Here is a 42,524-nt window from a genome sequence, read left to right as displayed (position 1 = left end):
CCTCCGTCTCCTCCCCAACACGCCTCCCCCACCCATCAGTTCGCCTGACAGGAGAGCAGAGCATGTCCCACTTCTCCACGTACATCGAACGGAACAGAGCCTTCGCGGCGACCGGCGCACAGCGCGACGTTCCCGAGATTCCCTTCGTCCCGTTCAAGCAGACCTTCGTGATCACCTGCCTGGACCCCCGGGTGGAGCCCGGCGCGGTTCTCGGCACCGGGCTCGGTGAGGCCATCGTCCTGCGCAACGTCGGCGGCCGCGTCACCCCCGCCGTGCTGCGGGACGTGGCGTGGATCAGCCACCTGCACGAGGTGAAGACCCCCGACGCCGACTGGTTCGACCTGGCGGTCATCCATCACACCGACTGCGGGTCCGGCTTCTTCGCGGACGACGACCTGCGCCGTGACTACGTCGCACGCGGCGGCTACGACGACGCGGCCGTCGCGGGCCTCGCCGTCCTGGACCCGGCCCGGACGGTGCGCGAGGACGTGGAGACCCTGCGTTCCTTCCCGCAGCTGTCGGGGCGGGTCGATGTCTCGGGGCACGTGTACGACCTCAAGACCGGGTTGCTCACCACGGTCGTAGGACAAAGGAACCGCACAGCCGCCGCAGAAGTCCAGGTCACCCAGGCGTAGGGTCGTCGGCAACCTGCTGCACCGGCGTCGCTGCGGCCGGGCCGGCGCGGGGTCCCCCCGCCCGGCACCACCGCGGCGGGCGCCACCCGACCCGCCGAGGACCGCGCATGACCGAACTGGACCGCCGCCGCTTCATATCGGCGGCAAGCACACTGACGCTCACCGCCGCCGGCGCCCTCACCGCGACCGCCGGCACGGCCGCCGCCGCGGAACCGTCCGCCACTGGGCACTCGGAGGAGCACCACGCCCCGGGCCGGGCCGACGAGTTCGCCGACCTGCTCGACCTCGGTGGCGTGCCGGCGGTCGCGCTGCCGGGTGACGCGGCGGACAACAACCCGGTCAATGTCTTCGCGGACCTCGGCGCCTGGCACGCGTACGCACTGCCCCGCGCCGACCGGCCCGCCTCGCTCGGCGGTTTCACAGGACCGCTCTACCTCGCGCAGGAGTACCCCTGGTGGCTGAGCGCCGGCTTCAGCCGCGTCCGGCTCACCGAGCACGGCAAGGAGCTGAGCCTGACCGGCGGCGGCGCTCCGCGGCTCACCTCGCTGCCCGGGCTGCTGCGGCAGAGCTACCGCCTCGGCGAGGGGCTCTCCCTGCGCCTGGAGCTGCGCTACGCCTCCCGCAGGACGGCCCTCGTCCGGGCCCTGCTCGTCAACGGCGGCCACACCGCCCGTACGGTTTCGGTGAGTTGGGCCGGGGAGCTGCTGCGCCCCGCGACCGGCCCGCAGCGCGACGCGCCGTCGCTGCACGCCACCGACCGGGGCGTGGCCGTCGGCTTCGCCCGGGTCCGTGAGGCCTCCGACTACCTGACGGACGGCACCGAACGCTTCGAGGTGACGCACCGGGACAGGGTCCGTACCACGGTGCACGGGGACGGCTACCGGACCGAGCTCGCCGCGCCGCTCACCCTCGCACCCGGCGCCGCGCACACCCTGGACTGGGCCGAGAGCTACACCTTCACCGCGGCCGAACGCGCCCGCGACGCCGCCGCCGTCCGGCGCGCGCTCGCCGCCCCGGACACGGTCGCGGCGGAGGGCGAAGCCCGCTGGGCCGGATATCTGGCCCGGGCGACGCACGGTGTGGCCGCCGGCCACCGGCGGCTCGCCGCCAAGTCGGTGCAGACACTCATCACCAACTGGCGCTCCGCCGCCGGGAAGATCCTGCACGACGGCGTCACACCGTCCCTCTCGTACAAGTGGTTCGCCGGCGGCATGTGGGCCTGGGACACCTGGAAGCAGGCGGTCGGCACCGCCCGTTTCGCCCCGGGCCTGGGCGCCGACCAGATCCGCGCCATGTTCGACTACCAGGTCCGGCCCGACTCCACCGACCGGCCGCAGGACGCCGGGATGATCCCGGACTGCGTCTTCTACAACGACCCCAGCACGGGCGGAACCAACTGGAACGAGCGCAACTCCAAGCCGCCGCTGGCCGCCTGGGCGGTCATGGAGGTCTACCGGTACGGCGGTGACCGCGCGTTCCTGCGCGAGATGTACCCGAAGCTCGCCGCGTACCAGGCGTGGTGGTACCGCAACCGCGACCACAACGGCAACGGCCTCGCCGAGTACGGTGCGACCGTCGATCCCGCCAACGACAGCGCGGAACAACGCCGCCTCGCCGCGTGCTGGGAGAGCGGCATGGACAACGCGCCGCGGTTCGACGCCGAACTCGGTGCGGCCACCACCGGCAACCGGACCCGGGACGGGCACCTGCTCGGCTACTCGCTCCAGCAGGAGTCGGTGGACCTCAACGCCTATCTCGCCGCGGACCAGGACCACTTGGCCGAGATCGCCGAGGTGCTCGGCATGCGCGGCGAGGCGGCGCACTGGCGCGCCCGCGCCGCGCGCAGCCACCGATCCGTGCGGAACCGGATGTACGACCAGGCGACAGGCTGGTTCTACGACACCACGCTGGACGGCGAACCCCTGACCACGCGCGGCCGGGGTATCGAGGGCGCGATCCCGCTGTGGACCGGTACGGCAAGTGCCGGGCAGGCCAGGGCGGTTCGGCGCAAGCTCGTCGACCAGGCGGAGTTCGCCACCTTCGTACCGTTCCCGGTGACCGCGAAGAGCTCCCCGCACTACGATCCCACGGCGTACTGGCGCGGCACGGTCTGGCTGGACCAGGCGTACTTCGCACTCGAGGGCCTGCGCCGCTACGGCTACGCCGCCGACGCCCGCGCCCTGGCGGACCGGCTGATGAGCCATGCCGCGGGTCTGACCGGGAACGCACCGATCGGCGAGAACTACGACTCGGCGACCGGCCGGCGGCTCAACTCCACCAACTTCAGCTGGTCGGCGGCGCTTCTGCTGCCGCTGCTCGCCTGATTCCGGCGCTCCCGGCCCCGGCCCGCCTCCAAGTCCGGGGCCGGGCCGGGCAGCGGAGCCGGGTACCGGGGCCGGGCACCAGGCCCGGCGGCCGGACACGCGCCGCCCAGCGATGGCCAAACATTGCTGTCTCCCGTTCGCCGTATCTAGCCTGTCGCCGACCCGGGGCGGTCGTCCGGTACGCGGCGGCTCTCCCGAGAGGGCCACAGGCGAGGAGATCGACGACATGAGCGAGGGCGTGGTGGGGAAGATCGTCCGTCCCGAACGGGTCACGGCCGGCCCGTGGCTGGAGGTGATCGCCTCAAATCTCGAATACCACCGGGCGGCTTTTCTGTGGAAGTGTGAAGGACTTTCGGAGAAACAGCTGCGACAACAACCCATACCATCCACGGAATTGACTCTGCTGGGCCTGATGCGCCATCTGCAGGGCGTCGAACGCGCGTGGTTTCAGCGGGCCCTGGCCGGCACGGCACCGGACTTCTTTCCGTATCGGACGCGCATTTCCCGTACCGGCGACACATGGTTCGACGAGTCCGACCCCACACCGGCAGCGGAGGTGTACGAGGACTGTCTGCGGGCGTGCGAGGAGTCGCGGCTCGTGTTCGCGGAGGTGACGGACGAGCCCGCGCGCCTCGTGCCGAACGAGGAGTACGGCGACACCGACGTACGGTTCGTCCTCACGCACGTGATCGAGGAGTACGCGCGCCATCTCGGGCACGCGGATCTCCTCCGCGAAGCCATCGACGGCGCCACCGGCGAGTAGCAAGATACTCCCCGCGGCGGCCCCGCCACGGGCCGTCCCCCTCTTCGCCGTTGCCCCGCCACGGGCCGTCACTCTCTCCCCACCGCTCACCTCCGGGACCCGGTGGAAACGGGCGCGGCGCGGGCCCCAGAGCGTGAGCCAGGGCTTCCGTCTGAGTCCGGAACCGGGCGCGCTAGCCTCTCCTCAGACCTCGACGCAGGCTGATTGGACATATCCCATGACAACGCCAGGGAGTAGGAAAAACCACTGGTGGTGGCGGCCCGGACAGAGCGTGGGACGCCGCCGCCACGCCTGGCGCCTCTCCTTCGAGAGGCGGGACGACGTCCACCGGCCGGCCGCTGACCATCGTTCAGCGCTCATTCCGCTTGGTCCGGCCCTCACGGTCATACCCGGCCAAGGGCCGCATCTCACGATAAGGAGCGCGGGGTTCGCGGACGAGACCTCGGAACGGGGCGCCCGGGCCGTCATGAGGGCCGTCCGCAGTCGCGTCGCCCGCGTCGAGCCCTCCGGTCTCCGGCCCGGTCCCGCGGCCGTCGTCCCCGAGAGCGTGCACCTTCCCGCCGGGTCCGCCGAGCCGATCGCCCGGGCCCCGGTCGCGGTCCCGGCCCGGGCCTCGGCCCCAGTACGATCGCGCCCCGCACGCCCCACCGGGGCGGAGCCGATCCTCATCCACCGGGACAGCCACATGCGCGACAGTCACATGGACGAATGGCGCCCTTTTTGCCGCTGTCCCGTTCACCCGAGAACACTGCGCCGCAGGCGTTTGAATCAATATGATGACGCGTCAGTAAGCTTGATTGGTTGATGCTACGATTCGAACGCTTGCGATCTGTGTGCTGATCCACGACTTGACAGTCGATAAGCCCCCCAGAGGTCGCCGCGCGAGCTTTCGGTGGCGTCTGAAGCTGCCCGCTAGTAGAGAGCCTTATGTCCGAATACCAACTGGTTTCAGCCATCCTAGCCGGTCTCTTGGTGATCGCCCTCCTCGCCGTGGCGGTTCTGCTGTGGCGGCAGCGCAGTCAACAGCGCGAGCTCAGGAGACAGGGCCAGGTCAATCGCGACCTGGGCGCCCAGAACACCATGCTGCAGGGTGAGAACCGACAACTCTCCGCGCATCAGGCCGAATACGTCGCGGCCTTCGAACAGCGCACGGAGGAAGCCGCCCACGGCGCCCAGGAGCGCGCGGCGGCGGCGCTGTCGACCACGGTCGTCGCCCTCACCCGCACGCTCCAGAGCGCGGCGGCCAACCAGGCGCGCCTCATCGAGGAGAACATGCGGCGGTTCGGCAACAACTCCGAGCACCTGCAGGAGTGGCTGAAGACCGACTCCCACAACGCCCAGTTCAGGCGCAAGGCGCAGGCGCTGGAGGTGCTCTCAGGAGGCCGTCTGCCCCGGCGCCCCGAGGCGGCGTCCATCTCCGACATCGCGCGCGGCGCGCAGAGCCGCATCCGCCACTTCAACCGCGTCGAGATCCGCATGGCGGGCAGTGACGTCGCGGTGGTCGCGCGGGCCGTGGAGCCCGTGGCCCTGGTGCTCGCGGAGCTCCTGGACAACGCGACCGAGTACTCTCCCCCGACCTCGACGGTGGAGGTCGAGATCCGGGACGTCCCCAGCGGCATCTGCGTCAGCATCTACGACTCCGGCGTCGGCATGACGGAGGACGAACGCAAGACCGCAGAGGCCCTGTTGTCACAGCCCGCGTCCCTCGCCGATCTCGGCACCCCGCCCCAGATCGGCTTCCGGCTCATCGGAACCCTGGCGGCTCGGCAGAGCGGCTTCTCGGTGTCCCTCAAGGGCTCGCCGTACGGCGGTGTCGAGGCGGTCGTGCTCCTCAGGAAGGAACTGCTCACCGAAGTCCCGCAGGCAGCCCCCCGACCGACGACAGAGGGAGTGGAACCGACGGTGACACGGACCGAAGGCGACCTCGGCGACGCGGACCAGGGAAACACACCGGACACCGACGCGGACGCCGCCGCATACGGCGTCACCCACGGAGGTCTCCCGCGCCGGCGCAGGCGGCGCAGCGAATTCTCCGTAGTGCCCGGCACCAGTGATGAGCGGCCGAACTCCGGCACTTCTGCACCAGTTGCCAACTTTGGGGCCTTTCAGCGAGGCAGTACGGCTGGTCGGTCCACTCCCATCAGTGAAGGGCGGGACGATCAGTGAAGCCGCAAGTCGAGTCGTGGATGCTGGACAACCTGATGCAGATCAAGGACGTCACGTCCTGCGTTGTCCTCTCCGCCGACGGCCTCCTCATGGGGCGGAACGAAACGCTCGAACGGGACGAGGCCGACCGGTTCGCCGCCAGCATGAGCGCGATGCAGTCGCTCAGCCGCATCGCGAACAGCGAGGTCCAGGACGTCAACAGCCACTGGCTCCAGACGCTGGTCGAGGGAACCACCGGCTACATCTTCCTGGCCTCCGCGGGCGAGGGCGCCTATGTCGCCGTGGCGACCGGCAAGACCGTGGACATGGAGGCGATCGCCTTCGCGATCCAGCAGCTGGTCCAGCGGCTCGGAAAGTACCTGTCCAGCCCTCCCCGTGAGGACGCTGGTCGCCAGTGACGATCCCACCGAACGGCACTGATCCGGATGACGCGGACGAGCCCGCAGACGCGACCGAACAGACCGCGCTCGTACGCCCTTTCGTCTTTACCGGTGGCAGACCGCTGCCCAAGGACGACGAGTTCGACCTGACCGTCCTGGTGTGGGCCACTCCGGACGCGGGGCGCCGCGGGGGCCCCGTCTCCCCCGAGAAGCAACGTCTTCTCGATCTGTGCTCCGGCGGATTCCTGTCGGTGGCAGAGGTCGTCGGACACACCGGTCTGCCCGTGGGGGTCGTCAAGCTTCTGCTCGCCGACCTGACGGAGCAGGGACACCTGAGGACCAGGGCGCCCATCGCCAGGGCCCAGCGCCATGACCCGAAACTCCTACAGGAAGTGCTTGATGGCCTCCGAAAGCAGCGACAGAAACTCGGGTGACCCGCGTTATCTGCCCGAGAGCGTGACGACGACCGTCAAGATCCTCATCGTGGGGCATTTCGCCGTCGGGAAGACCACGCTCGTGGGCACATTGTCGGAAATCGCGCCCCTGCGCACCGAAGAGACCATGACGCAGGCCGGGGCGGACATCGACAACCTCCAGGGTGTCCAGGGGAAGACCACCACCACCGTGGCCATGGACTTCGGCCGGCGGACCCTCAGCGACAGCCTCGTGCTGTACCTGTTCGGAACGCCTGGCCAGAACCGTTTCGTGCAGTGGTGGCAGGACCTGGCACGGGGGGCGCTCGGCGCCCTGGTCCTGGTGGACCCGGCCCGTCTCGGCGAGTCCTTCGCCGTCATGGACCTGGTGGAGACCTACGGCATTCCCTACACGATCGCCGTCAACCACTTCGACGGCGCGAACGAGCATGCCGAGGGCGAGATCAGGGAGGCACTCGACCTGCTCCCCGAGACGCCTGTCGTCTTCTGTGACCCCCGCAACGAGCAGTCGTCGCTCGAATCCCTCGTAGTACTCGTGGAATACCTGCAAAAGATAACCGGCTAGGAGCACGTCATGGACCAGCAGACACCACCGCCGGGCTGCCCCGCCCACGCGGGCGGTCAGAAGACATCTGTCCCGTTGTTCGGGGCCGAATTCACCGCCGATCCCCAGCGGTTCTACTCCCACCTGCGTCAGTTCGGCCCGGTCGCGGCGGTCGAGATGGCGCCGGGAGTGCAAGCGACTCTCGTCACCAGTTACGACGCCGCCCTGCGGGTCCTGAAGCCCCCCCACAACTTCGTGCGCGACTCGGATCAGTGGCAGGCCTTCCACGACGGCTGGGTGCCGCAGGACTCCGACGCGCTTCAGCTGATGCTGAAGCGGGAGAACGCGCTGTTCGCCGACGGGACGGAACACATCCGGCTGCGGCAGGCCGTCAAGGACAGCCTCGACCAGGTCGACATGTTCACCCTGGGCAAGAAGGTCGAGCAGTTCTCCGACTACCTCGTCGACCAGTTCTGCCGCGACGGCCAGGTCGATCTGATCGCGCAGTTCGCCCGCAAGCTCCCCCTTCTGGTCTTCAGCGACCTGTTCGCCTGCACCGAGGACACGGGCGACCGCCTGATCTCCAGCATCTCGGACCTGTTCGACGGGCACGACGCCCACAACGCCAACGCGACCCTGGTCGAAGCCCTCTTCGAGCTCGTCAAGCTCCGCCGCAGGGAGCGGGGCGCCGACGTGGTGTCGTGGCTCATCGAGCACGAAAGCGGCCTGAACGACCAGGAGATGGTCCAGCAGCTGGTGCTTCTGATCGGCGCGGGCTCCGAGCCGCTGCAGAACCTCATCGCCAGCACGCTGTGGCGGCTCCTCCACAACCCGCAGCTCCGGGTGGACGAGGCAGTCAACTCCACCCTGTGGAACGACCCGCCCATCGCCAACTACGCGGTGCACTACGCCCTTTCGGACACCGAGGTGTCGGGCGCCGTACTCCCTGCGGGGCACCCCATCGTGATCAGCTTCGCGGCGGCCAACACCGACCCGGCGCTGTCGAACGCCGGGGCGGCCTCGGGAGGCGCGCATCTGGCCTGGGGCGCGGGCCCCCACACCTGCCCCGCCAAGAGCTGGGCCCACGTCATCTACATGACGGGCATCGAACGGCTGCTCACCCGGCTCCCCGACATGAAGCTCACCCTGCCGGCCGGGAAACCGCAGTGGCGTCAGGGCGCGTTCACCCGCGCCCTGGTCGAACTGCCGACGCAGTTCCCGCCGGAGAGCCCGACGCATACCGCCAGTGCGACGCTGCCCGCCGCGCCGCGCCCGGCCGCGCCCTCGCTCCCGTCCGCCACGGACAGGCCGAGTGCGCCCGCGCCGGAGGCCGCACCGTCGCAGCCGCGAAGCGGCGGACTCTGGAGCAACTTCCGCCGCTGGCTCAACGGACAGTGACTCACATCACAGTGAGAAAATGCGTTCGCTGACGAATATGCCGCCTGCTTAGACGGGTAGCCACGTGGTGACCCTGCGTCCGCGGGTCATCTGCACGGAGGTGTCCTTGTGCTTCCCGCTGCCACAGCGGATTCGAAACGCCGCGAAATCACTTCTCTGTGCTCACGTCTGCGCAGGTCCGAGGGGCAGAGGAACCCGTTTCCCCTCTACTCGGAACTGCGGGACCACGGCGAGGTCGTCCCTGCCCCCTGGGGCGGACACCTGGTGACCTCGTACCACCTCTGCTCCCGGATTCTGGCGGACTCCACCTGGGGTGTGCCGACGGCGGGTTGGCGGGCCGGTCAGGCGAACAGACGCTGGACCGCGCCCTCCTCCGTGGCGATGGGTCAGCTGCTGCCGATGCTGAACCCGCCGCAGCACACCCAGGTCAGACGCTCCGTCACCCCTCTGTTCAGCCGCGCCACACTCCAGGACATCGGCAGGCCCGTCGAGCAGATGGCGGAAGCGCTGGTGGAGCGGTTCATCGAGCGCATGCGGGACGGAGGTGCCGACTACGTCCCCCTCGTGAGTGATGAGCTTCCGATCCAGACCATCGGCACCTGGCTGCGCATACCGCCGCGGGACTTCCACTACCTCCTGCACCTGACGCATGAACAGGCGTGCACCCAGGAGCTGTTCCCCTCGCCGAGCGAACTCGACCGAGCGGATCGGGCGACCCGCGAACTCCACGACTACTTCTGGTCGTTCATCCTCCAGTGCCGCGAGAGGCCCGGGGACGATCCCGTCTCCGGGTGGCTCGCGGCCTGGGACGAGAGAATCGGGGACCGGGCGCAGAGCGACGCTACGGTCCATTCCCTGGTGCTTTTCATGCTGTTGGCCGCCATGGAAACCACCACCCATCTCCTGTCCAGCGTCATGTGGCTGCTCCTCACCCGCCCCGGCCAGCTCGACGAGCTGCGAAACCGGCCCGAGGACATCCCCGCCACGGTGGAGGAGATACTCCGCTACGACCCTCCCATCCACATGATCAGCCGTATCGCCCCCGCCGACCTCGAACTCGGCGGATCGCTCATACGGGAGGGGGAGATGGTGCAACTCATGGTGGGCGCCGCCCAGCATGACGAGTCCCAGTACCCCTCCCCCGAGCGGTTCGACCCGCACCGCAGAACCAGCCACCTGGCCTTCGGCCGCGGTATCCACCACTGCCTCGGCGCGCCACTCGCCCGGCTGGAGGGCAGGGCCACCCTGACAGCGCTGCTGCGCCGCCTGCCGGCCCAGTGGCACACCCGCGCCGAACACACCGCCGCCTGGGCTCCGCGCTTCGTGCTGCGCAGGCTCGCCTCCCTGCACGTATCGGTCGTCTAGCCGTACGTACCGGTCGTCCAGCCATACGTATCGGTCGTTCAGCCGTACGCCCCACGAGGCCGGACCCGCACGAGAACACGCCAACCGAGAGAGCCACATGAGTGAGAGACAGCTGGTCCGAGTCGATCAGCAAGGGCCAGTACTGCACGTGCAACTGGACTACGCCGACATGGGTAACGCGTTTTCCCTGTCGATGCTGGATCAGCTGACCCGCGTGTTCACCACCATGCAGGACGACACCACCGTCAGAGCGATGGTCCTTTCGGGTGCCGGGGACGACTTCAGCCTGGGCGGGCAGCGTGCGGAGTTCGAGGGTCTGCACGCCGACCCGCAGGGCGGGCAGATGCGCGTCCTCGGCAACAAGGCCATGCGCATGTGCGACGCGCTGGCCAGGAGCAACGTCGTCAAGATCGCCAGGATGCAGGGCAAGGCCGTGGGCGCGGGGGTGGTCGTCTCGCTGCTGTGCAACCTCCGCGTCGCGTCCGACGAGGCGACGTTCCGCCTCCCGGAGGCGGGCCTCCAAGTCCCGCCCGCCTGGGGCGGCATACTCGGGCGGCTCATCCAGACCATAGGGCACTCGGCCGCCTCGGAACTCCTCCTCACCTCCAGAGTCGTCCGCGCCGAGGAGGCCCTGGCCCTCGGCCTGGTCCACAAGGTCGTCCCCGAGGACCAGTTGGACAGCCAGGTCGACCGCTGGCTGCGCCCGATGATGCGCCGTCAGGACAACGGCTCACTCCGCACGATGATCGACATGCTCAACGCCTACGCCGGTTCCGCCTCACTGGTCAACGGGGCGGTGCTCGACCCCGGATTGCTGGCGTCCGCCGTCGCCCTCGACCCGAGGAACCAGCCCGGCCACGGTATGAGCCTCACGTCAACGGGCGCGGAGACGCGCCTCTGACGAGTCCGCCGGGCGAGGAGATCCGGCCGGCCGGGAAGCGCGCCGGAGCCCGCCGGCCGGTTCCCCGCCGACTCCTCGCCCGGCCCGGCGGGCCCCTGCCTCGCGCACGCACGCCGCAGGCCGCACGCCGTACGCCGGGCCTCGCGGGCCGTACGAGTAACACCGCGCCTCGCAGGCCGCACGCCGCGCCTCGCGGGCCGCACCTCGCCCTCGTGAGGGTGGCCGACCGCGGCCGGAGACGCGGGGCGCCTCAGGTCGACGACCCGGCGGTGGAGAGATGGGCGGCGATCGCGGCGAGCAGGACGCCGCTGTCGACGGGCGCGGAGGCGTCCGCCGCCCAGCAGACGTAGCCGTCGGGGCGGATGAGCAGGACGGCAGCGCCCGGATCTGCCGGGCACGTGGCGCGGACGAGGTCGACCCGGGCCGGGAGCGGGAGGCCGGCCGGGACGGCTCCGGCGAGGTCGAGGAGCAGGGCGTGGCCCGCGCGGGACAGCGCCGACAGCCTGGTGGGACCTGCGTCCGTGACCAGGTCGGCGTCCGGGACGCGCTGTCCGGTGAGCGGGTGAGCGCCCCGCAGAGGGTAGCGCAGCGAGAGGCCGGACATGAGCCCCGCGAGGTGGCGGTTGGTGTCGGGCAGGCGCAGCAGGTCGGTGAAGATGTCCCGCAGGGCGCGCACGTCCTCGTCCGGATTCGGGTCCGCGAGGACCCGCTGCGCCGACGTGTGGTGCAGGACCCGGGCGGCGGCCGGATGCCGTTCGTCGTGATAGCTGTCCAGCAGACCGTCGGGGGCCCGGCCCTGGAGCGTCGCGGCCAGTTTCCAGCCGAGGTTGAACGCGTCCTGGATGCCGAGGTTGATGCCCTGGCCGCCCAGCGGGGGATGGATGTGCGCGGCGTCGCCCGCGAACAGCACGCGGCCCGCGCGGTAGTGGTCGAGCTGCCGGGTGGCGTCGCTGAACCGGGAGGCGTTCTCCACGGCGTCGAGGACGGTCTCGTCGCCGTACACGGCCTGGAGCGCGGTGGTGATCTCCTGGCGGCTCACGGTGCCGGGGTCCTCGGTGGGCGCCGTGTCCGCGCGCCCGAACGTGAGGCCGTAGCGGTCGCCGCCCTGGGGGACCAGCATGGCCCAGTGGCCGCCCGCCCGGCGCAGCAGCGTGCTCATGTGCCCGATCTCCCGCGGCACCAGTGACGACACGGACGACAGGCGGACGCCCGCGAGCACCGCCTGGTGCGTCCCCGCTCTGCCGGGGAACGGCAGGCCGAGCAGTTTGCGCACCGTGCTGTGGCCGCCGTCGCACGCCACCAGGTACCGCGCCCGCACCCGGTGGCCCCGCGCCCGTACGGCCACACCGTCGTCGTCCGGTTCGACCTCCGAGACCTCGGCCTCGCGCAGGACCCGTGCGCCCGCGGCGGTCGCCCGCTCCTCGAAAACCTTCTCGACCTCCCCCTGGGGCATCGCGATCGGGTACGGGTGCCTGGTCTCCCAGGGGGTGCAGTCCAGGGGCACGGGCAGGGCCGCGAAGTGCCCGCCGGCCGGCTCGCGGGGCGCGGCCCGCCTCAGCAGCGGCTCCAGCAGCCCGCGCGATTCCAGCAGCTCCGCGGTGCGCGGCTGAATCCCGCCGCCCTTCACCTGCTCGACCCGCCGGGACAGCTTCTCCAGCACCAGCGTCTCCACCCCCGCGAGGGCCAGCTCGTACGCCAGCATCAGCCCGGTCGGACCGGCACCCACCACGACGACCTCGGTCGTCTCGATCTCAGTCAATGTCCTCGCTCCGTCCCACTCGTCTCTCACCGAGGGCAAACATATACCAGGTGCAGAAATATCCTCGGGCGAGATTTCTGTTACGGTGTGCGCCGTGGACGGGAAGCCAGGACTGCGGGAGCGGAAGAAGCAGCGGACGCACGCGGCGATCTCCGACGCGGCGATCGCGCTCTTCCTCGAACACGGCTTCAACCAGGTCTCGGTGGCCCAGGTCGCCGAGGCGGCCGAGGTGTCCAAGCGCACGCTCTTCGCCTACTTCCCGACCAAGGAAGACCTCGTGGTGCACCGGCTCGCCGACCACGAGACCGAACTCGCACGCGTCGTGCGGGCCCGCCCGCCCGGCACCGTCCCGCTGACGGCGGTGCGCGAGCACTACCTCAAGGGGCTGCGGGAGCGGGACCCGATCACCGGGCTCAACGACCATCCCCAAGTGCGCGGCGTCCACCGGATGATCGTCGACGCGCCCTCGCTGGTGGCCCGGATGGAGCGGTTCAAGGCCGGCGCGGAACGCGCCCTCGCCCGGGCGCTGCACGAGACGGCGGCCATCGGGGAGTTGACCGCGCGGCTGGCCGCCGCCCAGATCGTCGCGGTCCGCTGGACCCTGGCCGACGACAACGCCGACCGCTTGGCACGCGGCGAGTCGGCCGACGCCCGCTACGCGGGTGCGGTGGCCGACGCGGAACAGGGCTTCGCCCTGCTGGAGAACGGGTTGCGGCAGCTGACCCCGCGTCAGTGACGCTCCCCCGGCCGGCCCTGCACGAGGGCGCAGGGACCCTGCACCTTCCCATCGGGGCGTGACGCTCGGCAACGCGCGTACGGAGATCGGCCGAGGACGCGACAGCCGGACCGGACCCGGCGGCCTGGGCTGGCGTTACCGATGGCAACTCTGGGTATCGTCGCGCGTACACTGCGTCATCACATGCAAGTGGAACGTGCCTGCCGTTGGGGGTGCCGTGCGTCAGTGGCCGGCCTTGGCCGTCGTGCTCTCGGGAACGCTGCTGGCCAACCTCGACGTCTTCATCGTGGTGGTGGCCATGCCCGCCCTGAAGCAGGACCTGCATCTGGGCGGTGCGGCGCAGCAACTCGTTCTCGCGGGCTACCAGATGACGTACGGACTCGGCCTGGTCCCGGGCGGGCGGCTCGGCGATCACTTCGGCACCTTCCGCGTGTTCGGAGCCGGCATGGCGCTGTTCACCGCGGCGTCGGCGGCCTGCGGGCTCGCGCCGTTCCCCGCCTTCCTCCTGGTGGCGCGCCTGGTCCAGGGACTGGGCACGGCGCTGATGGTCCCGCAGGTGTACCGGGCGGCCCAGAGCCTGTTCACGGCGGCCGCGCGGGGCCGGGCCTTCGCCGTCACGGGCGCGGTGATGGGGCTCGGGGCTCTGTGCGGTCAACTGCTCGGTGGCCGGCTCCTCGCCGCCGACCCGTACGGCCTCGGATGGCGGGCCGTCTTCCTCGTCAACGTCCCCGTAGGGGTCGCGGCGCTGGCCGCCCTGCCCTGGGCCGCGAGGGCGGCGACCGCACCCGCGCGGGCACGGCCTCACGGACGGGGCCGGCTCGACCTGCCGGGTACGGGCCTGGCCGCTCTGTCGCTCTGCCTGTTCCTCACGCCCCTGATGACCGCGGGGTACGGCGGACTCCGGGGCGGGGAACTGGCCGCCGCCCTGGCGTCGGTCCTCACCCTGGCCGCTTTCCTCCGGTACGAGCGGAGGCTGGAGCTGCGGGGCGGGGACCCGCTGCTCCCCCGCGAACTGCTGCGGTGCCCCGGGTTCGTCCGGGGGCTGGCGCTGGTGGCCCTGACCAACTGCGGGCTGAACTCCTTCATCCTGACCCTGGGACTGATGTTGCAGGAGGGCCTCGGCTGGGGCCCGATGGCGACGGGCCTGGGGATACTGCCCACCGCGGGCGCGTTCGCGGCGGCTTCCCTGCTCGCGCCGGTGTTGCGCGTGGCGCGGTCCCGCCTCCTGATGGGCGCGGCGGCGATCTCGGCCGCCGGGTATCTGGGCTGCGCGGCGACCGCGGCGGCCGGGCGGACCGCCTGGCTCCTCGTCGCGCTGGGCGCGGCCGGCGCCGGGCTGGGACTCGCGGTCGCCCCGGCGCTCGCCTTCACCCTGCGGACAGTGCCCGACGGGATCTCCGGCGCGGCATCCGGTGTGGTCTCCACGGTCCAGCAACTGGCCGCCGCGGTCGGTGTCTGCCTCTTCGGGACCTTCTTCTTCGCCCTGGTGCACGCCGGCGCGGGCATCCCCGCCGCCTTCGCGCTCGTGACCGTCGCGAACGTCACCACGGCGGCCCTGAGCGGCGTGCTCGCGGCCACCGTCCCGCCGGACCGCGTCCCCGCGCACGGCGACGAGCCGGGCAGGGCCGCGGGCGAGATCCCGGGGACCGGGAGAGCCCGTCCATGACACCCCCTTCCGAAGCCACGACGCGGGAGACAAGCGTGCCCCCTGAGCCGGCCGGCCCCCTTGACCAGCAGTGCCGACCCGAGGAGACGCTCAGCGCCGCGATTCCCCGCGTACGCGAGTACCTCGACGGCATCCTCGACGGCTACCGCACCACACATCCCCACCTGCACGCCCCGCTGTGCGAGCTCGTCGCACACGGCAGGCCGTCGCCCCACGAGTCCACGCTGCCGCTCCTCGTCCACGCGGCGCTGAGCGGTGACCCGGAGCCCGCGGTGCCCGTCGCCGCCGCACACGTCCTGTGGTGGCGGGCGGCCAACACCTTCGACGACGCGGCCGACGGCGACACCGGACACCGGCTGTACGGCATGCCCAGCGCGGTCGCGCTGATGGCCGCCCTCGAATGCGGTTACGGAATGCCGCTGCGCGCCCTGACCGCTCCGCCCGTCCCGCGGTCGCGACGCCATCGTCTGCTCAACGACTACCTGGACGGCTGGACCACGGCGATCGACGGGCAGGTCGGCGACCTGCTCCACCACCCGGCCTCCGTGTCCCTGGCGTCCGTTCTCGACGTCTACCGCCACAAGAGCGGGGCCATCTACGCCATGGCCTGCGCCCTGGCCGCCCGCCTCGCCGAGGAACCCGGCCCGTCGGGCCCCGGCACCACCCGTACCGCGGACTGGAAGCGGTTCGGCTGCGTGCTCGGCCTCCTCGCGCAGCTCCGCAACGACGAGGACGATCTGCGCAGCGAACGCCACGAAGACCTGCGCAACACAAAGGCCACGTTCCTCCTCGCCCACCTGCTCCACTCGGCACCACAGGACCGGCGCTCACAGGCGCTGGCGCTGCTGAAGACCGCCGGCTCCTCCACGACGAGCCGCCGCGAACTCCACGCGATGATGCGGGAGTCGTACGTGCTGGCCCCCTACCACGCCTATGTCGGCTCGCTGAGGCGCGAGGCCCTCGCCCTGCTCGACTCGCTGGCACCCCGGAGCCCCTACCGACCGGCGCTCGGCGCTCTGGTCGAGGCGGAGACCGGGTTCCTCCCGCAGGACCACCCGGACGGTGCCTCTCCCCCGGCACAGGGCCCGGCGCGGCGCTGATCGGGCCCCGCGACTGCCGGACGGAGAGGGCCGCGTCCGCTCCCGCCCCGGGCAAGGCCGCCCACATTGCGGGCGGCCATGGGCTGTCGCACGCTGATGGGATGGCGGTCGATGCGGACGGGAAGCACGTGGCGCGGGGCTGGGCGGTGCGGCGGCCGGGGCCGGTGGAGGAGGGGTCTTTGGTCCGGGTCGCGAAGCCGCTGCCCGCCCCCGGGCCGCATGACGTCCTGGTACGCGTCGAGGCGTGCGGGGTCTGCAGGACCGATCTGCATCTGGCGGAGGGCGACCTGGCCCCGCACGGGCAGGACACGATCCCCGGCCACGAGATCGTCGGACGCGTGCTGGAGACCGGCCGGGACGTCACGCGTTTCACACCGGGCCGCCGGGTGGGCGGGGCCTGGCTGCGCAGCACCTGCGGACAGTGCCGCTACTGCCGTGCGGGGCGGGAGAACCTGTGTCCTTACTCGCGTTACACCGGCTGGGACGCCGACGGCGGATACGCCGATCTGACCGTACTGCCCGAGCGCTACGTCTACCCCTTGCCCGAGGACGCGGACCCGGCGCACCTGGCACCGCTGCTGTGCGCCGGGATCATCGGTTACCGGGCCCTGCGGCGCAGCGCGCTCCCGGACGGAGGGCGCCTGGGACTGTACGGGTTCGGTGCCTCCGCGCACCTGGCGCTCCAGGTCGCTGTCGCGGAGGGGGCCACGGTGCATGTGCTGACGCGGTCCGCCAGGGCGCGTGACCTCGCTCTGCGGCTGGGCGCACAGTCCGCCCGGGCGGCACGGGACGCGCCGCCGGAACCGCTGGACTCGGCGATCCTCTTCGCGCCCGTGGGTGATCTCGTGCCCACCGCGCTGGAGGCACTCGACCGGGGCAGCACCCTCGCGGTCGCCGGCATCCACCTGTCCGACGTCCCGCCGCTCGACTACGCGCGTCATCTCTTCCAGGAGCGCGATCTGCGCAGTGTCACCTCCAACACCCGCGAGGACGGCGCCGCGTTCCTGGATCGTGCCCAACGCCACGGTGTCCGTACCACGGTCACCCGCTACGCCCTCGGGGACGCCGACCGGGCACTTGAGGACCTGGCCGCGGACCGGGTCGACGGCGCCGCCGTTCTACTGCCGGAGTGAGTGCACCCGCTGTTCTGCTGCCGGAGTGAGTGTGACCGCTGTTCTGCTGCCGGAGTGAGTGCGCCCGCTGTTCCGCTGCCGGGCGAGTGCGACCCCTCACCGGCGGTCCACGACCGGGTTGGTGAGCCTGCCCACTCCGTCGATGTCGACGCTGACCTCGTCGCCCGCCGTCAGCGGGCCCACCCCCGACGGGCTGCCGGTGAGGAGTACGTCGCCGGGGTGCAGGGTGAACCACCGGGTGGCGTACGCGAGCAGTGTGCCGACTCCGAACACCATGTCCCCTGTCCCGGTGTCCTGGACCGGAGTGCCGTTGACGAACGTGCGCAGCCGGAGCGCGGCGGGGTCGGGGACCCCGGTCTCGATCCAGGGGCCGAGGGGGCAGAACGTGTCCGCGCTCTTGGCCCGCGCCCACTGGCCGTCGGAGCGCCAGTCGGCCGCGGTCACATCGTTGGCGCAGGTGTATCCGAGTACGTAGTCCGCGAAGGACCGGGCGGCGATGCCCCGGGCCGTGCGCCCGATGACGACGGCGAGTTCACCCTCGTACTCAAGCCGGTCCAGTTCCACGGGACGTTCGATCGCGGCCCCCGGGCCGACGACGGCGTTCGGCGCCTTCAGGAACAGGGCAGGACGGTCTGGCCAGGGGCGGTCCTTCTCCCGGATCTGGCTCGCGTAGTTGCTTCCCGCGCAGACGATGACCCGGGGATCGCACGGCGGCAGCAGGGTCACCTCCGCGAGCGGGGCGACCCGGGGGCCGAGCCCGCAGGCGCGGGGCGCGGTGCCGGCCAGTTCGTGGACGTACCCGTCGGACACCGCACCGGCGGCGGCCCGGCCGCCTCTCGCGTATCGGATCAGTCGCACAGCCGCTCCGCCTGCCGCTGCGCCGGGTCGGGGTCCAGTGCTTCGCGGAGCAACTGGACGGGGTGCCAGGCGTCGCGCCGGGTGCCGTGGAAGATCTGCTGTCGGCAGGAGACTCCGGTGGCGACGATGACGGTGTTCTCCGGTTCCGCGTCGATGGCGGGGAAGAGCCGGTCGTTGCCCACGGCCATGGACACCTCGTAGTGCTCCGCCTCGAAGCCGAACGATCCGGCCATGCCGCAGCAGCCCGCGTCGAGTTCCGCCACCTCGACGCCGGGGATCAGCTTCAGCAGGGCGACGGTCGCGGCGGTGCCCACCTCGGCCTTCTGGTGGCAGTGGCCGTGGTAGAGCAGTCTGCGGCCGGCCGGCCATGCGTCCCCCGACAGCCGCAGCCGCCCGTCCTCCACGGCCTCCGCGAGCAACTCCTCGACCTGGCGCACCCGACCCGAGACATCCTTCACATGGGGATCGTCGGGGAGCAGGGCGAGATGCTCGTCGCGCAGTGTCATGAGACAGGAGGGCTCGCAGCCCACGATCGGGGAACCGGGCTCGGTGGTGGTGGCCAGCGAGCGTGCCAGGTCGCGGGCGTTCGACTTGGCCTGGTCCACCAGCCCTTTGGAAAGGCTGGACCTGCCGCAGCATCCGCCGCCCGCCAACCGGACGTCCCAGCCGGCCTGTTCGAGCAGTTCGATCGCGGCGCGCCCGATGTCCGGCTCGGTGTAGGTGGTGAAGGAATCCGCGAGAAAGGTGACCTGGCCCTGGAACGCCGGGGACGCCTGTGACGCCTCGGGGCGCTCCGACGCCGGGGACGCCTGCGACGCCCGCCGCAGGGCCGCCGCCCGTCCCGCGCGCTCGTGCCGCCTGAACCACCGTACGAGATTGCGCTGTTCGAACCGCGGGAGCGGTCGCTCCGGTGCAATGCCCAGCAGCCGGTCCGCGAGGAAGCGCAGCGGGGCGATCCGTCCCGGCAGGTTGGACAGCGGCGCGGTCGCCGAGCCGAGCCTGTTGAGGAACCTGATGGAACCGAAGATCCGGGAGCGCGGTGGCACCCCGTGCGTCTCGTGGTAGTGCGAGAGCGTCTCGCTCTTGAGGGTGGCCATGTCGACGCCGAGGGGGCATTCGCTCTTGCACGCCTTGCACATGAGGCAGAGGTCCAGCACCTCGTGGAGCCGCTCGTCACCGAGCGCCTTTTCGGGGTCCGGTTGCGAGAGTGCCTTGACGAGGGCGTTCGCGCGCCCGCGGGTGGAGTCCTCCTCCCGCCGAGTCGCCATGTACGAGGGGCACATGACGCCCGTGGCGCTCTTGCGGCACACTCCGATGTTCATGCACCGGTCGGCCGCGCCGCGCATGCCGCCGACGACCTCGAAGCTCAGCCGGGTACGGATCGGCTCCGCGGGCGGCAGCGCGGCGTCCCTGAGGTTCTCGGTCATCGACGGGGCGTCCACGATCTTGCCGGGGTTCAGCAGGTTCCCGGGGTCGAAGAGCTGCTTGACCTGGCGCATGGCCTCGTAGAGGGGCGCCCCGAACAGCTCCCGGTTGAACTCGCTGCGGGCCAGACCGTCGCCGTGCTCGCTGGAGTTGACCCCGCCGAACTCCCTGACCAGGTCCTTGATCTCCTCGGCCACGGCGCGCATCGTGCCCACCTCCTCCGGGTCCGCGAGGTCCACGAACGGCCGGATGTGCAGGCAGCCGACGGAGCAGTGGCCGTAGAATCCGGCGGTCAGGCCCCGCCGGTCCAGTACCTCCTTGAAGCGGCGGGTGTACTCGGGGAGGTGTACGGGGTCGACCGCGGTGTCCTCGATGAAGGCCAGCGGCCGCCGGGTGCCCTCGCTCGCGGCCATCAACAGGCCGAGGCTCGCCTTGCGCACCTTCAGCAGGGCGCCCTGCTCCCGCGGGGTGACGGCCCGCAGTGTGTGATAGCCGTGGCCGTGGTGCTGCCACCGCGCGACGAGCTGGTCCAACTGGGCGACCAACGACGCCTCGTCGTCGCCCGAGAAGCTCACGAAGAGCAGCGCGCCCGGGTCGCCCACCAGGATCTCGCCCAGGTCCGCGTACTCGATCTTCTCGCGCGAGAGGTCCAGGATCGTACGGTCCATCAGCTCGACCGCGGCCGGGTCGCAGGCCATCGCGTCGTCGGTCGCCGCGATCGCGCCTGCGGTCGACGTGAAGTGCCCGACGGCGATCACCGTGCGGCGCGGCTTGGGTACGAGATCGACCAGCGCCCGTGTGACCAGCACCAGGGTGCCCTCCGAGCCCACCACGAACCTGGCGAGGTCGGGCGGGGCCTGGCCGGCGGCGCGGTCCAGCCGGTAGCCGCCTGCGCGGCGCCAGTACTCCGGGAATCCCTCGGCGATGGCGGACGCGTTGTCGCGCACGAGCTCCGGGAACCGGCGGTGGATGTCGCCCTCCAGCGTGGGGAGAGCAGCGCGGCGGGCCCACTCGGCCTCTTCCACCGGCTCGAGCCGGGTCCGGCTGCCGTCCGCCAGGACCACATCGAGACTGCGCACGTGGTCGATCGTCATGCCGTAGCGGATCGAACCGCTGCCCGCCGAGTTGTTGCCGATCATGCCGCCGATGGTCGCGCGGTTGCTCGTCGAGGTGTCGGGCCCGAACATCAGGCCCATGGGGGCGGCCGCGCGGTTCAACTGGTCCTGTACGACACCGGCTTCGACGAGCGCCGTCCGTGCCTCTGGATCGATCTCGATGATCCGGTTCATATGGCGTGACAGGTCGAGCACCAGCCCGGGGCCCACCGTCTGGCCCGCGAGACTGGTCGCGGCCCCGCGGGGGGTCACGGGCACGCGGTGTGCGGCGGCGGCCCTCACCGCGGCGGACACGTCCTCGGCGTGCCGGGGGAAGACGACACCGGCCGGCGTGATCGAGTACATGGAGGCGTCCCGGGAGAACAGGTGCCGGGTGTAGTCGTCGAACGCCACCTCGCCCTCCAGGTCGGCGCGCAGTCTCCGCTCCAGAGCGCGGTGCGAGGCATCCTGGGCGGAAGCGTCCGAACCGGCGTCCGTGATCGTCATCCGTGCTCCTTGATCGTCATCCGTGCTCCTTCAGCGAGCCTTCGACGGGCCGTTGACACACCTTCGGCGGGAGGGGAAGCAAGGGCAGCGGGCTCCGCGCCGCGCGGCTGCCGCAACTCGCCGCGCGATCCAGCTCATTCACCGCGCAGTACGTCAAGCGCCGCGTTGACTCCGGCGGGATCGACCGGCACTCCGGCCGACTGGAGCCCCATCTGGACGCCCGACAGCGTGCCCGCCAGGGTCAGATCATTGAGGTGGCCCAGGTGACCGATGCGGAAGACGCGGCCGGCGAGCCGGCCGAGACCCGTGCCGAGGGACATGTCGAACCGTTCCAGGATGATCTTCCGCACCTTGTCCGCGTCGTGCTCCGGCGGCATGAGCACCGCGGTGAGCGAGCCCGAGTACTCGCGTTCGTCGGCGCACAGCACCTCAAGTCCCCAGGCGCGTACCGCTGCCCGGGTCGCCTCAGCGTGGCGGGCGTGCCGCGCGAAGACCTCCGGAAGGCCCTCCTCGCGCAGCATCTCCAGCGCCACGTCCAGCCCGTACAGCAGGTTGGTCGCGGGGGTGTACGGGAAGAAGCCGTGCTCGTTCGCCTCCAGGACGGGCTTCCAGTCCCAGAACGACTTGGGGAGCGTCGCGGACCCGTGGGCCTCAAGTGCCTTGGGGCTGAGTGCGTTGAAGCTCAGACCCGGCGGGAGCATCAGCCCCTTCTGCGAGCCGGCCACGGTCACGTCGACACCCCACTCGTCGTGGCGGTAGTCGATCGAGCCGAGCGAGGAGATGGTGTCGACGAGCAGCAGCGCCGGGTGGCCCGCGGAGTCCATCGCTCTGCGTACGTCGGCGATGCGGCTGGTGACCCCGGTGGACGTCTCGTTGTGCACGACGCACACGGCCTTGATGCGGTGTGAGGTGTCGGCGGCGAGCCTCTCCCCGACGACGGCCGGGTCCGCGCCGTGCCGCCAGTCACCCGGTACGAAGTCGACGCGGAGCCCGAGTCCTTGGGCCATCCGCTGCCACAGGGTGGCGAAGTGGCCGGTCTCGAAGCACAGCACGCTGTCCCCCGGACTCAAGGTGTTGACGAGGGCGGCTTCCCAGGCTCCGGTGCCGGAAGCGGGATAGACCACCACAGGCCCCTCGGTGGCGAACACCGCCTTGAGCGCCTTCAGGACGCGGAGCGCGAGGGTGGAGAAATCGGGCCCGCGGTGGTCGATCGTCGGCGCCGACATCGCGCGGAGCACACGGTCGGGGACATTGGTCGGTCCGGGGATCTGCAGGAAATGACGGCCACTTGTGGTCACGAGATTCGAACTCCCGCCTTGACGTTGTGCCGCATGGCGGCATGCCGTACCGTATGGCGACACGGTGGAGCATAGGTGTCGGTCGGTGAGGGAGTCAACGGATGCAGAGCGTTCTCAATGCGCTGCGCGTTCTCGAAGAGGTGGCCGCGCGGCAGCCGATCGGCGTCGCCGATCTGGCGCGGGCCCTGGAGATGCCCAAGAGTTCGGTGCAGCGCGCGCTGGTCACACTGCGTACGGCGGGCTGGATCAGACAGGCCGGTGAGGAGTCGAGCCGCTGGGTGGTCACCACCAAGGCGCTGCACGTCGGGCGGCGCGCGACAGGCGAGTTGAGCCTGCGCGACACGGCCGTGCCGTTCATGGAGGCGCTGCGCCGCCGCATCGACGAGACCATCCACCTGACGGTGCCCGAGGGCAGCGACCGGATGGTCCTGATCGAGCGGCTCGAGACGTCCAAGTCGGTGCGTACCTTCATGCAGTTGGGGATGAATCTTCCGGTCCACGCCTCCGCCAACGGCAAGGCGGTGCTGGCCGCCGGGCCCGAGGAGGCCGCCGAGCGGTACATCGCCGAGGGGCTGCCGCGGTTCACCGGGACGACGATCGTGGACGCGGATCTGCTGCGCGCCGAGCTGACGGCCACTCGGCTGCGCGGCTACGCGGTCAACGGCGGCGAGTGGCGTTCCGACGTCTCGGCGGTCGCGGCGGCCGTGACCGCCGAGGACGGGCTGCCCGTCGCGAGCATCAGTGTGAACATGCCGACGAGCAGGATGACCGAGGAACTCCGCGCTTCGTACGGCGTCCTGGTGCGCGACGCGGCGCGGCAGGTCAGCGACGCCCTCGGCGCGGTGGAGCGGCAGGGCGACGGCACCGCCGGGTGAGGCGGGAGCGGCTGCCGGGGCGGAACGGGACGGGTGATCGCGTCCGTCGCGCCCCTTGACTCCGGTCGGTGAGCCAACTCATGCTGTCGAGCGCTGGAATATTCATTCCGCATGGTGAAATCTCGTCGCCCGTTCGCCGGGCGGACCGAGCGCATGTTCTTGCCACACAGTCACTGCCGACTGGAGAAAGCGAGACACATCGGTGTATCACCAAGTAACGGATGTTCTCGGGCATCCGGCCCTCACAGCCCTGATCGCCGCCGCACCGCTCCTCGTCCTCCTCGTCCTGCTCGGCGGCCTGCGCATGAAGTCGCACTGGGCCGCCCTCATCGGCCTCGCCACCGCCCTGCTGATCGCCGCGACCGCCTATCACATGCCACTCGGCCAGGCGGCGGACAGCGCGCTCGAAGGAGCGGCCTTCGGCCTGTTCCCCATCGTCTGGATCGTGCTCAACGCCGTATGGATCAACAAACTCCAGCGCGTCGGCGGGCACTTCGACATCATCGGCAGGGCCTTCACCTCCCTGTCCGACGACCGTCGGATTCAGGCCATCCTCATCGCCTACTGCTTCGGTGCGATGCTTGAGTCGCTCTCCGGGTTCGGCACACCCATCGCGATCACCTCGCTCATCCTGCTCACACTGGGGCTCAAACCGATCAAGGCGGCCGTGGTGGCCACGTTCGCCAACACGGCTCCCGCCGCCTTCGGTTCGGTGGGAAACCCGATCCAGGCACTGGCCAAGGCCACCTCGTTCTCCGAGCACGACCTGGGGATGATGGTCGGCCGCCAGTCCGCGGTCATCGCCGCGCTGATCCCGCTCGTCCTGCTGCTGATACTGGACGGACGCCGGGGGCTGCGAGAGCTGTGGCCCATCGCCCTGATCACCGGAGCCGGCTTCGGGGCGGGCCAGTACCTGTGCTCCAACTTCTTCACCTACCAGCTCACCGACCTCGCGGGGGCCGTGGTGTCGACCGTCGTCCTCGTGGTCACACTGCGGTTCTGGTCCCCGAACAGCCGCCCCGCACAACCCCGTTCAGTCCTCCTGGATACCGCGACCGGCAGGGCGGCACCCCTTGCCGAGGCCGCTCCGCTCACCGGAAGCGCGCCTCTCGCCACGGCGGGCGCCACCGCGGCGCCCGCCTCGGGAAGCGGCACGGGCCTGCCGGCTCCGGCACCCGATCGGGACGGGCACCGCGAGGGGCCCCCGACCGGGGCGGGCGGTGACTCCGCGCCCGAATCCGGCGGCGCCGCCACGCCGCCGAAGGACTCACTCTCCGACACCCTCAAGGCGTTCGCCCCGTACGTGCTGCTCGTCGTGCTCTTCTCACTGACCTCCATACAGGGGCCGGTCGAGCGCTTCGTCGAGGCGCGGGGAACGTCCTTCTCCTGGCCGGGACTGCATGCCGTCACCGCGCACGGCGAGCCGGTGGCCGTGACGAGCTTCGACTTCGGCTGGCTCGGGGCCGCCGGCACCATGCTGCTGCTCACGGGGCTGCTGACCGCCCTGATCCTGCGGACGTCGCCGCGCCGCGCCCTGCGCTGCTATGGACAGGCGCTCTCCCAGATCCGCTGGGCCGTCATCACCATCGCCTGCGTGCTGGCCCTGTCGTACGTCATGAACGTCTCCGGCATGGCCGTCTCCCTGGGCACCTGGCTGGCGGGCCTCGGCGGCGCGTTCGCCCTGCTGTCCGGATTCCTCGGCTGGTTCGGCGTCGCCCTCACGGGGTCCGACACGTCCTCCAACGCCCTCTTCGGGGCCATGCAGGTGACCGCCGCCGACCATATCGGACTCTCTCCGCTGCTCATGGCCGCCTCCAACAGCACAGGCGGCGTCCAGGGCAAGGCAGCCGCGATGCAGAACCTCGCGATCGCCGCCAGCGCGGTCGGACTCTCCGGAAAAGAAGGCGACATCTTCCGCAAAGTGGTCGGCTGGAGCCTCGGCGTGCTCGTCGTCTTCTGCGTCCTCGCCTGGCTCCAGACCACGTCGATCCTGTCCTGGATGGTGGTGGGCAACTGACCGGGCCGCCTTCGACACCGGCACCGCCCAACAGGGGCGGGTCATCCGGCCCGTGGCGCCGCTTCATCCCAGGTGACAGACCACCGCTCCTCGGGCCGGGCTCGTACGGGTACAAATACCCCGGCCGGTACGCTGCCGGGGTGAGGGAGCACAGCGAACGGCAGGTGCGGCGGCCCGCCAGTGGCGGACCGAAGGCCGCCGCCCGCAACCGGGCCGCCCTGGTCGCCGCCGCCCGGGAGGTCTTCGCCGAACACGGCCTGGAGGCGCCGCTGTCCGCGATCGCGCGCAGGGCCGGGGTCGGGCAGGGCGTTCTCTACCGGCATTTCCCGGACCGGACGGCCGCGGTGGCCGCGGTTCTGGAAGAGAACGTGCGGCAGATCGAGCGGGCGGCCGACGACGAGGGCACGACCTTCGCCGACGTCCTCGGCGTACTGACGTGGCATCTCGCGCAGTCGGCGGCCTTCATCGGTCTTCTGCGGGCCGACCCGGCGGGCACTCGCCCCGACATCCGCGCACACGCGCTCGCCCTGTCCGAACGGGTCCAGCGCGGTCTTCGGGCGAACCTGCCACGAGATCACCGGCTGAGCGCGGGAGACCTGGAGCTGGCGGTCGCCATGGTCTCCGCGACCGTCACGGGCCCCACGGACCAGGAGCGTACGGGCCGGGCTCTGGACGCCTGGCGCCTGCTCGGCGTCGAGGTCGGCCCGGTACGGCCCTTCGAGGGTTGAACCGAGGACGCGGGCGCCGGGCGCCGCCGGGCGGCTGGGCGCCTCATCTGACGCTGGGCGCCCCCTCCGAACGCCCATCCAGCCGGGCGCCCCGGGATACCGACGTAAGGAAGCCCGGACGTCCCCTGAACCCGGCGCTTAAGGCCCCCGGAAGCCACCGTAAGGCAGGCACCCGCCCCCGACCGGACACCACTGTCCGGTTCTTGCTACCGTGGCGGCGACCACCCGGCCCGGCTCGCCCCGCCGTCCAGGATCGAGGCCCCACATGACTCCTCCTCACGTGCCTGCCCCCTCCGAGCTCACGGCGCTCAGGCAGCGCTACCGCCTCGAACGCGAGCGGCGCGTCCGCCCCGACGGGGCCGCTCAATACCGCGACGCGGAGGCCGAGTTCGGCTATTACGCCGCCGACCCGTACACGGCGGAACCGACCGAGCGCGGCCCCCTGCACGACACCGTCGGCGTCACCGTGATCGGCGGCGGATTCGGCGGCATCCTCGCCGGGGCGCGGCTGCGGCAACAGGGCGTCGAGCGGGTCAGGATCGTGGAGAAGGGCGGCGACTTCGGAGGCACGTGGTACTGGAACCGGTACCCGGGCGTCCACTGCGACGTCGAGTCCCACGTGTATCTGCCGATGCTCGACGAGACCGGCTACGTACCGGAGTGGAAGTACGCCCCCGGTGACGAGATCCGCCGCCACGCGGTGCGGATAGCGGACAGGTTCGGCCTGTACGCCGACGCGCTGTTCTCCACCGGGGTCACCGCACTGACCTGGGACGAGGCTTCCGAGATGTGGCTCGTGGCCACGGATCGCGGTGACGCGTTCCGGACCGCGTACGTGGTCAACGCCACCGGCACCCTCACCGATCCGAAGCTTCCCGGCATCCCCGGCATCGAGGACTTCAAGGGCCACACGTTTCACACCTCGCGCTGGGACTACGCCTACACGGGCGGCGGTCCGGAGGGCGGCATGACCCGTCTCGCGGACAAGCGGGTGGGCGTCGTCGGGACCGGCGCCACCGGCGTTCAGGCCATCCCGATGCTGGCCGAGGACGCCGCCCACCTCTACGTCTTCCAGCGGACCCCCTCCACCGTGGACCGGCGCGACAACCGCCGCACCACCGCCGGGGACGTGGGCGCCGACCACGAGGGCTGGGCCCGCGAGCGGCGCGAGAACTTCCTCCGGATCGTCTCCGGCGAGGCCGTCGAAGAGGACCTCGTGGCGGACCGGTGGACCGCGTCGGCGGGCCTGCTGGAGAAACTCCTGCCGAGCTTCCGGCGCGGGGGCGACCCGAAGGCCTTCGAAGCCGCCTACGAGGTGGCCGACGCCGCCAAGATGAACGAGCTCCGCGCACGCGTCGAGCAGATGGTCACCGACCCGGGGACGGGGGAGAAACTCAAGCCCTGGTACCGCTACGCCTGCAAGCGCCCCGCCTTCTCCGACCTGTACTACCCGGCCTTCAACCGCGACAACGTCACCCTGGTCGACACCGCGGACACCCATGGCATCGAGCGCGTCACCGCACACGGCGTCACGACCGGCGGCACCACGTACGAACTCGACTGCCTGGTCTTCGCCACCGGGTTCAACGTCGGGACTTCCGGCATTCTCTCGGGCAGGCTTCCCGTCCACGGCCGAGGCGGCGTCCAACTGCTCGACAGGTGGGCGCGGCTGGGCCGCCGCACACTCCACGGCTTCACCAGCAACGGCTTCCCGAACCTGATCCAGATGGGCCCCCTCCAGAACGCCAGCAGCGTCAACTTCACCCATGTCCTCGACGAGCAGGCCGTCCACGCCGCCGCGCTCGTCGCTGCCGCCGAAGCCGAGGGCGCCCTCATCGAACCGTCCCCCGAGGCCGAGGACGCCTGGATCGCCGCCCTGGCCGAAGGCGCCCCCGACCACGAGTGGTTCCACGCCGAGTGCACCCCGGGCTACTACAACCGCGAGGGGCGCGGCCGGCCCAACGGCCCGAACTCCTACCCCCACGGGGCCGTCGCCTTCCACCGACTCCTCAGGAACTGGCGCGACACATCGATGAACGAGGCCCTCCGGCCCAGAACCGCGGCCCCGGACTCGTCCGGCACCCGCTGAGGAGACCCCCGGCGCTCAGGTTGACACTCAGATGCCGCGCTCGGGGCTGAGTCCTTCCACCGCGAGGCGGAGGAGGCGGTCGGCCTGGGCGCCGGGGTCCTTGTGGTGCTCGGTGGCCAGGGCGATGCCGACGGCGAGGGTCAGCAGGTCGTGGAAGGTGACGTACGGTGCGACCGCCTTGTCGCGGATGGCGCGCTGGAGCAGGGGGTTTCCGGCCGCTTCGATTCTGCTGCCGCAGCTGTCCGGGGTGGGGTCTTCGGTGGGCGGCTCGTAGCTGAGGACGTCGGCGAATCCGCGGGCCGAGACGGCGTAGTGGACGAGGGCGTGGAACCACTCCAGGAGCGCGGTGCGGCTGTCCCCGGTGGCGCCCAGCCGGTGGGCGCGCTCGCACAGGCCCGCGATGCGCTCCTGGAAGACAGCTTCGAGAAGGGCACGGCGCGTGGGGAAGTGACGGCGCACGGTCGCCGAACCGACGCCCGCGGTGCGGGCGATCTGCTCCTGGGACGCCTCGGCGCCGTGCGCGGCGACCTCGGCTTCGGCGACGGCGAGGATGCGCTGGTAGTTGCGTCGGGCGTCCGAGCGCTGACCGGTCATGATCTCCCCATTGCTAAACGGCGGGCCCCGCCATATCTTAGCGGCAGGCAAAACGGCGGGCCCCGCCGTTTTCTGCCTCCGGCCCGTGAGGAGCAACAACCATGCCCAACAGCAGCGAAACCGTCCTGGTCACCGGAGCCACCGGCCAGCAAGGCGGGGCAACGGCTCGCGCACTGCTGGCCGCCGAGGTGCCCGTACGCGCGCTCGTACGCGATCCGTACTCGAAGCCCGCCCGGGCGATCCAGGCGCTGGGCGCCGAACTGGTGCGGGCGGATCTTTCCGACCGGGCCTCCCTGGACGCGGCGGTCGAGGGGGTCCGCGCGGTGTTCTCGGTGCAGATGCCGCCCATGAGCGGCGCCGGCGTGGACTTCGCGAGCGAACTCGCCCAGGCCACCCACCTGATGGACGCGGCCAGGGCCGGGGGCGTACGGCAGTTCGTCCAGTCCTCGACCAGCGGAGTCGGTGAACACACCCGGGCCCCCGGCTGGGCCGAGGGCCGCTGGGCGGCAATGGCGGACTACTTCCACACCAAGCAGACGATCATGGACGCGGTACGTGGCGCGGGCTTTGCCCGCTGGACGGTGATCAAGCCCGCCTTCTTCATGGAGAACCTGCCCCTGCTGGCACCCAAGGGCCCCCGCGGCGGCCTCCTGACGGTACTGAAGCCGGACACCGAACTGGCCCTGGTGGCCAGGCGGGACATCGGCACGGCCGCGGCGCACGCCTTCCGTGACCCCGACCGGTTCCACCAGGTGGAGCTCGAACTGGCCGGAGACCTGCGCACGATGGAGCAGATCGCGGGGACCCTGTCCGCCGCCTGGGGCGTGCCCGTGACCGCGCCCTCCATGAACAGGGAAGAGGCCCTCGCCGCGGGCATGCCGGACTGGGGAGCGGGACACGAGTGGAACAACGCGGTCCTCCAGCCCGCCAGGCCCGAGTTCGCCCGGAAGCTGGGCATCCCGCTCACCACTTTCGCGCAGTGGGCGGACGAAGAGCTGACCCCGGTGTCGGGCTGACGGGCGTAGGGCGGCGCTGTGGCCCGTCACAGATCCAGCGACGCAGGCGCCCGTTGCACGACGGCGAGTTGGGCGGCGCTCGCACCGCCGACAAGGACGCTCGGCGGCATGTTCACCCGTCCTCGCTGAGGGTGATGGCGACGGCGGGGCAGACACTGGCCGATTCACGGACCGCTTCGTGCTGGTCGGCGGGGGGCGCGGCGTCAAGAAGGATGACGATGCCGTCGTCGTCGCGCTGGTCGAACACTTCCGGTGCGATCAGCACGCACTGGCCGGCGCCGCAGCACTTTTCCTCGTCCACGGTGATCTTCACGGGGGCTCCCTCGTCGTATCGGGTCGGTGTGGGTGGTGTTCGTCGATCGGGTCTGTCGCGGCTGGGCGTTCAGCGGCGGAGGACGGGCGCGGTGAGGAGGCCCACCAGCGCGTCCTCCAAGGCGTCGGCGGTGCGTTCCCAGGACATGTCGGGTTCGCGGGCGCCTTCGGCCAGGACGCGTTCCCGCTCCGCGCAGGTATGGGTGATCAGGTGGCGGGCCATCTCGCCGCGTTGGCGTCGCACGTCGTCGGGAACGGTGTCGCGCAGGCAGCGGCCGAGCCCCTGGAGGGTGCGGCGCAGGCCCTCGCGGGTGAGGGACTCGTCGGTGACCAGCACCCGCATCAGGGGGTCGGTCATCACCTGCACCGCGCATCTGGCCTGCCAGGAAGGCGCGCCCAGTGTGCTCAGATGCTCCGTGATCGGCCGCACCAGGCAGCGCACCCAGTCCCGTACGTCGTCGCTGTCCCCGACCGCTTCCACGTGCCGCCGGCGGACGGCGTCGACGAGCGTCCCGTGTCTGGTCATGATGGCGCGCACGAGGGCGGCCTTGCTGCCGAAGTGGTAGCTGACGGCGGTGTTGTTGCCCTGGCCTGCCGCCTCGCTGATCTGCCGGTTGGAGACGTCGGACAGGCCGTGTTCGGCGTAGAGCCGCTCCGCCGCGGCCATGATCGCGTCTCGGGTCCCCGCACCGCGGTCGGTACGGGGGCGGGTTCTGTTCACCATGTCACCCGCACCTCGGTCAGGGGGGAGGTCAGCATGCCCTCGTGGCGCCGCAGTTCCCGGGCGTCGGCGGCGAGCCGGAGGTCCGGCAGGCGGCGCAGCAGGACTCCGAGGACGGCTTGCAGCTCGGTGCGCGCCAGCGGCTGCCCCAGGCAGGAGTGCGCGCCCGCGCCGAAGGTGAGGTGCGGGTTGGGGCTGCGCCCCACGTCCATCGTCTCCGGGGCGCCCCAGGCGCGTTCGTCGCGGTTGGCGGCGGCCATGCTGCATACGACGGTCGTTCCGCGCGCCACTGTTCCGCCGGAGAGTTCGACGTCCTCGTGGGCGTAGCGCAGCATTCCGAAGCCGCTGCCGTTCGGGTCGAAGCGCAGCACCTCCTCGACCGCGGAGCGGATCAGCGCCGGGTTCTCGACCAGCCGCTGCCAGCGGGTGCGCTCGGACAGCAGGTGGGCCGCCATCATGGCGATGAACCCGGCCGTGGTCTCGTGCCCGGCCAGCAGGAGCGCCTGCCCGGTCGCGACCAGCCCGTCCTCCGACATCGGCTCGCCCTCGGTGTCCGCACCGTCCATCAGCCGGCTGAGCAGGTCCTCGCCGGGGGCTTCCCGCTTCGCCGCGATGAGCCCCGACATGTAGGAGGCGAAGTCGTGGTGCGCGGCGTCGGTCTCCTCCTTCGTGTACTTCGTCATGTTGAGGAAGGTGTCCGACCATGCCTTGAACAGGTCCGTGTCCTCCTCGGGGACTCCGAGCATGGTGCAGATGACGTAGACCGGCAGCGGGAAGGCCAGGTGGGCGACCAGGTCGGCCGGGGAGCCGTGTTCGACCATCGTGTCCACGAGACGGTCGGCGGCCTCCTCCATCCGCGGTTTGAGCGCGGCCATCCGCTTCGCGGTGAACCACTTGCCCACCATCCGGCGCCAGCGCTCATGCCCCTCGGCGTTCAGCGTCCTGGCCATCGGGCTGTTGAAGATGTCCTCGGCGTCGCCCGCCGCGATCCGCGCGGCGTCGGGCCGGGCCAGCCCCTCCCGCGTGAACCTGGGGTCCGACAGCACCAGCCGTACGTCCTCGTACCGGGTCAGCAGCACCGCCGCGTCCCCGCTCGGGAACGTCACCCCCGCGACCGGGCACTTCTGCCGCAGCTCCGCCCACTCCGCCGGCGGCTCCAGGACCGCCGGAGAGGAAATCGGGTAGTTCATCGGCTCCGTCTCGCGCATGTCGCTCACGCCTGCCTCCTTGAGGGTGCTACTCGGCGGTACCTGCGGGCCCAGTCAAACCCGGATCACCGATTAAATCAATCGACTGACTTAACCGCGCCGCGCCGAGGGACCGCCGAATCGTGGGCCGGGACCTCGGTCCTCGGTCCGCCGCCTCGGCACAGGGAGGCGGGTGCGGTGCCAGGGCGAGAGCTCGTCACACTGCCGCTTCGCTCCGTTCCTGCCGAGGGTCCGCCTCGTTGTCGTCGGCGGGGCGGCGCAGCGCGGGGATCGCGGCGGCGATCACCGCCGCGAGGAGGGCGACACCGCAGCCGATGAGCAGCCCTGCGCGGAACCCGCTCTGCGACGTGAAGGCCACCCCGTGACCGGTGGTGACCATGTTGGCGAGCACGGCGCCGATGACGGCGGACCCGATGGAGGTGCCGAGGGAGCGCATCAGTGTGTTGAAGCCGTTGGCCGCGGCGGTCTCGGAGAGCGGCACGGAGCTGAGGATGAGCGCCGGCATCGAGCCGTACGCGAGGGCGACACCGCTGTTGATCACGATGATGACGACGGCGATGCCCCAGGCCGAATGCATCAGCGCCATCGAGAGCCCGTAGCCGCAGGCGATCACCAGGACACCCGCGACCAGGGTGGACTTCGCGCCGACGGCGTTGATGAGCCTCCCGCCGAGAGGGGAGACCAGCATCATCATCAGCCCGCCCGGTGCCATCCAGAGGCCCGACTCCAGCAGCGTCTGGCCCAGACCGTAGCCGGTGGCCCTGGGCAGTTGGAGGAGCTGGGGCATGATCAACGAGTTGGCGTACATCGCGAAGCCGACGAAGACCGACGCGGTGTTGGTGATCAGGACCCTGGGGCGCGCGGTCGTGCGCAGGTCGATGAGCGGATCACGGGTGCGCAGTTCCCACCAGCCCCAGGCCGGCAGTACGACCACCGCCGCGGCGAACAGCCCCAGAACGGTCGCCGACGTCCACCCCCAGTCCGCTCCCTTCGAGACGGCCAGGAGGAGCGCCACCAGTCCCGCCGCGAGCCCGACCGTGCCGGGTATGTCGAAACGCTGTCCGCCGACGACGGCCGGCACGGCGGGGACCAGTCTCCACAGGAGCAGGGCGATTGCGAGGGCGAGCACGGCGGAGCCCCAGAACAGGTAGCGCCAGCTCACGTACTGGGCCACCGCGGCCGACAGGGGGAGGCCGAGGCTGGCCCCGATGCCCATGGAGGCGCTCACCAGCGAGATGGAGGGGCTGAGCCGTTCCTTGGGCACGACGTCGCGCAGCAGCGCGATGCCCAGCGGGAGTATGCCGGAGCCGAGGCCCTGGAGGCCGCGGCCGAGGATCATCGGGGCGATCGACGACGACAGCGCGCATACCACGGACCCGAGCAGCAGCGGGACGGTGCACACCAGCATCATGCGGCGCTTGCCCAGTTGGTCGCCGAGCCGGCCGGCCACCGGCACACTGACCGCGGACACCAGCAGGGTCACCGTGATGACCCAGGCGGAGTTCGAGGAGTCCGTGTGGAGCAGCCGCGGCAGTTCGGCGAGGAGCGGAGTGACCAGCGTCTGGTTGAGAGAGGCCACCGTGCCGGCGAAAGCCAGCGTGGCGACGACCGCGGTGGCCCTGCCGGTGGGGCTGGTTGTGGCTGACATGCTCACATCCTTCGGAGATCGGTGTGTACGGCCCCGCGCCCGCGCGCCCGCGGGTGAGTCTCGGGGCGGTGGGCGGTGGCGGCTTGTGCGTGGCGGGGCGCGGTGACCGGCGCCGCGTCGGCCGCGGGTGCGGCCCGGCCCCTCGGGCGGAGGCCGCGGCCCCGCCGGTACGGCCGGGCACGGTCGGGCGGCTGCCACGGCCTCCTTCGCGGGCGGGCCCGCCCGCGTTCACTCCCTCGTCGAACGCATCGACTTCGCCATGGAGGTGAGCGCCTCGGTCCTGGGCATCGACAGCAGGGCCTCGAACAGCCCCCGGTAGTGCGCACTCGGGATGTGCGTGGGTCCGCAGGACAGGTGCTCCAGCGCGGAGGAGGCGACATCGTCGGGGGACATCACATCGCGCAGGGTCGCCGGGTCGACCCCCTGGAGGCGCGGCGCCTCGGTGTCGGTGGCCCCCGGGCAGAGCGCCAGCACATCGACGCCCGCGGGCCCGAGTTCCGCCCACAGGGCCTCCCCCAGGGCGTTCACATAGCTCTTGGTGGCCGAGTAGACGGCCGAGTAGGGGCAGCCGATGAGGCCCTCCACGGAACTCGTGAGGATCACGCCGCCCCGCCCGCGCCGCTTCAGCAGCGGAGCGAGACCATGGGCCAGATGGGTGGGCGCCTGGCAGTTGACAGCAAGCATCGACGCGAGGACCCCGGGGTCCTCCTGCCCGAACTCGCCCTTCACACCGAACCCCGCGTTGCTCACCAGCAGACCGACGTCGAGGTGCGCCACCGCGTCCACGATCTCCCGGCCCGCGGTGGGCTCTGCGAGGTCCACCGACAGCACCGTCGCCTCGACCCGGTGGGCGCTCCTGATCGTGTCCGCGAGTTCCTCAAGCCGCTCACGGCGGCGTGCCACCAGCACCACGTCGAGTCCCCGTGCGGCCAGCAGGCGGGCGAAGGAGCGGCCGATGCCGGAGGACGCACCGGTGATCAGCACCACCGGGCCGTAGTGCCTTGCGAAGTCGTCCATCTCGCACACGTCTCTTTCCGGCCCGCGCGCCGGACCTCCGCGGTCGCGCACGGGCGTTGTCGTTTCACGCTATTCGGGTGCCGCCGTCGACGGACAGGACCTGTCCTGTGACGAAAGCGGCGGGTTCGGACGCGAGGTAGACCACGGCGGCCGCGACCTCCGCCGGCCGCGCGGTGGTGCGCCCGAGCAGGGTGCGACGGCCGAGGGAGCGCATCTCCTCGCCGCGCTCCCGCATCAGCCGGGAGAACAGCCCGTCCGGGTGCCACCGGCTGCCCGGGCTCACGTCCTGCGCCGGGTCGTCCGGCAGAGTGCCGTACGGCGCCACCGCGTTGACCGTGATGCCGTGGGCGCCCACCTCCTTCGCCAGGACCCTGGTGAAGGCGTGCACCGCTCCCTTCGCGGCCGAGTACACGGCCATCAGGGGGTCTCCGAGGAACCCGGCCGTGGAGCCGATGTTCACGATCCGGCCGCCGCCCCGGGCGATCATCCCCGGCAGGACGGCGTGCGTGCAGTTGAGCGTGGTGGTCAGGTTGAGGCCGATCTCGGCTTCCCACGCCGCCGGTTCGGAATCCACGAACGCGTCGAGACCGGTGTTGCCGCCGACGTTGTTCACCAGGACATCGACACCGCCGTGCCGGCCGGCCACGGCTTCCACCGCGGCGGCGACCTGGGCGCGATCGGTCGTGTCGGCCCGGTGCCAGGACGCGTCCACGGCGCCCGCTTCGACGAGGGCGTCCCGGGTCCTCTCACCGGCCTCCGCGTCCCGCCCCACGATCGCCACGCGTGCGCCCTCCGCGGCGAAGGCGAGCGCGATCGCGCGGCCGATGTTCGCGCTGCCTCCCGTGACCAGGGCCGTTCGGTTCTCAAGTCCGGTTCTCACGCTGTTCCCTTCGATCGTGTTCCCGGGGCCGCCGGGCCCCCGCGCTCAGGGGCGGGGCGTGTGCCTGAGAGGGGCGCCGCCGGAGCCCGTGGAGCGGATCGGGCAGCGGCGGCGTGCGGTCACCAGGTCACGGGGAGCTTGTGCAGTCCGTAGATCACCGCGTCGTACTTGAACTCCGCGTCGTCGAGCGGGACCGCCGCACGGAGCGTGGGGATGCGGCGGAACAGGGTCGGATAGATCACCTGCAGTTCGAGCCTGGCCAGGGGCTGCCCCACACAGTGGTGCGTGCCGCCGCCGAACGCCTGGTGCTGGCGTGCGTTGCGGGTGATGTCGAGCCGGTCGGGCTCGGCGAACACCGCGGGATCGCGGTTGGCCAGCTCCCCGAGCAGGATGACCCCGTCACCGGCAGGGATGGTCTGGCCTGCGATCCGGATGTCCTCCAGGGCCGTTCGGCGCCGGCCCAGGTGCACGATCGAGAGGTACCGCAGCAGTTCCTCCACCGCGTTCACGACGACCTTCGGGTCATCGGCCTCCCTGATCGCGGCAAGTTGGCCGGGATGCTGGAGAAGGGCCAGAGTGCCGAGGCTGATCATGTTGGCGGTCGTCTCGTGACCGCCGAGGAGCAGCAGTACGCCCATGGTGGCGGCCCCGTGGGCCGTCAGCTCACCCGCCTCGACCTGGGCGCCGAGCTTGGAGATCAGGTCGTCGGCCGGGTTCTCGATCTTGTGGGCGACCAGGTCGTCCAGATAGCCGGTGAGCGCCGCGTGCGCCGCGCCGCGCTCCGCGGCACTCGCGGTGGCGGAGACCAGCACCTTGCTGTTGGCCTGGAAGAACTGGTGGTCCGTGTAGGGCACTCCGAGCATGTCGGAGATCACCATGGAGGGCAGGGGCAGTGCCAGGGCCTGGACGAGGTCGGCCGGTTTGGGGCCCGCCAGCATGCGGTCGATGAAGTCGTCCGTGATGCGCTGGACCGCCGGGCGCATCGCCTCGACCCGTTTGATGGTGAACGTTCCGCTGATCATGCGGCGCAGCCGGGCGTGCTCCGGGTCGTCCATGCCGACGAAGCTCAGGTCGGGGGCCTTGCCGTGACTGTGCGCGGGGTCGATGGGGCTGGGGAAGTTGGGTGCGGCGAAGTCGACGCTGAGGCGCGGGTCGGAGAGCAGTTCCTTCTGCTCCGCGTGGCCCGTCACGGCCCAGGGGGTCGAGCCGCCCCACGAGCGCACCCGGGTGACGGGGCCGTGCTCGGTGAGCGCCCGCAGCTCCGGTGACGGCGCGAAGGGGCACGCCGGTGACCGGGGGGCGGGGAAGGCCGGAATGTTCTCGTCGGTACTGCTCTGGACGGTCATCGCTCAACTCCTTTGTCTGGGGGCTCGGCCGGGCATCGTGCGGCCGACTCGGGTGTGCGGCGGGCCTGCCCGGGGTGCGCCGCACGGCCGGGGAGCCGGTGGCCGGGCGGGATGCCGGGGCCCGCGTTCTACGGGACGGGCTGCGGGGGCCGCGCGTACCGGTCGACGACGTGTGCGCGGTGCAGCCTGGTCTGCTTGGGCATGTTCCAGCCGATCACGCGCTCGGGTCCGAGGGAGCCGTCGTGGCGGACCACGAAGCGCCCTGCGGCCGGGTCGCCCTCGACGACCTCGGCTCCGGCGTCCTGCGAGGCGATCCCGTACACCTGCAACTTCACGTCGAACTGGTCGGTCCAGAAGTACGGCACGGGCATGTAGGGCCTGCCCTCGCCGAGGATGTCGGAGGCGACGGCGAGCGCCTGCTCCGAGGCGTTGGTCCTGTTCTCCAGGCGCACGAGGCGTCCCAGTCCTTCGTGGTGCCAGCGGGCCACGTCCCCCACGGCCCAGACGCCGGGAGCGGCGCGGCAGCGGGCGTCGCACACGACTCCGTCGTTCAGGTCGATACCGCTGTTCTCCAGCCACGCGGTGGCCGGTGTGCAGCCGACGGCGGTGACCACGACGTCCGCGTCGAGTTCCGTGCCGTCGCTGAGCCGGAGCCCGCTCACCCGTCCGCCGTCCGTGTGCAGGGCGTCGAGCAGCACCCCGCCGTGCAGTGCGACACCGTGGCGGCGGTGGAGGTCGGCGAGGTGCCCGGCGACCAGGGGGCCGAGTTGGTCCGTCATCGGGGCGGGCTGCGGGCCGACCAGGGCCACGTCGAGACCCATCCGCCGGGCGGTGGCCGCGGCTTCCGCACCCAACACGCCGTCACCGACGACCACGACACGGCGGGCGGCCGACAGGCCGGAGCGCAGCGCTACGGCGTCACCGAGGTCCCTGACCACATGGGTGCCCTCGACCCCCCGCTGCGCGGGCAGCGTCCGGGCGGTGACCCCGGTCGCCACCACGACCGCGTCGGCGGTCAGCGTGCGTCCGGCGGTCGTCGTGACCTCGCGCCTGCCGGCGTCGAACCCGATGGCGGGGTCACCGAGCACGAGTTCCGCGCCGAGGGCCGCGAGCGCCTCGCCCGAGCGCAGCCTCGCACGCTCGGGCTCCCAGGCCCCGCTCAGCACCTGCTTGGACAACGGAGGTCTGTCATAGGGGAGTTCGTCCTCCGCACCGAGCAGGGTGAGGGCTCCCTCGTAGCCCTTGCGGCGCAGCGACTCGGCTGTCGCGAGTCCCCCGGCACACGCCCCGACGATCAGTACGCTGCCCACCGGGCTCATGCGCTCTCCTTCGTACTCGGTGGTGGATGGGTCGCGGCCCGCCGCCGCGGCTTCCCGACCGCGGGGAAGTCCGCCGAAGGCCGCGCCGTACGACGGCCCGGGGGCCGAAGGGACCAGGGTGTCGCGGGTACCGGCACACGCTCGACGGAGCCCTGCCGCCGCCCCGAAGGCCGTGCACCTCCACATGACAGGCTTCCGCGGCGGACGACCGGCCGACGGAAGTAAGTCAAGCGACTGATTTAAATCGTAGTGCCAGACGAGCCCCGCCCGCAATGTGCGCCCGCCACGTCGGGAGCGGCCGCCTGAGCATGCCGGCGGACCCGGACCGCACCGGAGCGGACCGCGCCGGGCGGCCGCCCGGCGCGCGAACTGCCCGGCACCTGCCCTCCGGAGGCCCGCGCAGCCCGCGCCTCGCGGCGCCGGCCGAGGGCTGTGCGGGCCGGTGCCGGGCGGGCCGACAGGTCCACGGGCCCGAGGGGCCTGCCGGACCGGCAGGCGACAACGGACCGCAAGGGCCCGCGGGACCAGCCGGAACGGACGGCAAGAACGGGAAGGACGGCGCCACCGGCCCGGCCGGGCAGCCCTGCCCGACGGCTACTCGGCCCGCCTGAGGGCCGCGCTTACCACCGCCGGAATCACCGTCCACAAGAAGATCCGCATCGGGAAGGAAGAGGACCTGTCCGGGTCAGGCGGGAGGACGTCGAAGCGCTCCTCCCCCCCCCTGCGCGGCAGGCCCCTTCCGAAAACCGTGTGGACGCAGGTCAGGACCCCTCAGAAGGGGCTCGTGGACCAGCCGTGGACCAGGCCGTAGACGCCGCGTAGACCCCTTCTGGAGACCAGATGCGACACCACATCCATGCCCTCGTCCAGGCACTGCTCGGCTACGACCAACCCGTCCTGAACTACTGCGCCCGGTGAGCCGGCCGCTACCCGCCCAACCACTTCCCCTGCGACTGACCTTCTCGTAGGAGGCCAGGCGCTCGCGCGCCCCGCACCCGTCTCACCGATACGGCTGCGGGGCGCAGCCACGCCCGGCATCATGCCGACATGGCGGAACACCACTGGATCATCACGCTGCAATGGCACGACCCCGCGGACAAGCACACCCAGACCCTCGACGGCGTCAGCGACCTCGGCAGCAGCGCCACCCCGCAGGATCTCTACCGCCACGTGTACCGGTGGTCCACCAACCATCTCAAGATCGACCGCTACGACCCGGCCGTGCTCATGCACAAGGCCCTGCCCAACGAGCTCTGATCGCCACGTCAGCACTGCGGGGCAGTCCCCTCGTTCTGGGGAAGATCCTCGACGTTGCGGTGCCGGAGGCGCTCTCGCTCGTTGGCCCTTCAACAGCGAGGCGAGGGAACGAGGCATCATGGGCCAGAACGCTGATGAGACAAGTCGGTCAGACGGGATGCTTGGGCTGTTGGCCTCCGAGCTCAACGCTCTGACCTCAGCAAACTTTGAGGCGCTTAGAGCTTTCCGCCGAGATGAAGGCGAACCCGGTTACCAGGTAGCGAAGTTGCTCAGGGCCCTCAACTCGCTGGAGATGAACGTTCTCAACCTGCGGCAGGTACTCATCGCGTACCTGCTGGAGAACGAGGTGTCGGAAGCGAGCGTAAGCCTGTGGTCAAAAGAGCCTGCAGACCAACTCGGCGCCGCAGTAACAGACTGGGTGCGAGGCCTTCTTGCGGGGGCCCAAGGAGAAGCGATCAGCGAGCTCAACACCGACTATGCCGAGGGGCATCGCCATGGAGCCGCGAGCGCTGAACATGCCAAGTATTACCTGAACTACGTGAAGCGGGCGTCAGAACTACTCGCCCTGATTGAACTCTGGGAATGCGACGCTGCACACGAATCCTGGCTTCCAGAGCGCATCCGCAAGGCGATTGAGCATGGTTGGTACGTCCAGCCCAAGCGTGGGTCGGCAACGCAAAACGCAGAGACGTCAGAAGGTCGTACCGACAACCCACCTGCGACAGCGGCGTGACCTGATGTGGCTATTCTGACTGTGTGCCCGTGTACGCCGCCCCAGGTCGCATGACCGCCCAGCAGGCTGCCGATACCCTCGGCATCAGCCCCGCCGGCGTCCGCGAGCTCGTCCAGCGCGGCCAGCTCCAGCGAGCCGGCGGAACCGCTCGCTACCCGCAGTACGACACCACCGACGTCCTCCGCCTCACCCGGCAACGCCGCACCATCGAACGCCCCTTGACTCGCGGGTCAGCGCCGTGTCACGACCGCGGTGCAGAGCTATGCCCGCAGGCGGGCTGATCACTTCACCGTCAAGGCCCCGACCAACGAACCGGTCGGGGTCTTCGGCGTGTCACGGATCAGCCACATGTCGCAGCAGCGTCCGGGACGCCCGCGATGATGGCTGGCACATATCAGCGATCCCGTGGGGGGACCAATGCCTACCCGAAGCGCAGCCGCAGCCGTCCTACTCGCCGCAGCCGCCTTCACCGCCGGTTGCAGCAGCAACAGCGGCAGCACCGCGAAGCCCAGCCCGCCGGCCACCTCGGCACAGCCCAGCAGCACCGCACCCGCCGTGGACCCGGCTGCCGCCCGCAAGGCCTGCGTCGACGCCGTCTCAGCCATCCCCGCCGACGGCAACGGCCAGGTACCGTCCGAGCCCGTACCCGCCGCTTGCAAGAGCCTCAGCGACAGCGACTACCTCGACGCGTACACGGACGGCATCGCGAAGTCCAACGAGGCCGGCCGTGAACGCCTCGATCACGCCACCTGGGACGCGGCGTGGGACTCCCTCGGCAGGGACACGCAGGCCGACCTGTGCACCGCGTTCCAGACTGGCCTCAAGGCCACCGGCGGCCTCGCGCACGACGAGGCCCAGTACTTCCGGGACAACAAGTGCTGATCTGACCGCAGGAAGGCGCCCGTGCCCGGCAACCCGCGCAACGGGCGCCCCTACCGCCGCCTCACCATCGCACAGCGCGGCCTCGGCCTGCCCTGCTGGATCTGTGGCCGAGCCATCCCATACGGCATCACCAGCCTGGCAGCACAGCGCTCACCGTGGGCATTCACCCTCGACCACGCCATCCCCATCGCGTGCGGTGGCAGCCTCCTCGACCCGTACAACGCCCGCAGCGCGCACCGGCAGTGCAACAGCGCCGCAGCAACCGCAGCACCGGCACAGCCAGCACAGGCGCGCCACAACGCCGTTCGCGAAAGTGGTGACCGGGGGGTGCTCTTCGTCGGCACCGGGCCCCCAGCCTCCGGAAAATCAAGCTGGGTAGGGGCTCACGCGAAAGCCCGGGACGTGGTCATCGACCTCGACCGCATCGCTCTCGCCCTCGGTACGAGCGCGCGTGAGGCTGCCCGCCCGCCGGACGGCGGAACCGGCGAGCGGGCCTGGCCGACGGTGAAACCACCTCGGGCTCGTCACACCCGCCGGCCGGAGCACCAGCCCCGGGCGGACGGCACCCGGAGGGGGCTGGGCTCGCTGCCGACTACGAGGTCGGGGCAGGCCAGGAGCACCCCGTACCCGGCGATATCGATGGGCCGCCGGCCGACAACTGAGGCCCTCGCCCCAGCTCCGCGGAGAGTCCCGGCCGCCGTAGTGGCGGCGGGGACTCTTTCGTGTCTGCGTCGCTGCGCTTACGAACCATGATCTCTTGCAGTTCGGCCGAGCGACGGCCGAGCATACGATCTTGAACGACCTTCACATCCGGGAGCTCCATCACCCGAACGCAGGTCCCAAGGTTTTTCCAAATGCGTGTTCGAGTGGGGCAGGTGGGACTCGAACCTAAAAGGGTGACGCCTTTCACCTGCAACTATGCCGAAACAACGGACAAAGCAGCCCGTTTCCGTCGGGCTCCATCCTCCTCGATCCGGCTCGAACGGAGATCGGTTAGGCGTTCGCCACACCACTTCGTCCCCGGCTCACGGACTCACTGAGACTCTCCCGTGAAGCTGAGGGAGCTCTCGCCTCTTCAGTATCTCCGAGCAAGCCCGGGTTCGATGGGCAGCCCCGTCTCTGCAGCTCGACCCACCGCACCAGTCACACTCTGTGTCGTAGCGCCTCGCGGCCAACGCGGATCACGCGGCCATACATGCGGTGCAGGCAGGCAGCGAGTTTCGGACACGCGCGGGGACGACCGCCACCCGATAGGCCCGCAGGAACGTCGACGTCAGGGACCACCCCGCGCGCGCGGGGGGGGGGGGGGGGGGGGGGGGGGGGGGGGGGGGGGGGCGGTCCGGGTGCGGTCACGGGTGACGGTCCTGAGCTGCGCATACACCTCAATCCCCAAGAG

At 71.0% G+C, this 42,524-nt stretch carries 35 protein-coding genes; 22 read left to right on the top strand and 13 right to left on the bottom strand.

Going from position 1 to position 42,524, the window contains the following annotated elements; translation table 11 throughout:
- The first annotated feature begins 62 nt into the window (after positions 1–62).
- The 10 genes from LCE31_RS01700 to LCE31_RS01655 all read left to right on the top strand — a co-directional run bounded on the left by LCE31_RS01700 (position 63) and on the right by LCE31_RS01655 (position 10,910).
- The gene (locus tag LCE31_RS01700; protein ID WP_225012118.1) at positions 63–635 is read left to right on the top strand and encodes a carbonic anhydrase; all 573 of its coding nucleotides are present in this window, start codon (positions 63–65) and stop codon (positions 633–635) included.
- 107 nt (positions 636–742) lie between these two features.
- On the top strand, positions 743–2,959 hold the full coding sequence (locus tag LCE31_RS01695; protein ID WP_225012117.1) for an MGH1-like glycoside hydrolase domain-containing protein: 2,217 nt from the start codon (positions 743–745) through the stop codon (positions 2,957–2,959).
- Between the two features lie 226 nt (positions 2,960–3,185).
- Positions 3,186–3,722 (top strand): DinB family protein, encoded by a 537-nt coding sequence (locus LCE31_RS01690; RefSeq protein ID WP_225012116.1) that lies wholly within the window; start codon positions 3,186–3,188, stop codon positions 3,720–3,722.
- A 972-nt stretch (positions 3,723–4,694) separates the two neighbouring features.
- Positions 4,695–5,888: an ATP-binding protein gene (locus LCE31_RS01685; protein WP_225012121.1), complete on the top strand. Its 1,194-nt coding sequence runs from the start codon at positions 4,695–4,697 to the stop codon at positions 5,886–5,888.
- Positions 5,885–6,286: a roadblock/LC7 domain-containing protein gene (locus LCE31_RS01680; RefSeq protein WP_225012115.1), complete on the top strand. Its 402-nt coding sequence runs from the start codon at positions 5,885–5,887 to the stop codon at positions 6,284–6,286. Before LCE31_RS01685 ends, LCE31_RS01680 begins: the two co-directional genes overlap by 4 nt.
- The gene (locus LCE31_RS01675) at positions 6,283–6,702 is read left to right on the top strand and encodes a DUF742 domain-containing protein (RefSeq protein ID WP_374118372.1); all 420 of its coding nucleotides are present in this window, start codon (positions 6,283–6,285) and stop codon (positions 6,700–6,702) included. The genes LCE31_RS01680 and LCE31_RS01675 overlap by 4 nt, the downstream gene beginning before the upstream one ends.
- Positions 6,668–7,267, top strand: coding sequence for a GTP-binding protein (locus tag LCE31_RS01670; protein WP_225012114.1), 600 nt, complete (start codon positions 6,668–6,670; stop codon positions 7,265–7,267). The genes LCE31_RS01675 and LCE31_RS01670 overlap by 35 nt, the downstream gene beginning before the upstream one ends.
- Before the next feature lie 9 nt (positions 7,268–7,276).
- Positions 7,277–8,644: a cytochrome P450 gene (locus LCE31_RS01665; protein ID WP_225012113.1), complete on the top strand. Its 1,368-nt coding sequence runs from the start codon at positions 7,277–7,279 to the stop codon at positions 8,642–8,644.
- Between the two features lie 264 nt (positions 8,645–8,908).
- Entirely contained in the window at positions 8,909–10,009 is a 1,101-nt protein-coding gene (locus LCE31_RS01660) for a cytochrome P450 (protein ID WP_225012112.1), read from the top strand.
- A gap of 97 nt (positions 10,010–10,106) precedes the next feature.
- Positions 10,107–10,910 carry an enoyl-CoA hydratase/isomerase family protein gene (locus LCE31_RS01655; protein WP_225012111.1) on the top strand — a complete coding sequence of 268 codons (804 nt, stop codon included), beginning with the start codon at positions 10,107–10,109 and terminating at the stop codon, positions 10,908–10,910.
- Positions 10,911–11,160: 250 nt separating this feature from the next.
- On the opposite strand, the gene LCE31_RS01650 is transcribed toward LCE31_RS01655, so the two are convergent.
- A complete protein-coding gene (locus LCE31_RS01650; protein ID WP_225012110.1) occupies positions 11,161–12,669 on the bottom strand; it encodes an FAD-dependent monooxygenase in 1,509 nt (502 codons plus the stop codon).
- 94 nt (positions 12,670–12,763) lie between these two features.
- On the opposite strand from LCE31_RS01650, the gene LCE31_RS01645 reads away from it, so the two are divergent.
- The 4 genes from LCE31_RS01645 (at position 12,764) to LCE31_RS01630 (ending at position 17,304) form a co-directional block, all read left to right on the top strand.
- Complete coding sequence (locus tag LCE31_RS01645; RefSeq protein ID WP_308042166.1) at positions 12,764–13,405, top strand: TetR/AcrR family transcriptional regulator; 642 nt, start codon at positions 12,764–12,766, stop codon at positions 13,403–13,405.
- Positions 13,406–13,622: 217 nt separating this feature from the next.
- On the top strand, positions 13,623–15,071 hold the full coding sequence (locus LCE31_RS01640; protein ID WP_225012108.1) for an MFS transporter: 1,449 nt from the start codon (positions 13,623–13,625) through the stop codon (positions 15,069–15,071).
- A gap of 35 nt (positions 15,072–15,106) precedes the next feature.
- Positions 15,107–16,171, top strand: a complete 1,065-nt coding sequence (locus LCE31_RS01635; protein WP_225012107.1) for a polyprenyl synthetase family protein — start codon at positions 15,107–15,109, stop codon at positions 16,169–16,171.
- 101 nt (positions 16,172–16,272) lie between these two features.
- Positions 16,273–17,304 (top strand): zinc-dependent alcohol dehydrogenase family protein, encoded by a 1,032-nt coding sequence (locus LCE31_RS01630; protein ID WP_225012106.1) that lies wholly within the window; start codon positions 16,273–16,275, stop codon positions 17,302–17,304.
- Positions 17,305–17,400: 96 nt separating this feature from the next.
- Here LCE31_RS01630 and LCE31_RS01625 read toward each other — a convergent pair whose 3' ends face one another.
- The 3 genes from LCE31_RS01625 to LCE31_RS01615 form a co-directional block, all read right to left on the bottom strand.
- A complete protein-coding gene (locus LCE31_RS01625; protein WP_225012105.1) occupies positions 17,401–18,162 on the bottom strand; it encodes a fumarylacetoacetate hydrolase family protein in 762 nt (253 codons plus the stop codon).
- The gene (locus LCE31_RS01620; RefSeq protein WP_225012104.1) at positions 18,153–21,188 is read right to left on the bottom strand and encodes an FAD-binding and (Fe-S)-binding domain-containing protein; all 3,036 of its coding nucleotides are present in this window, start codon (positions 21,186–21,188) and stop codon (positions 18,153–18,155) included. The genes LCE31_RS01625 and LCE31_RS01620 overlap by 10 nt, the downstream gene beginning before the upstream one ends.
- A 134-nt stretch (positions 21,189–21,322) precedes the next feature.
- Positions 21,323–22,486, bottom strand: coding sequence for a pyridoxal-phosphate-dependent aminotransferase family protein (locus LCE31_RS01615; RefSeq protein ID WP_225012103.1), 1,164 nt, complete (start codon positions 22,484–22,486; stop codon positions 21,323–21,325).
- A gap of 101 nt (positions 22,487–22,587) precedes the next feature.
- Here LCE31_RS01615 and LCE31_RS01610 point away from each other — a divergent pair, with 101 nt between their 5' ends.
- The 4 genes from LCE31_RS01610 to LCE31_RS01595 all read left to right on the top strand — a co-directional run bounded on the left by LCE31_RS01610 (position 22,588) and on the right by LCE31_RS01595 (position 28,195).
- Positions 22,588–23,361 carry an IclR family transcriptional regulator gene (locus tag LCE31_RS01610; RefSeq protein WP_225012102.1) on the top strand — a complete coding sequence of 258 codons (774 nt, stop codon included), beginning with the start codon at positions 22,588–22,590 and terminating at the stop codon, positions 23,359–23,361.
- A gap of 202 nt (positions 23,362–23,563) precedes the next feature.
- Positions 23,564–25,378 (top strand): L-lactate permease, encoded by a 1,815-nt coding sequence (locus LCE31_RS01605; protein WP_225012101.1) that lies wholly within the window; start codon positions 23,564–23,566, stop codon positions 25,376–25,378.
- Positions 25,379–25,518: 140 nt separating this feature from the next.
- Positions 25,519–26,106 (top strand): TetR/AcrR family transcriptional regulator, encoded by a 588-nt coding sequence (locus LCE31_RS01600; RefSeq protein WP_225012100.1) that lies wholly within the window; start codon positions 25,519–25,521, stop codon positions 26,104–26,106.
- Positions 26,107–26,371: 265 nt separating this feature from the next.
- Positions 26,372–28,195 carry a flavin-containing monooxygenase gene (locus LCE31_RS01595; protein WP_225012099.1) on the top strand — a complete coding sequence of 608 codons (1,824 nt, stop codon included), beginning with the start codon at positions 26,372–26,374 and terminating at the stop codon, positions 28,193–28,195.
- A 27-nt stretch (positions 28,196–28,222) separates the two neighbouring features.
- Here the strand turns inward: LCE31_RS01595 and LCE31_RS01590 are convergent, their stop codons facing one another.
- On the bottom strand, positions 28,223–28,789 hold the full coding sequence (locus tag LCE31_RS01590; RefSeq protein WP_225012098.1) for a TetR/AcrR family transcriptional regulator: 567 nt from the start codon (positions 28,787–28,789) through the stop codon (positions 28,223–28,225).
- 101 nt (positions 28,790–28,890) lie between these two features.
- On the opposite strand from LCE31_RS01590, the gene LCE31_RS01585 reads away from it, so the two are divergent.
- Complete coding sequence (locus LCE31_RS01585) at positions 28,891–29,805, top strand: NmrA/HSCARG family protein (RefSeq protein ID WP_225012097.1); 915 nt, start codon at positions 28,891–28,893, stop codon at positions 29,803–29,805.
- A gap of 112 nt (positions 29,806–29,917) precedes the next feature.
- Here the strand turns inward: LCE31_RS01585 and LCE31_RS01580 are convergent, their stop codons facing one another.
- The 8 genes from LCE31_RS01580 to LCE31_RS01545 form a co-directional block, all read right to left on the bottom strand.
- Entirely contained in the window at positions 29,918–30,118 is a 201-nt protein-coding gene (locus LCE31_RS01580; RefSeq protein ID WP_225012096.1) for a ferredoxin, read from the bottom strand.
- A 69-nt stretch (positions 30,119–30,187) separates the two neighbouring features.
- Positions 30,188–30,841 (bottom strand): TetR/AcrR family transcriptional regulator, encoded by a 654-nt coding sequence (locus LCE31_RS01575; RefSeq protein WP_225012095.1) that lies wholly within the window; start codon positions 30,839–30,841, stop codon positions 30,188–30,190.
- The gene (locus LCE31_RS01570; protein ID WP_263631288.1) at positions 30,835–32,046 is read right to left on the bottom strand and encodes a cytochrome P450; all 1,212 of its coding nucleotides are present in this window, start codon (positions 32,044–32,046) and stop codon (positions 30,835–30,837) included. The genes LCE31_RS01575 and LCE31_RS01570 overlap by 7 nt, the downstream gene beginning before the upstream one ends.
- A gap of 196 nt (positions 32,047–32,242) precedes the next feature.
- A complete protein-coding gene (locus LCE31_RS01565; protein ID WP_225012093.1) occupies positions 32,243–33,694 on the bottom strand; it encodes an MFS transporter in 1,452 nt (483 codons plus the stop codon).
- A gap of 228 nt (positions 33,695–33,922) precedes the next feature.
- Positions 33,923–34,711, bottom strand: a complete 789-nt coding sequence (locus LCE31_RS01560) for an SDR family NAD(P)-dependent oxidoreductase (RefSeq protein ID WP_225012092.1) — start codon at positions 34,709–34,711, stop codon at positions 33,923–33,925.
- A gap of 64 nt (positions 34,712–34,775) precedes the next feature.
- On the bottom strand, positions 34,776–35,591 hold the full coding sequence (locus LCE31_RS01555) for an SDR family NAD(P)-dependent oxidoreductase (protein WP_225012091.1): 816 nt from the start codon (positions 35,589–35,591) through the stop codon (positions 34,776–34,778).
- 119 nt (positions 35,592–35,710) lie between these two features.
- Positions 35,711–36,937: a cytochrome P450 gene (locus tag LCE31_RS01550; protein WP_225012090.1), complete on the bottom strand. Its 1,227-nt coding sequence runs from the start codon at positions 36,935–36,937 to the stop codon at positions 35,711–35,713.
- 128 nt (positions 36,938–37,065) lie between these two features.
- Positions 37,066–38,256: an NAD(P)/FAD-dependent oxidoreductase gene (locus LCE31_RS01545; RefSeq protein WP_225012089.1), complete on the bottom strand. Its 1,191-nt coding sequence runs from the start codon at positions 38,254–38,256 to the stop codon at positions 37,066–37,068.
- A 1,047-nt stretch (positions 38,257–39,303) separates the two neighbouring features.
- Here LCE31_RS01545 and LCE31_RS01540 point away from each other — a divergent pair.
- The 3 genes from LCE31_RS01540 to LCE31_RS01525 all read left to right on the top strand — a co-directional run bounded on the left by LCE31_RS01540 (position 39,304) and on the right by LCE31_RS01525 (position 41,128).
- On the top strand, positions 39,304–39,513 hold the full coding sequence (locus LCE31_RS01540) for a hypothetical protein (protein ID WP_225012088.1): 210 nt from the start codon (positions 39,304–39,306) through the stop codon (positions 39,511–39,513).
- A gap of 118 nt (positions 39,514–39,631) precedes the next feature.
- Entirely contained in the window at positions 39,632–40,246 is a 615-nt protein-coding gene (locus LCE31_RS01535) for a hypothetical protein (protein ID WP_225012087.1), read from the top strand.
- Between the two features lie 417 nt (positions 40,247–40,663).
- Positions 40,664–41,128: a hypothetical protein gene (locus LCE31_RS01525; protein WP_225012085.1), complete on the top strand. Its 465-nt coding sequence runs from the start codon at positions 40,664–40,666 to the stop codon at positions 41,126–41,128.
- Positions 41,129–42,524: the final 1,396 nt, after the last annotated feature.

It is taken from the genome of Streptomyces sp. 8L (genome assembly GCF_020176795.1).
GTDB lineage: Bacteria > Actinomycetota > Actinomycetes > Streptomycetales > Streptomycetaceae > Streptomyces.
Note: the sequence above shows the minus strand (reverse complement) of the source record. Positions and strands in the feature narration are given on the sequence as shown.

Bases quoted from the DNA above. Each gene is read 5' to 3' on its own strand.
- LCE31_RS01700 (WP_225012118.1), top strand. From the start codon at position 63: ATGTCCCACTTCTCCACGTACATCGAACGGAACAGAGCCTTCGCGGCG.
- LCE31_RS01695 (WP_225012117.1), top strand. From the start codon at position 743: ATGACCGAACTGGACCGCCGCCGCTTCATATCGGCGGCAAGCACACTG.
- LCE31_RS01690 (WP_225012116.1), top strand. From the start codon at position 3,186: ATGAGCGAGGGCGTGGTGGGGAAGATCGTCCGTCCCGAACGGGTCACG.
- LCE31_RS01670 (WP_225012114.1), top strand. From the start codon at position 6,668: ATGGCCTCCGAAAGCAGCGACAGAAACTCGGGTGACCCGCGTTATCTG.
- LCE31_RS01665 (WP_225012113.1), top strand. From the start codon at position 7,277: ATGGACCAGCAGACACCACCGCCGGGCTGCCCCGCCCACGCGGGCGGT.
- LCE31_RS01655 (WP_225012111.1), top strand. From the start codon at position 10,107: ATGAGTGAGAGACAGCTGGTCCGAGTCGATCAGCAAGGGCCAGTACTG.
- LCE31_RS01630 (WP_225012106.1), top strand. From the start codon at position 16,273: ATGGCGGTCGATGCGGACGGGAAGCACGTGGCGCGGGGCTGGGCGGTG.
- LCE31_RS01620 (WP_225012104.1), bottom strand. From the start codon at position 21,188: ATGACGATCACGGACGCCGGTTCGGACGCTTCCGCCCAGGATGCCTCG.
- LCE31_RS01610 (WP_225012102.1), top strand. From the start codon at position 22,588: ATGCAGAGCGTTCTCAATGCGCTGCGCGTTCTCGAAGAGGTGGCCGCG.
- LCE31_RS01595 (WP_225012099.1), top strand. From the start codon at position 26,372: ATGACTCCTCCTCACGTGCCTGCCCCCTCCGAGCTCACGGCGCTCAGG.
- LCE31_RS01590 (WP_225012098.1), bottom strand. From the start codon at position 28,789: ATGACCGGTCAGCGCTCGGACGCCCGACGCAACTACCAGCGCATCCTC.
- LCE31_RS01585 (WP_225012097.1), top strand. From the start codon at position 28,891: ATGCCCAACAGCAGCGAAACCGTCCTGGTCACCGGAGCCACCGGCCAG.
- LCE31_RS01575 (WP_225012095.1), bottom strand. From the start codon at position 30,841: ATGGTGAACAGAACCCGCCCCCGTACCGACCGCGGTGCGGGGACCCGA.
- LCE31_RS01570 (WP_263631288.1), bottom strand. From the start codon at position 32,046: ATGCGCGAGACGGAGCCGATGAACTACCCGATTTCCTCTCCGGCGGTC.
- LCE31_RS01565 (WP_225012093.1), bottom strand. From the start codon at position 33,694: ATGTCAGCCACAACCAGCCCCACCGGCAGGGCCACCGCGGTCGTCGCC.
- LCE31_RS01560 (WP_225012092.1), bottom strand. From the start codon at position 34,711: ATGGACGACTTCGCAAGGCACTACGGCCCGGTGGTGCTGATCACCGGT.
- LCE31_RS01550 (WP_225012090.1), bottom strand. From the start codon at position 36,937: ATGACCGTCCAGAGCAGTACCGACGAGAACATTCCGGCCTTCCCCGCC.
- LCE31_RS01545 (WP_225012089.1), bottom strand. From the start codon at position 38,256: ATGAGCCCGGTGGGCAGCGTACTGATCGTCGGGGCGTGTGCCGGGGGA.
- LCE31_RS01540 (WP_225012088.1), top strand. From the start codon at position 39,304: ATGGCGGAACACCACTGGATCATCACGCTGCAATGGCACGACCCCGCG.
- LCE31_RS01535 (WP_225012087.1), top strand. From the start codon at position 39,632: ATGGGCCAGAACGCTGATGAGACAAGTCGGTCAGACGGGATGCTTGGG.
- LCE31_RS01525 (WP_225012085.1), top strand. From the start codon at position 40,664: ATGCCTACCCGAAGCGCAGCCGCAGCCGTCCTACTCGCCGCAGCCGCC.